Below are 57,671 nucleotides of genomic sequence, written 5' to 3' on the forward strand. Positions count from 1 at the left end.
CGACACGGTCCTTCGCGCCGATGCCTATGCGCTTTGGTTCCGCTGGTTCATCCAGGGCGTCTGCAATCCGCTGCGGTACGTCGAGGACGACAGGAAAACGATCGTGGACGTCATGGCAGATGCCCTTCCGCGCGTGTCCGAACTGTACCGCGGCGAACCCGAAGGCGATCGTTTCGAATTGGCCACGGGCATCGCGAAACACGTGATGGCCGAGGTCGACCGTCGTCGAAAAATCGGAAGGATAAACGCCGCGGCGAGCGAAAAGCGCGATCTGGTCGATGCCGCGCTCGGCCAACCAAGATGCTGGGTATGCGGCTTCGAGTTCTCGAAGGCCGCTGTCGACCTCTTTCTGAGGAAGAAGACCGGGGCGAAGCTCGTTCTGCCCTCGCTCGTCGACATCTTCAGACCGCGCGGATTGATTGATCGCGATATCAAGATCGAGGTGGAACATATCGTGCCGGTGGCAAGCGGCGGAGGCGGCAAGAGCAACCTCGCTTTGTCGTGCGGCTGGTGCAACAAGAGCAAGGGAGCGCTCACCTCGCTATATGACGCGGATGCACATGCCCCCTTGGCCAGATTCAAAGTCGGCGCGACCTCCTGGCACGAACTGCCCCATCCCTTCTGGACCGTGAGACTGCTGGCGATACAGGCCCGATGCGAGTTCTCGGGTCATGGAGGTTGCACGGCGACCAGCAAGACGGACGAATTGTTCATTGCACCATCCGATCACCGAGGTTCTCCGAACCCAAGCAATCTCCACGTGTTCTGTACGAAGCACGATCCGTACGCCGCCGACAGGTTCGTCAACCGCACCGACGCCGCTCAGATCTGGAAATCTCGGAAGCGAGCGAGCTGAAACCTCGGACCGGTCTGGCCGGGGCATATCTGCCCGGCCAACGCTCTGCGATCCGCCGTTAGAAGCGTCGAGCGAATGTGCCGGAGGACTTTCCGTACACGCCTGCGGGAAAGATCTCCTTATTGACGTACGCGAGATTCGCGTCTTCATCACCGCTACTGGAAGAGGTCTGTTACGTGAAACAGAAAGCATTGGAGCCCAGCCCGCTCGCTCTATTGAACTTTCTTCGTGATCGGATGGCGATGACCGCAGTGTATCAACCTGTGATCATTCGCGAATTGCTGATCGCAGGAGGCAAAGCAACCAAGGACGAACTCGCTCGTGCGCTGATTGCTTACGACGCACAAGTTACGGATTATTACACGCGAGTTTTGATGCGGTATCCAAGGTCGGTGCTGGAAAGCCACGGTGTCATTCGGTACGACGCTTCGACACAATCCTTCGATCTTGTACATTATCCGGAGACGTCGGATGTCCGCCAACAGGCTGTTAAGATTTGCGATGAGCGCATCTCTGTCTGGCTCGAATCGAAGGCTTCCGACCGGGATAAGCCGACCGCTTCCATGCGGTATCTGGTGCTCAAGGAAGCCAACGGAAAGTGCGAGCTGTGCGGAATCTCGGCGTCAATTCGTCCGATAGACGTCGATCACATTGTTCCAAGATCACTGGCGAACAAGCAAAACAAGGTAAAACGGGGCACAGAATGGCTCCACGTCGATGACCGGCAGAACCTTCAGGCTCTTTGCTTCAGTTGCAACAGGGCGAAACGTGATGCGGACGACACAGCTTTCCGCACGGAGCAAAAGCTGGTTCGGGACCGAATTCCCGCACTTCAAAGGTCGGTCGGAAGGCGGCCCGTCGTGAGACGGCTGGACGGCTCCCGGCTTAAAGCAGCCCTCCTCGACAAGCTGGTCGAAGAACATGCCGCATTGATCGGCGCCCACAATCGACAGGCCAAGCTCGAAGCAATCGCCGACCTCATCGAAGTCGCTACCTCCATTGCCGCTCAGCTGGGCTTGAGTGAAAGCAAGCTCCTTGCCATGCGCCGCGAGAAGAACCGAACATTCGGGAGTTATTCAAAAGGCTATTATCAAGCGAAGGGATAGACACCTCATCTTCATCGCTCCAAGTCTAACATGGAGCTCAATGTCGTTGCGCTCCGACAAGTCGGTGCCCTTTCAGTCTCAATCCGCGTACGCGCAACGCATCCGCCCAACCTTGCGACATGCCGATCTTGTCGGTTTTTTCATACAGGCCCTTGGCCTCCTCGATCCGGGTAAGCCGTGCGAACTTCTCGCGCTCGGGAAAATCCGCCGCCACGAACAGCTCCTTCCGATGAAGAATCGGCAGGTTCGTCTGATATCTGTAGTCCCGATGCTTGACCCGGAAGGTCTGCAGATCGACGGAAGTTGAAGCCGCCAGCGGCGGATGAGCGTCCTCCATAAAAGTCGGGTAGCTGAGGTATGAGACCTTCGGTTCGCCGAGATGGAGCTTGACGATGTTTGCTTCTGGCACGCTCCCCAGATAGGCGCGCGCGCAGCCCTCGTATAGCCGCACCAGCGGCGCCAATCGCTCTACGGCACTGATGTGGACGTAGAGTGCCGAGGGCGTCCTTTTCCCGATTTCCGAGGTTCGCAGTGCCTTGTCCACCTGGTCGGTCCTGCCGAGAGAGTAAAGCAAGTCATCAGCCTGCGCGCACGCATTGGCGTAACCCTTAAAGAACGATCGAATATCCTCCCGCAGCGGACCGGATAGATCTTTCATCTTGGGGCGCCGCGAGAACCGCGCCAAGGCCAGGTAGATCAGGAGATCCTCGCGCCGCATAGATGCGACTAACGTCAGATGGGCGCCGTCCAGTGCCCTGACGACGACTTGCATGGCTCGCCTGAGCGTGCCGAACGCGGCCAAAATCGGAGATAAATCGGCGACTTCGCCCTCTAGCGGCAATCTCCCGTGTGCGTACATGAAGTCGGACAAGGGCCTCAGTGTCTCTTCGTGAGCCTTGAACAGCTCCGCCGTCTGATCGCTCCGAGGCGGCAGCACCCGACGCCGATATCGCGACGAAATGAATTCGGTCCGGGCCTGTTCGTCACGGAAGACGTAGAAAATGCCTGGGGCGGCTGCAACCGAAAGGACACCTAGGGTGGAATCGATCCAGGCACCGAGCTCATCCTGTTCGAAGAACTTCTGGAACGTATTGCGTATCGTCAACAATCCGTCGGAGTAATTCCGGGTGCCGCCTGCAAGTTGAGCTTCGAACGTCAAGCGCCCGCTTACGATCAGGACGCTCCCGGTTATCGCCCAAGCCCGCCGCAGCGCTTCGCAGCGCTCGATCGGATCCTCGATCACGTTGACTACGTAGCCGATGTTGACGACCGAGGATCGGCGAAACTGCCCATCCGGGCGGTGAACCGGGTCCCATCCCACCACGTCGTAACCTTGCGATTTGAGAAGCGAAAGATCACGCCCCAAACCGCATCCATAGTCGAAAAAGTCGGCGCTGGAGGTCAGTAGCCCGTCGGCGATCGCCGTCCTGACCGGACGAGAAAGATCCGGCCTCAGGATCGCAGTCTTGTAACGTGCGATGGCTTCCTGCAAGATTCCCCCTCACGAGGATTCCAAAGCCAAACTGACAAGATCGTCGATGCGACGCAGACTCCGGTTGGCGAAAAGATACGAAATTCCCCGGTGTAGATGAAGCCGGAACTGGTTCGCCAAGACGTCGGGCTCCGTCGTAAGGCCATCGCGCAGACAGCGCTCCTTCAGGAGCGCATAGTATAGATCCGCGTGACGGCCACCGAATACCCGCCAGCTCATCTCAACGTTACTGTCGGTGGGTATCTTCGAAGGCGAAGGCTTGGTCTTTTCCGCAAGCGATATGCAGAAGGCCCAGCGGCAAAGCACGTTCCAGTGCTCGATTCCGGTCACCCTCTTCAGCTTGAGAAGCTGATCCTTGGCCTGCTGCGACAGGCGGATGTGCTCGATACCCGTCATGCCGCCTCGCGTTCCTCGAAATAGCCGGGTACGATGCGGGTACCCCCGGTCGCATCGTCGTAGACCAGCTGATAAGCTCGGCCAACCGCCGGACGGATCATGCGCAGGTACGGACCAGAAATCTCCTCGTCGGTGGACAGCAGAAACACCTGATGGCTGGCCTGCGGAAAGTACCGCTCGACCAGGTGGGTACGATGATTCATGTCAAGACGACCCAAGGGCGTGTCGATCGCGGTCGGCAGCGGCCGGCCCGAGGACTTCGCCAAGCCCCACAGGACGGCGATTGCCAGCAGTTGCCGCTCGCCCGCCGACAAGCGTTCGGTGCTCACGACGTCTCCACCCTTGCCGTACAGGGTCAGTCTGTACGTTTCAGGGTCGATCGACAGCTTGGAGAAGAGGGAGGACTTCCGGAACAACTGCAAATAGCTTTCGTAGATCAGCTCCTCGATGCGGCGCAGATGACGCTCGACGACGGCCCGACGGAACGCCGGCAGGATGTTCCTCACTTTTTCCGAATGTCGCAATATGCGTTCGCGGTCCTGCCGGCCGCTTTCCACCTTGGCGTCCGACTCCAGCAGCCTCGCGAGATGCTGCTGCGTCCTTACCAGGTCGCGCCCGATCCGGTCGACGTCGTGACCGACTGAGGAATATTCCGCCTCCATCCCGGCGATTTCCTTTTTCAGAGCCTCCCGATCCCTGACGATCTCCGCGATAGTCTCCTTCGCCGGTATGCTCTGCGTTTCCTGCTCGAGGCGCGCCTCTCGGGCTCTATCGTCGGCCACCTTGGCGACGAGAGCGGTCGCGTCCTTTCTAACCGCGTCCAGACCACCGCGGATCAGAAACTGGATATCGCCCCGTGCGTCGGACCCGATATCGAGCACGGTATCCATCTTGCCGCGGCGCGCACGTTCGGTCCTGTCCTCCTCCAGGAAGTCCTTTAGGGCCTTCACCGCAGAGCCGTCCTTGCAATTGGCCTTGAGGTACTTGAGAAGGGACTCGTCGCGCTTCTTCACTATCGAGTTCAGATCGCGCGCCGTGCGGATCTCGCGCTCTTTCTCGTCGCGCTGGTTCGCGGATTGGAGGAGGTCCGCAACCATCAAGAGCGGAAGCGATCCAGCCGTCTGCTCGCGCAGAAGACCCACTCCCGCTCTGACCGCCTCCTGGGCCGTCGAAAGAGCCGCCTCGAGCGAGGCCTTCTGCTCGAACAGAGGACCGCCGATCTTACGATATCGGGCTTCGAGATCCTTGAGCGCCCGCTCCTTCCGATCGAGCTGATGGCTTCTTATCGATGCCCGCTTCTGCGTGAGAGCGGTCATTTGGGCCCGAAGCTGCTCCAACGATGATTCCGCCTTCGCTATCTCGTCGCGGAGGCTCTCGTCCTTGCTCTCGGTCTTTTTGCGTTTCTCGTAGACGGCGAGGTCCTTTTCGAGCTGATCGACCATGTCCAGGCCTAGAAGGCTCTGGATCGCCGAGCCGATGAGAGCGGATGAATTTTCGTCGGATGCGTAGCTCTCGATCTGCTCTCCATCGAACAGAAAGAGGTGCGCAATCTGGGAGGGCATGAAATCGTCGACCTGGCTCGCCCAATTGTCGGTTAGCGCAGGCTCCGAGCGACCGTTCTTGATGACTTCGAAGCGCTCCTTGCAGGTCGCACCTTGACGTTTCCAGGATCGGATCAGGAGATATTCGTCCTCCTTGCCCTCGACGGTGTGTCGAAACGCCAGTTCGACCGAGGCCTCGTCGGCCCCATCGCCTTTATGGATGCTCCGGTCCAGATAATCCGAATATCCGAGTGTGTCGCGGTTCGACAGTTTGGCGTGCGTGCCGTACATGCAGAGTTGGATCGCATCGATGAACGACGTCTTTCCTCCGCCGTTCAGCCCGCCGAGCAGGATGACGGGCTTCTGGGCAGAGGGAGGCGTGAGCTCGACCGTTTGCCGTCCAGCATAAACGCCAAAGTCGTGCAGAGTCAGACGATCGATGATCATTTCGGCATTTCCAGCGGGAGCAGCAATTCAGGCAGTTCCGGCTGCTCCGCGGAGCCGAACATTTCATCCGAAGCCCGCGATCTCGCCGTATCCAACGCATCGCGCCGACTGCGCGCGCGTTCGATGGCATCGTCCTCACTATCGTAGAAATTTCGCCGGAACGCCTGTTCGACCGCATCGAACAGACCGGCGCGTCGCAGCATGGACTTGTGGCGTTTCTCGACCGACAGGAGCTCGCGCGTGAGCTGGAAAAGGAGCTCGTCTTCGCCGCACATCTCGCGCAGGATCGTCATTTCGGACGAGCCCACGACCAAGTTGTCGTCGATGGGCCCGCCCTGATACCTTCGCCCCGTCGCCTCCTCGTAAACGGCCGGCAGGCTGTCCTCGATCTCGTGCTTGTCGATCACCCACAAACGGCGGATTTCCTGCAGTTCGCCAGACGTGATCAGTTCCAAGTCGCGCACCTCCGCGGGTCCGTTCGCGCGGATGTGTTCCTGCGCCTTGAGCACCTTGCGGAGCCAATTCTCGCGCACCTGCTGCCGGTACGGGCCCGGTATCGGCCTGTCGTGAAAAAGTTGCACCGAGCCGTTCAACCGTCGGAAATCGCGCAGAGGACGATCGCCCTCCGGCGTATCGGGGGGGTCGAGCTCGTTCCTCAGCTCGAGAAGCGGAAGCATCCATTCTTTTTCGTCGTCGTTGAGGATCATAGCTTGCATCGACTTGTCCTTCTCGACGAGCGTACAGACCCAGCAGCCGAACCGGCTGTCGCCGCAGCTGGGCGTCGTCGTATCGACGACCAGAGGACATTCGCCGTCCGCGGAAGCGCCCTGATACATCGTGAGAAGATCCTTGTTGTCGAAACCCCAAGGATTCGGCACCTGCATCAGGTAGAGCCAGACGTCGTCGTTGCTCCAGTTCTCGATCGGGCTGTAGACGAAGGAATTCGGAAGGGAGCCGTTGGGGCTGAGCTTGTCGCGCACCCGCTTCTGCTCGTATTTCTCCATGACGCGAGCCCGGACGGCGCTCTCTGCCTTGCGCGTACCGAGGACCAAAATAGCTTCGCCGTGCTTCTGCACGACCGACTCAATGAATTTGGTCGAAGGATTGATCTTTAGGCGTTCCGTACACCAGCGGAATTTCGGCCGGGGCGCCGGATAGCCACGACCAATCAGATTGACCCAAAACGTGTTCTCGGTGACCGGAGTCAGACGATGAGGGGTGAGTGGAAGTCCCGCGCGCCGCGCCTGCTCTTCCATGCGGTCGAGCGACTTCCTCACCCAAAGTGAGACGATGGGGTTCTCGACGAGGGTGTCGGTGCTGATGACATAGACCGGCTTCTGACGTCGTTCTGCCGGTATCGCGGCCAGCGCGTTCCAAACCAGCTGGAGGGTCGCCGTCGAGTCCTTCCCGCCGCTGTAGCCGACGACCCAGGGGATCTCATCCGCCAAATACAGATCGGCCAGTTCCTCCATATAGGAGGCCACCGCCTTCTTCAGTCCCTTCTCGGCGAAGGCTGAGACGGTCCTATCGCCTTTTTTGGCCATTATTTCCCCGTTTGAGAGCGTCCTCGAGCCTCGCCTCCTCGGGCGTGAGCGGCAGCTTGAGGTGCAACTTGATGGCATTGGCCGTCAGGGCGACGTTCTGCTCGTTCTTGGAGACCCGCCCCCCTATCAGCGCTCGACCTTCCCACAATCTAGCGTTTGCCCTGCGCCAGTCCATGTCCCCGATGGGCGCGAGCTTTCTTGTCCACTGCTTCGGAAACTTCCGCAAAAGACAGTTTCCGGTGCGGGCGATCGCCTGCAGCACGACCCCGTGGGAATGGATGTAATCGGTCCTAATTTCGCCCGCGGTCACCAGGCCCTTCCGCACGCGCTCCCATTCCGAGATATGGCCCGCGACCTGCTCCCAGAACTGAAGTGCCAAGGCAGCCTGCTCGGCGGAATTTTCGGATTCGGAGTCCTTCAGGAGCTCGCTCGTCGCGCGATAGATGGCGCTGAGAGTGAAAAGTCGCCGCGAGCGAGGCGAGAGAGACGTCTTCTCCAGTTCCACCACGTCCCTGAAAACCGGAGACTTGGCTATCAGCGACTTGGCCAGCTGCGCCACCTCGTCCCTTTGATCATACAGAACGCCGAGCGAGCTAGACGGCCGGATGGCATATCGGTTGAGATCGGCGAACATCTGCTGGCAGCGCTCAAGCCCCAGATCGAGGAAGAACACTACGGCAATCGTCTCATCGGCAAGTTCCGGCCGCTCTCGCAAGGCCATTTCGATGGCCGCGCGGCGGTGCTGACCGTCGTTGATGATGAAGCGGGCGGACATTGGAATACGGAGCAGTCCAATGCGGCTTGCCTCCCCTTCCTGCCCCCACTCCTCGAACCTCACCTGCGCATCCACGGACGCGGTGATCGCCGAGAACACGTAATCCTCCTCGTTCTTGACGATATATCGGGAAATCTCGGGCAACCGCGATCTATTCAATTGGCGCTGAGCGCGCAGCTCCGGGACCATTTCCTCTTCGTTGAAGAGGAACAGTCGCGGCAACAGCCGGAGAGGACACATCGACACGTAGTACTCGCGCTTCGCCTGCACGCCGCGGATCGCTGGAAACTGATACTCGAAGCCGTTACTCATTTCTCGTTGCATCGCCCTGAGGGTTGCCCCTAAAAGCTCCTAACCCCAGAATCGGACTTTTGTCAAACATGTCACGTACGTTTGTATCTAGAAACAAACAAACCGACCTTCCGGTGTACCTCGACTGCAACGCTACAGCCCCTCTGGAGCCGGCAGTGACCGACCTGCTCCGTTCGCACTTCGAGGAAGAACTCGGGAATGCCGGCAGCCGTACGCACGAGCATGGCGTCCGCGCCAAACGCTCGGTGGAAGAAGCGCGAAATCGGGTAGCCCACGTGGTCGCGGCAAAGCCCGACGAGGTCATATTCACAAGCGGCGCCACCGAGGCAAACAACATCGCCATTCTGGGTCTCGCGGCTCATGCGCGCGCGAGCGGACGCACCCACATCGTGGCGACGGCCATCGAGCACAAGGCGGTGCTCGAACCGATCGAATACCTTCAGAAGAACGGATTCGTAGTGGATCTGGTATCGCCGGGAACGAAGGGGTTTGTGTCGGCCGCCGAAATCGATGCCGCGCTCAGACCGGACACTGGCCTCGTCTCGGTGATGCACGCGAATAACGAGACCGGCATCCTGCAACCCATAGAAGCCATCGCCGAACTCCTGAACGGCCATAGCGCTCATTTCCACGTCGACGCGGCCCAGACCTACGGGAAGGATAATGTTCCTCTCCGCTCCAAAAGGATCGATTTTATCAGCGTCAGCTCCCACAAGGTCTACGGCCCTTTGGGCATCGGCGCCTTGGTCGCGCGGCGGCGGGACCACAAACGTCCGCCGCTGCAGCCTCTCCTCTTCGGAGGGGGGCAGGAACGGGGATTGAGGCCAGGAACACTACCGGTTCCGCTTATCGCTGGATTTGGCCTCGCGGCCATGATCGCAGAACGGGACTGGGCCAAGCGCCGCGCTCGTTGCCAGGAGATCCGACGCAGCGCGTTAAATGCGCTGGCCTCCCTTCCTGTCCGCTTTCACGGTGAGCAGGACAATTGCCTGCCCCACACCTTGAACTTCTCCGTCGCCGGAGTGGATTCCGAGGCCTTGATGGTGACGCTCAAGGACCTCGTATCGATCTCCAACGGGTCGGCCTGCACTTCGCATTCCTACGCTCCGAGCCACGTTCTTACCGCCATGGGTCTGAGCACGGAAGAGATCGCCGGCGCAGTCCGGGTGTCATGGTCTCACCTTACGCCCTCGGCACCCTGGGGAGAGATCGCTTCGCGAATCGCTGCCCTAATCTGACGTCCGCCTCCGCCTGGCCGCTCGGCACGATCGGAGCGCCACCATGGCAGAACATCCGTCCCTTTCGCCGCGAAGCGGAAGAACGGCCGTCCCGCAATCGAGGCTATTGCGACCCTCGAACCATTCACGTCCGCCGCATACCCCGAGCCCGTCAACCTCCGTTTCGTGAGGCCTGCGATGGCATGGGGGCGGGCATTCGAGATGGCCTGGCAGTGGGCAATTTCGATGTACTCATGTTAAGGATTAAAGCCGATGCGCTGGCGGCTCGATTCTGCGGGCGAGGCTTAACCATCGCGGCGAATGGAACGTGAAAAAACCTAGCGCTTCAGACAGGCCCGAGATCGTCCTTGGAGCGCTCGATGGACTGCAGAGTTTCTCGTTTCGCGGGCACTACCGATCCGGAGCGGACCTGCTGGCGCGGGACCTGCTAATGCCGGCTTTGGAACGTAGCCACCGTTACTGGCGAGCCGCAGGGTTCTTTTCCAGTTCGGTCTTCCGTTCGGCCGCTCCGGCTTTTTCCGGATTCTTCGGTCGGGGCGGCACGATGCGTTTAGTGACCGGTCCGCTTTTCGAACCCGGCGACATAGAGGGCCTTCGACGATACTACATTGGGCGCGAAGCTGCCGGGGGCTCCGTCGAGGAAGCGTTTCGGCGCCTGAGCGACCGCAATGAGACCACAGGGGGCATATTCGGTCGTCTGCTCCAGATGGGGTCCCTCCAGGTATTCGTAGCCCGGCCGGTCGACCCGACCGGCAATGCGATATATCATGAGAAGTTCGCTGTTTTTCTCGACGTCAACGCTTCCTTGGTCGTTGTCGGAAGCGGAAACGAATCCGCCATGGGGTGGGAGAAAAGCTTCGAGCGTTTCGAAGTCTCCCGATCGTGGTCCGGCGGTCTCGAAAGAATTGCCACGCACAGGATTTTGGCCCAATTCGAGGCTTTGACGAACAATGAGACCAGCGGATTGGAAGTCGTGCCGCTGCTCCAAGCGTATCGGAAAGGGTGGCTCGAGCAAAGAATGACCGACTCTTCGGACGAGAAAGGGGCCAATCCGATGGTGGTCCGAACGACCCAGCCGGAGGTGCTCGTGCAGGCTCCGTTCGAACTCTTCGAGCACCAAAAGTCCGCCATGAAACGCTGGGCCGCGGCGGGCGGAAAGGGCCTGCTTGAGATGGCGACCGGTTCGGGAAAGACCGTCACGGCGTTGGCGATCGCGTCCAGACTTCACGACGCGCTCAAGTCCCCTCTGACCATAATCATCATCGCTCCCTTCATCCATCTGGTCGACCAATGGATGGAGGTAGCCGCGTCCTTTGGGCTCTCTCCGATCCGCTGCGCCGAGGGGAGGATGATTTGGCAGGACGAGCTGTCCACCGCGATCTACGCGGTGAACAACGGGAGACGTCATGTCCTTAGCGTCGCCGTGACTGCGGCGACGCTGCAATCGCAAGGATTTCGGGACATGATCGCTCGATTGCGCAGTCCCATCCTAGTCATAGGCGACGAGGTGCACAATTACGGCGCCAGCAAGGTCGCCGCCGCGTTGCCGTCCAACGCCGCCTATCGGCTGGGATTGTCGGCGACCCCAGAGAAGTGGATGGACCCCGAAGGCACCGCGCGAATCTACGGTTATTTCGGAAAAACTGTGCATACCTATTCGATGGCGGATGCCCTTCGCGATAAGGTCCTCGTCCCCTACCGCTACCATCCGCTTCTCGTCCCACTCGACAACGACGAGGCTGAAAAATACGAGGAAATCAGTGCGAAGCTCGCCAAGTTCGGAATTCAGGAGGGTTCCGCCGATCTCTCGGAGGGAGCGAAGGCGTTGCTGATGAGACGCGCCCGCATTCTCGCCAGCGCCCGAAGTAAAATCCCTGTCCTGGCAGGACTCCTTCAGAAACGCGTCGAAGACACGCACATGCTCATCTACTGCGGAGACGGACGGCCGGAATCCGACGGGGACGAGATGCCCGCGCGGCAGATCGACGAGGTTTTGGGTCTACTCGATGGCCTTGGTATCGTTGCGGCATCCTATACGGCCGCTACCCCGCCGGAGTCCCGACGCCGGATATTGCGCGATTTCGACGACGGTCGCATTCAGGCCCTCGTGGCAATACGCTGCCTCGACGAGGGCGTCGACGTACCCTCCACTCGGACTGCCTTCATCCTTTCCAGTAGCACCAATCCGAGGCAGTTCATCCAGAGGAGAGGCCGCGTGCTGCGCCGGTCGGCCCGGACGGGAAAGCGCCAAGCCGCGATCTACGACTTTTTTGTAGTTCCGGTCGCCGATACGGGCCAAGGCAGGGCCATTTCCAAGCTCATGCAAGGAGTGGTAAGAAGACAACTAGACCGGGTACTCGAGTTCTCCTCGCTCGCCTTAAATGGACCCGAAGCGCGGAGCGACTTGCTCGCCTGGACGAAGAGGCACGGCTTGGTGGGGCTTTGGGGAACATGACGAGCGTCAAGGACAAGGTTCAAATCCTGTTGAATCGGCTTTCGTCCGAAGAGCGGCAACTGCTCGGCCGCGTTCTGAAGATCGAGAAGGAGAACCTTTATCAGCAGAAGCCGCGGGGGTTGAAGGACGACCTCATGCGCGCCGTGAGGGAGATCATCAAGTGATCCTCCAACGGCTGCAGGTGGAGAATTTCCGCCAGTTTCACGGAAAGCAGACGATCGAGTTCGCAACGAACAAGACGCGAAACGTGACCTTGATCCATGGGTTCAACGGCGCGGGCAAGACGGCTCTGTTGAATGCCTTCATATGGTGCCTGTACGGCGAGACCACGGAAGACTTCGAGGCGTCCGATCTTCTCGCGAGCGAAGCCGCTATCGCGAGCGTTCCGGAAGGAGGCGTCGTTCCTGTTCGCGTCCGCATGACCTTCAAGTTGAACGACGGAAGCGTCTACGTCGTCGATCGCTCCCAGGATTTCGTTCGGCGCGGCTTGGAGCCTGCTCCCCAACAAGCGCAGTTGTCGTTGTCCATCCAGCGGAGCGGATCGAGCGAGCTCGACACCGTCGACAACGCGAAGCAACAACGCATCAACACGCTGCTTGCGCAGCAGCTCTACAAGTTCTTCTTCTTCAACGGGGAGCGGATCGAGTGGTTCGCGAGCGCCGCCGCCTACGATACTGTCGAAGAAGGCGTGAAGAGCCTCCTGGACATCAAGATCTACGAGCGTTCGATCGCGCATCTTCAGGATCTGTCCAGGAACTTGGCCGGCGAACTCAAGGAGCACGGGGGAGAGGAGCTGCAAGAGGCGATCGCTGAATTAGAGCGCCTCATGGCGGCCGAGCAGGAACTGACGGAGCGGGAGAAGCAGCTTCACAACAATATCGCCTCGCTCGAAACCGAGAAGGAGACATTCGAGAGGGAGCAGGCCAGCATTCAGGCTTTGGCCGTGCTCGCCGCAGAGCGAGATGGCTACCGAAAGGAATTTGACAACTATCGCGGCCAGCTCGAAGAGCGAACGATCGAGCTGGCCAAGGCGGTATCCAGCGATGGCTACCTCGCTTTCGCCGAAATGCCGCTGAAAGCGACGTCCGCTTGCGTCGATGCCGCCCGGCAGCGGGGCGAGCTTCCTGCCAAGATAAAACCGCAGTTCGTCAATGATCTGCTCGACAGCCGGATTTGCGTCTGCGGACGACCTCTTGACGAGCATCATCACAAGGAGGTCGAGGTCCTGAAGGCCTGGCAGCGGGACATCGGACTTGCCGAGCACGAGGAGGCGGTCAGCAAGCTGAGCGCCGCCGTCGTCAATCTGCTCGGGCGCCGCGATTCCTGTTTCACGCGAATCGACGACCTTCAGGGGCGTCGATCCGAGCTCAAGGCTCAGACCCGCAGAGTCCAAGACAAACTCGCCGAGATAGAGGACAAGCTCAGCGACCCCACAGCCGGCCAGCGCGCCGCGGATCTTGCAGAGCAGATCACGAGAGTGTCGGCAGAACTCATCGATCGGAAAGCGGACCTGAAAATGGTCGGCGAAAAGATTATGGACAATCGGGCTCGGCAAGCAGAAGCCAAGGATCGCGAATCGAAGCTTCAGGCAGCGGATCAGCAAGGCGAACTTATCAAGCGCCGACGAGCCGCGGTTGAGCGCTTGATCGCTGTCCTATCCGAAATCTACGAACTGAGAAAGCAGGACGTTCGGGAAGATCTCAGCACGAGGATCAGTCGGCTCTGGAACGACGCGGCGATAAAGGATTACGAGGCTTCTTTGACCGATGACTTCCAACTCAAGTTGAACAAGCGCATAGGAGGCCACCTGCAGCCGGTCCATGGCGCCTCGACGGGGGAGAAGCAGGTGCTCGCATTGAGCTTCGTTGGCAGTCTGGTCGAAAAGGCTAGAGCCAACCTCGAAGAAAGCGATCAGAGCGAATCGGAGATCGAGCGCGGCGGGCTCTATCCTCTCGTCATGGACTCGGCATTCGGCTCTTTGGAGGACGAGTATCGGTCGAAGGTGGCTCAATGGATTCCGACACTCGCGAACCAGGTCATCCTTCTCGTCTCCAAGACCCAGTGGCGAAACGAGGTCGAGCGGGAGGTTCGGCCGCGCGTCGGCAAGGAGTACATTCTCGAGCTTCATACCACGAAGAGCGATACTAGTCGGAACATCGACATATTGGACTCAACGTATCCTTACGTCGTCGAGACTACCGATCCTTACGAGAGAACGGTCATCCGAGGGGTGGAACCATGATGGGGCGCATCGCGCCGCCCAAGGCGCTGGAGGACGATCTGGAAAGGTTCGTGATGGTCGATCCACAGGACGGGGTCGCATTATTCGAGACGAAGCAGAAGGCGCTGATGTTCGCAGCCGCGTTAGGGAAGTGGCGCGGTCAGGAACGCTCGCGTATCGAACGAAAAGGCGTTGCGATCCGTTACGATGTCTTCGAGACCCGTCTCGATGACGGTTACATCGATGCGCTCGCCGTCTCCGAGACGGGAGACCTCCGGGTGCTTTCCTCGGAGCGCGACGACGAAAGAATCGCGATATTCGAGGAGTACGCGCAGGCGGGGTTGCGGGAGATGATTGAATGTTGCTTTCATCGGCCAGGCGATCCGATGGAGGCGCTGCTCGCGCTCATCGATGAGGCGCGTGTGGCCCGCACCCGCGGCGTCGAAGGCATCGACGAGGACGCTCTTCGTCAACTCATGGGGGACTGATGGACGACGAGGTCGTGGACGAGATTCTGGGGTGTCTCGGTTTTGGGCAGGCTCTTGACCAGGCAACCAACCGCATTCCGGCCGGATCGGAGGATCAGATTCGACTCGAAACTCGGCGCATCTCGGCGGAAGCCTCGGACATCACGAGCGTATATTCGGACTTCTGGGAGGACATGTTTCTTGAGGCGGATTCCTCCGCGAGCCCGCAGCCGGAAGCATTCTTCCAACTCTATTCGCGTGTCGCGACCCTCACGGGGGAGTGCACGGATCTGACTTATTCGCCCGCGAAGAAGGAGGGACGCGGCGGCTATCAGGTGGATGGTTACGCCTTCGAAGCCGAGACAGGCGAACTTTACCTTGCGGTCTGTGATTTTAGAAACGGCTCGGAAATCGAGACGTTGAACGCCGGCCAAGTCGAGGTCCTGATCCAGCGGGTCAAATCCTTTCTTGAGCGCTGTATCATGCCGGACTTCGTTGAGAATCTGGCACAGACCAATCCCGCTTTAGAAGCCGCCTATTCCGTCCACTCCAACTACCAGACCATTCGGCGCATCCGCATCGTCATATTCTCGAATGCGCGATTGGCTACTCGACGCCCTCCCGAAGCGACGGGAGAGATCATCGATCGGCCGGCCGTGTTCAGTGTACTTGACCTCGCTAGGTACGATGGGATTAAGAAATCCAAGGGGCAGGTCGAACCGATTGAAATAGATCTTGCCGAATTGAACGGTTCGGCGCTCCCCAGTCTGAGAGCGCACTCGGGTGCCGGCGACTACTCAGCGTTCCTGGTAGCGATGCCGGGTTCTTTGCTGGCCAAAATATACAGCCTCTACGGATCGCGCCTGCTCGAACAGAACGTACGAACGTTTCTTCAGGCGAAGACGAAGGTGAATCGCGGCATCATTCAGACCATCGTCGCGAACCCGAAGAGATTTTTTGCTTACAACAACGGCATAACCGCTACGGCATCCAGCCTCGAAACGGCCAGACTGAATGACGGCTCGCTTGCGATCCGATCGATAAGGAACCTTCAGATCGTCAACGGGGGACAGACGACCGCGTCGATACTTTACGCGAAGGACCGGTCGGGCGCGGACCTCGGGGACATTTGGGTCCCGATGAAGCTTTCGGTGGTGGAGCCGGGGTATCTCGAAGAGATGGTACCGAAGATCTCCCGATATGCGAACACGCAGAACAAGATCAATGAGGCCGACTTCTTTTCGAGTCACCCCTTGCATCTCAAGCTCGAGCAGATATCCCGACGGCTTATGGCTCCGCCGAAACCCGGCTTTCTTTCAGGATCGAAGTGGTTCTATGAGCGCGCGCGCGGACAGTACAATGACTACCTCGTTTATGAAACGTCGGCCGCCCGAACCAGGTTCGAGCAGGAGTACCCCAAGGACCAGAGGATCGACAAGACCGAGCTGGGCAAGTTCGAGCTCACCTTTCTTTGCCAGCCCAATGTCGTCAGTCTGGGCGAGCAGAAATGCTTTATCGAATTCGCCGAATATGTAGGCAAGAAGTGGGAGGAGGACGAAGCATCGTTCGACGACGAGTGGTTCAAGAGGGCGGCGGCGAAAGCCCTCGTGTTTCGTTGGACCGATCGGATGGTCGCAACGTCGGACTGGTACAAGTCGGACCGAGGGTTCAAGGCGCAGATCGTCATGTATTCGATTGCGTGGCTCGTCTCCTATCTCGCGCGCATACGCAGGTCAGAGATATCGCTCGAGGTGATTTGGAACGCGCAGAGTATATCGGCCGATTTCGGGAATGGGCTGCTCGAGGTCGCCAGACAGGTGGCGAGGAAGATCAAGGAAGCGCCTCCGAGCGTGAAGAACATAGTCGAGTATTGCAAACAGGAAGCTTGCTGGAACGCCGTTTCGAAGGCGGACTTCGTCGTCCCGCAGCAGCTTGGCCCGGAAGTCAGGCGCATTTCCGGACCGTTGAGCCGGAAGACGCTTCCGACCGACGATTCGAAATCATATCGGCCTTCCACGACAATCGTCGAGCGTGACGATGCTATTTTGTATCTTCGACAGCTCGTGGACGGAGGAGCGAACGACCGCGAAGGTCTGATCGCCGGGCTGGCCAGGCTGTCGGGATTCGAGCGCGTTGGGAGCCGCGCCCGGGAGGAAATGGCCAACGTGGTGCGCACAGGCGTTCGTCGTAGGATCCTGAAGAGTAACGGTGAGCAAATCTCAGTCGGGGCACGCACCATTTCGGAGTACGATCGAGATTTCTTAAAGGATCAATTTTTGGCCTCGATGCAGGGAAGAAGCTGGACGGAAAGATCGGAAAGCATCCGCGCTTTCGCTCGATGGCTCGGCTTTCGTCGAACCGGGCCGTACATCGAAGAGGCCGCCAAATCGCTGATCAACGGATTGATCCGGGAGGGCAGGCTAGAGAGCGAAGGTTCTGAGATCAGGCGCAAAGGGTGAACCTCATTCGGCAGCCTTCGTTTTCGAAAGCATTGGATGCCGACCGAGGCTGACGCCAGCCCCCGAGCTGGGGATGTGCCCCAATCGTGCTCCAGTGGCCTTCCGCTTCCGACCTTGCTGCGATGGCGGAGTCGAAAGGCTGAATGCGATCGACGCGGCCCTTTCGACGGCAGCGGCTTCTCATATCTTACCCGTCAGACCGATCCGATAGGAGTTCGCGAACACTCCCGTGTCCTGATCGTTGCCATTCTTGTAGGTGAATCCCAACGCAATATGGCCTGCTGAATCTAGGTTGTAGGTAAGATCGGTTTGAAACCAGGAAAGATTTCGCCCGGAATAGACCTCGGTCGCCCATGCATAGGTCAATGTCGCACGGAACGGCGTTATATCCCCCGCCCCCAGCCCAGGCAGAAGCCGGAGCACGGCCTGGGTACCAACGCGAAGCGCCTCGGTCGAGTTGTTGAACGCCAGAACTTTTCCGATACCCGTGACCGAGGAATATCGCGCGAACAGCGTCGGATCGAAACGCAAGACGTAACCATGGAACGAGGGAGTGGGATAGTGGATGTAGAGCGGATCGTAGACCGGGATGTATTCCGCCGTGACGCTCGAAGCCGACGTGTTCCTAATGTGATCTTCCTGCATGCCCCCGCGCACCCGAAAGAAGCTTTTTGGCGTATGCGCGGTGTACCCGACTTGCATGTAAGCACCGTACGCGAGCTTGTCGGCGTTCGACGCTGCCTGGCTGGCGGCCGAATTGTAGGTCCGGTCCAAGGAGGCGTACGCCCCGTAGTTCGTATAGGTGGGCTGCCACCAGTAGGTCGGATCCATCAGCGAATTGTAATTGACCGCCACCGTGCCATCGATGGCCCAGATGCGGTTTCGGGCGGCCATGTCGTCCGTGTATGAAACCTGGGCGCCTGCAGCGTCCTTCGCATCCCCGGCACACCGCAGAAGATCGATGTCCTTCCAATCCTGCCGAAGCAAAAACTGCCATCCAGCACAGGGACTGTACTCGGGATTCGCCAACACAGGTTTGGCAGTCGCCGCAACGTCCGCTGCAACAGGCGGAGGCTGGATTGCCCGAGCCATCGCGGACCGCGCCCGACGCGCCGGCGCGGGCGATTTCGACAGTCGGGCCATCGCTTCGGTCTTGGCTGCCGGATCGCTCGAAATCCGGTCCAACATGGCCCTTTCTTCTGGGGTCAAGTCGGCGTGGGCGGTCGATGCCATTGCCAGCAACACGACGACCATGAACGTTCTTTTCATCTTCGTCCTCCGGGATTCACGCGGTCCATTTCGCCCCGCACGCAGCCAACCGTGGTGCAGGAGATGATCTTCGCATCGGAAACAGGAACGCCAGCCCGTTGGATGCGGTCGGCGAGTCCGGCGCGCGCGGCGCCGTCGTAGGGAGGATCCAGCTTGGTGTCGTCCGGATAGTGTCCGCCTAATATCCCATCGAGAACCCTGTCGTTCGCCCCTCGCCCGGAAGGGCGCAGAAGGTTGCGTTCCAGCAGATCGTTGAATACGGCATCCGACTGCACCGCCATGATCAGCCGACGCTCGGGCGCGGCACGTTTGGCGACCCTCGCTTTAGCTGCCCCGCCCTTCTTCGCACGCGCCTTCTTTGCAGATTTAGGCTTTTTATTTTTGGGCTGTTTTTTCAACCGCTTCTTGGTCGCCTTCTTCGGCTTGGTCTTCGATACCTTCTTCTTCGAAGCGGTCTTCTTCGATTTCGCTCGCGCCATCACGTCCCCCTTTGCCTTCCAGATTCAAAACTTCCTTCCACTAGACCTAAGCTCGCCTGCACGCAGGGCGGCTCACCTCCTTCGTTGCAGTCACCTCAGCCAGAAGGCGAGATCCCGCGCTCTCGAACCTCCATCACGCCATTCGGCCAGCGATTGAAAGAGCGTATCAGGGTCCCCGCCCTCGCTCAGAAACGCCCGCCAGGAATAGTGGTCGTAGACGCCCTGAATGTGCACAGCGTAAGCCTGCGCGAGCGCCTTGTTGCCCCGGACGATGACGAGGTTCTCGTCGTTGTTCTTGGACGCCGAAACCGAGAAGTTGTGCGACCCCGTGATCACCGCGCAATCGTCGGAGAAGGGGTCCACGACTATGACCTTGGAATGCACGATCGCGTTGAGGCCGGCCGGGAAGAACATCCGCCTGGCGAATTCCTCGCGCGCCCAGGACGGCAGATTGTCCTGCGGGATGCCGCTCGGCAGCAACGTCGAATCGCGAAACTGCTTCTCTTCGCCGCGGCGTATGACGCGGGCGCCGCTTTCGATGATCGTCCCGTTGGCCGTCTCACGCACCTCGGACACCACTCCGCGCACGTATGGCCCCTCCTCGCCCTGGCTGCGATCGAGCAGGTCGTTGAGCAACGGGGACTGCCCGGGGGTGAACATGAGGAAGAATAAGCCCTCCTTGGCCTCCTGAATTAGGGTCCTGACCGGTTCGAACTCCTGTTCGGCAGGGGTCGCGGAGAATGCGATGGATACCGGCCCGTCCGTCGTCCATTCGGCATTGTGATCGCGATCGGTCATCTCGTCGCCCGCGGCAACGAGCCGATGCCACTGATCGAGAAAGCGTTCCGCTATGACGGGCCTTTCGACCACCAATACGTTGTTCAGCTGGGTGCAGAGTCCGGTCGTCGTCCAGTTCGTGCTGCCCGTCAGCACTCTGGTCGCCACTCCCGTCCCCGGAACGCGCTCGACGACGAACTTATTGTGAACGCTCGGCGACGAACGGCCGGCCTTCGACAGATCCCGTTCGTGGACCGTGAGCTCAGCGCCGCCGAACTCGTCCACCACGCCGACCTTCGTCGAACTACCGTTGCCGACTAGAATGTTGCCGCGCTCCCCGAACGCCTTCAACGCATCGATCAGCTCCTGGTCGTTAATTTCGTACAGCGCTGCAAAGATCTCGTTGCCCCGCCGGTCGGCATCCGCGAGAAAGGAGAGCAGTTCATGGCGCGCGTCGCCGGAAAGGTACCTTCGGGCGGGAAAGCCGGGAGTACTGAGGCGGGCCTTGAACCTCTTCAAGGCGGCCACGGTGATGTCGCCGCTGATGAAACGGCTGACGATCTGCGACATGATCGTTCCGCGGTTGAAATACACGGAGAGGCCATCCCCGACCGCGGCCAACGGGGTGACCGGAGGCGTCCATGCGCTCGCCGACTCCGTCACCGCCGCGTATACGCCCGCGCTGCGCCTCATAGGTGTCACGCGGTACTGCACGCTGTTCGATTTTTCGACGGCATGGTCCGTCCAGATGCAACGGAGAAGCGGCGATCGGTCCGAAGCGATGCCGTCCGGCGGCACCACGTCCGAGCCGGCTCGCGGCGGGATGCGATTGTTGAGGATTCTGATTTCACCCGTCGTGACGTCCTTGGCTTCCAGCATGAAGCCTTCCCATTCGGCAGGCCATGGATCGGGGCGCCAGGCGATCAGAGCATCGTCCCGGTTCGCATGGACTGTTACGGTGACAGCCATCGGCTACTCTCCTCGCAGCGCTCTCGGTCTCCGGGTCGGCCTGCCTCTCGCAGCAGGGCAGCCTATGCATCAGGATGACGCTAGGCGAAATCCCGTTCCGGCGAACCGCGATCAAAAACGCCGAACGAGACCTTGAGCGGTTCGCCGGCCAGTGAAAATTCAAGGTTTCGCTGGGCGACAGGCGAATGCGCCCTCAATACGGAATCGATTATCGCGAAGTCGGTCGTGAAGCGGACCTTCTTCAGGCAGGCCGCACTATCGCGGCGGCCGTAACGAAACAGACGAATCATGAGATCGTCGATCCTCAAACCGCGCCTCGTCATGCCGCCAGCGTCGAATTCGGCGGCGTGCTGCCAGAAACCGTCGGGATCGAAGAATATCACCGGCGTGAAATCATCCGATGTCTTGGCGTAGTAGTTCTGCTCCGCGTCTTCGAACACCTCCCTCATGGTGCCGCCGCCGCCTTGGGCGTAAATGATGCCCGCGCGCGACTGCGTGATCAAAGCTTCCTCGCGGATGCTGTTCTGAAAATACTTCGCATAATGCGTCGCGAAGGGCATCGTGGGCTCCTGGCCGTACAGCCAGGTCGGTATCGCAAGGCTCGCGCCCTGCGCCGTGGGCGTGCGATCCTTGACCTCGAGCGCCGCGTTCATCCATCGACGCGCTTTGTCGAGGTCCGCCTCCCGTCCCGGCGCGATGTCTCCGGTAGCCGTCACGATGTCGTTGAGGTTGGGGAGATCGGCGACTTGAGACAATGCGGCGACGGCGGCCTTCAGTTCGTCCTCGCTTCCGTGCGCGAACAAGGCTTCGAGGTGCGCCGCCTCCATGGCTCCCGGACCGCCGCCCGTGACCACGAGGTAGCCGCCTTTGGTCAGATATTGTCCCAGTCGTGCGACGGCGGCATACGCCGGCGCCGACCTCGAGATGCCGTGACCTCCCATCACGCCGACGAGCTTCGGCTTCGGGTTCGTATCGAGAAGATTTTTCAGCGCCTCGGCGATATGGGCGTCATGGTCCGCCTGCGCCCGCCTGACGTCGAGGGACTTCGGTGTCGTCGATCCATCCGCCACGTACCCGCAGAAGGTCTGGAAGTCCCAAGAGGAGGCGAATGCCATGGGATCGTCGCGGCGGTAACCCTCGAGAAGATCGGAGCTTTCGTAGAGCTTGGTCGGTTTGCCGTACTCCATGGCCGCTCCTTTCTCCTGGCTATCTTGCGGGGCAAGCCGACGTGTCGGCGTATGCCTCGTTGAGGAAGCGCGCCAAGCGGAGCCCCGCGCGACCGATCTGTCGGTCCAGGATCGGGGTAGCCGTCTGCAAATAATCGTCCGTGAGCTTCTTGTCGGCCGGCACCGCATTCCATGCGATCCGTGCCTCCTTATGGCTCTCTTCCACCCAATCCTGCGTAGTGCCGGCATCGGCGCCGGCGGCCTCCGCCGACTTCAGCCAGCCTTCTTCAAGCCGCTCCACGTAGGATCCCCAATTCCACACGAGTTTGGTGATCAGAAACGTGTCCCACATCGCATGGAGGTTGGTGGACAGGTCGCAGTTGTTCCTGCACGTGTTGCCGTGCATGACCGACGTGACGCGAACCAGATTGCCGCCTTTCGATTCTAGGACCGTGTGAAGCGGTTGATGCACGTCACCTACGAAATGCACGGCGAACTTCAACGCTTCCGCCTTTCCTTCGTCGGTAGCTGCGCAGCGCAAGTCGTCTTTCAGGCGTGCGAGTTCGGCGATCACGCAATCGCCCTTGGTATCCTTGTCCGGGGGATTGCAGTCTCTCGCCTCGGCGTAGCGATCTTCCGCGAGCGGCAGATCGACGAAATGCCAATTGTAGGTGTGGGGACGCGCATCGCGGACGTCGTCGGCCCAGCTGCCCGTGGAGGCCAGCGAATGTCCTTTGCCCAAGAGCCGCTCGACATTGGCAAGTGCGTTAGGGTTCAGCCGCCGATGCGCAAGTTCGGCGATGGCCGAGTGGCCTTCCTGACCGAATCCGAAGCTTGCCGACGACGATAGCAGCAGCAGCGCTGCCGAAAGCGCGATCCTCATAGCATCATCCCTGCCCGATTGCAGCTTGACACGCCTGCTATTACAAGTCGAGACTGGCCGTGGCGAAATCTGGAAATGACGGACTGCGTCGAAAACGAAATCGGATTGCGTACATGCACTGAGCGAAAAGTATTTGCAGCACAACCTTATCAGTGTTAACTTGATTTTGATACCAAAATTTTCCCGGAGGTTGTCATGGCTGACGGAAAGAAATTTGCATTCCAGCTCACACAGGACCAACTCAAGGCCCTCAAGCCACTTCTCGATCAGACAGGAAAGCTGAAGATCGCCGGCGAGATCGAGGGAGACAAGCTAAACGTCTCGTTTCTCGCCTGCAACATGGCATTCATTGCCTGCAATATGGCGTTCACCGCCGCCGACGGAGCAATCAGCATCCGATCCAAGCCGTGAGAATACAGGATCGCAATCTTGACGACGTGCTTAAGCACGTCCGCGCTCGCTTCGACTCCGACCTTCCCAATTTCACCGACTGCATCGGCAAAGCCTTCGCGGGCGTCGATGTGGTCTTCTGGCGCGAGCGCTATCTGGAATTCTATTGGAAGTGCGTAACGACCGTGCCTGGCTACATCCAGCAAGTGGTCGCCGCCAACGCCGAGGCCGAGAGCGCGGGCTCCAAGGGTCTCTTCGACCTATGGACACAGTTGCAGGGCTTTGCCGAAGCGGAGGAAGGTGTCGAAAGGCACTTCCGCGACGAGTCCCGTCATGCCCGTCTTTTCGTTCGTTTGACGCAGCTGGCCTTTCCCGATTTCAAGTCGGACGCCGAACTGTTCGATTGGAAGAACGGGCCTGTTCGACGCGATGACGGCGCCGAGGGAAAAGTCGGAACAGTCCGCAAGCCTGCCTGTCATCCTCGACAATCTGGTGCAGATGAACATCGGCGAGATCCGCACGCGGGCCCACATGTTCATGATCGGGCCCGTGCTCGCCGCCTTCGCGCCGGCTGAGCACAGGGAGCAAGTCGACGGCATTCTGTCCGGGCTCGTGTTCGACGAAGTGTCCCACATCGGCTACACAGCGTACCTGATGGAAAAGTGGTGCGAGGCCGGTCACAAGCCGCTTATCGAGCAACTGTACGCGAGGCGCCTGCGGGATTTCGACAGATACACCATCGAACAGACACGCCAATCCATCGATCTCTACGGCGGCGGTGAATTCCCGGATCTGCTTGAGATCTAAACTCGAGCAGGCGTCGGCGGTCCCGGAAATGCCGGGGCACCCGGCTCAACCTTCGCCGCGCGACACGCGAGCCCCGATCGGCTACTTTTTTGTCCGTTTAGGAAGTCCTTGATCGCCTCTTCTGCCAGAATGTAAGCCGGCTTGGACGCGTCCAAAGCTGCCCTTCTTCAGGTCCAAGGTGACCATGCTACAGACGCAGCATGCTTCATGTAAGGACTCCACCTAGAATATCCCAGATCTCCAATTTCCTTAGCAGCCTCCGACTGGCTGCTGCGTGCTCAGCGATCTGAACAAGGTGTGAGGAGATAGCTGGAATCGCGGGCGCTTCAGTACAAAGCGTACCATTTGTCACGCCTTGAACGCACTCTCTGCACTTGCGCGCACATTGGTTCGTTTCGTACAAACTTTGCATGCGCACAACGAAATGCGATCCCAGATTTTATTGACTAGTGTAAATTGCAGGTCCATGCTGCGCGCAATTTCTGCGTGACACCTTTTTTGAAGTTCATTTCACAACCTGAGGGATACTGAACATGCGGTATCTTCTCCTATTTCTGTTGACGTTCACTATGCTCGGCCCGGCGGCTGCACAGGAGCCCAGCGTGCGCGTCTATCGTCTAGATGGCAGCCTTCAGTGCGAAATGGGTAAGGCCAGGACTCTTGCCGAGGATCGGCAGGTTCTTGAGCAACTCGGGGCAAAGATCATTAGCGAAGGCAAGCGCGTCGTCCCGACCAATATTATTGCCGTTTGCGGAGCCCCCACCGGTGCCGCGAATAGCTATGTCATCTTGGCGGCCGACTGGGCCAAGATACTGGGAAGTTTTGTCGGACCTGCCGGATTTGCGTTGTGGGATCCGACCGATAGCGACGCTGTCTATGTCTACAAGTATGATGGGTCCGTTCAATGCGGCGGCGGACAGCCGATCTCATTGGAAGCTATGGCAAAGGAGCTGACGGACGCAGGCATCACGATCATTTCGCAGCGCAAAGGCACTGACGGTCTGGCGCATCCGTTCGTTTGCGGCGCAACGACCGGTGCAATCAATATCTATGAAATAGATAGCGCTGATCTTCAAAAGGCGCGCGATCGTCATTTCGGCGCCCTTCAAGCAGGCGGCTCGGCGGCTCCCCCACGCGGACCGATGGCTGCTGCCATACGTATGCAAAACGCGGATGGTCTACCGTTGCCATGGCCATTTCCTTGGGCCTCGGTACCTTATCCCTGGCCCTGGCCCTGGTAGATTGAGATTTATTGGCAGCGGAGCAAGGAGCCAAACGCCAAATCGACCGTTTGTAGCGTTTATTGGTACCGACAAAATGATTGTTGGAGCACGCGCATGTGGGACGGAGTTACATACGTCGATCCAAGCCACAGTCCGATCATTTCAGAAGGCAAGAACGCGACGCGCTTGGTCGTGACGAACGCCGGGCCCTCTACGATAACGCTGCTCGGTTGGCCCGTCACCAATCCGGCCCCACAGACGACTCCCGAGATTAACGTCCGTCTTCGGCCGGGCAACACAATCAGTGTTTCAACTTGCTTGCTCCGCGCCAACCTCGGTGAAGGGCCGGCTCCCGGGCCCAATCCGTTCGCGGCACTAGCGTGGAGAGTAGTGGCATGAACGCGGGCACGGACGAAAGAGGATGGAAGCAACTCACGATCATCCATCTCAGCGATATGCATTTCGGGCAGCGCCATTTCTTCAATCCTCCGTCAGCGGGCGCGGCGAGCGAAGAGCGTACCCTTCTTTGGTCGATATCAAAGGATCTGCAATCTGGGGCGTTTGCCCTGGGTCACGAGTTCTCAGGGCCGGTGCAGTCCGAAGCCTCGGGGCCGGGCAGCGTGCCGCGCACGATCTTCGCGTTGACCGGGGACTTCAACGAGCGATGCACCCAACCCGAGTTCAAGCAATCCGAAACCTTCCTGCAAGGGCTGTACGACATCACCGTTTTTGGCCACAAGGTCGGACCTGCTGATATCTTCCTGATTCCCGGAAACCACGACCTCAAATATGCGGAGGAAACTCTCGCGGATCGTTGGGGCAAGTTCATATTGTTCTACCAGGATCACAATGACAAGAGGCTAGCTCAACATGGTAAGCCTCCATTGCCGCTCGATCCTCGCAGCCCCCTCGCACTGACAAGGATCATCGATCAATCTGACGAGGGGCTCGTCGTAGCCGAGATCAATTCTTGCGCTTACGTACAAAAAGGCACCGTCGACGAACGTCGTGGACAGCTAGAAGATAAGGCGGTGTACGAACTCGGTAAGCAGCTTGAGGCTATCGACCCAGCGAACCTTCGGAAGTCTATCCGCATCGCATTGATCCATCACCATCCCGTCGTCTTGCCCGTCCTCTACGAGGAGGACAAGGAATACGATGCGGTCCTGAATTCCGAACTTCTGTTTCGGTTGCTAAAAGAGCATGGATTCCATCTTCTTCTGCACGGACACAAGCACACGCCATTCACATACAGCTATGACGCGGTGTCGGCTTGGACTACCGATCAAGTTCAACCGATTCTCGTTGTGGCCGGAGGTTCGGCGGGTAGCACAGAGATACCGAAGGAGGACGGATCGCGAAGAACGTACAATGTCATTAGCGTCAAGTGGCATCCGGCCGCGGCGCAGGCACGTATTCTTATTGAGACGCGTGGACTCGTCACCGAGGATCGGGGAGGCCGGATGCCCGACCCAAAGTGGTACTGGAAGACGTTGCGTACTGACGACAGATTGTTGACGTCGTCCAAATGGGAGGATGCGGACGGAAAGACCGTCCGCAATTGGACCAGAAACGACGATCGATTTGAAAGAGCTCGGCTAGACGAGACGGCTCGGCTCAGACGAAACTTCCCCGCCATCGAGGTCTTGCCATCGCTCGACAAAGACCAGGCATACGAAGCGCGGGTTTGGATAGAAGGTCAAATTTCCCATCCAGACTACAAACCGCCGGAGCGAGTCGAGTGGTCTGCTAGTCGGACGTATTTTCCCAAGATTCACGTATGCGAACGCGACGCAGATCCGCAATTTAGAGCACGTTTCTCTTACTACGGTCCGACATTGATTCAAACTCGATTGTTCTGGTCCGATGGCGAGGCTCTTGCCTACATATATGCACGCTTCCCTCGCGGAATTTGACGCCGAGTCTAACCACGTTTTTCATTTGGCTTGGGATTTGACGCGAGAACCGCGCGCCTCACGCCCAGACTAGGAAAACACCAAGTCCAGGACCCTTGATCATGGCCACCAGACCGGATCCAAAAAGGCGCGGTCGCGAGATCATTTATGCGGGCGGAATCCTACCGCGCGAGCTCAATGACGAGCAGGAGCGTATCCGACTCGGACTTCCAAAGAATCCGGACAGCAAGTCATCCTATGTCGTAGAACTTAACCTACAGAACCATGGTGGGCTCGCGGAAGCCGACAACGCATTCAACGCACTTTATCGAAAAGTCGTCACAGACGATCATGCAGACGCACGGATGCCGGTCGCCGTCTCAAAAAGCTACTATAGTTGCTTCATCAGTCTGAATGAAGCCCGCAAGCTAGCGATCGAAGACGAAAAATCAGGCAGCATCAAGCAGCGCAGCATCTATCGTATCTGGCCGGATTACAAGATCCAGCCTCACGTTGATCGATCTGTCGCAACCGTCAAGGGCGACGCGGCTCTCAAATCATATAACGCGTCAGGAGACGGCGTCGTGTGGGCCGTCCTTGATTCGGGGATTCAGTTCGATCATCCCCACTTTGGGGACGCCGCAGCGGCAAAGCGAGCGATGGATGGCGAGCGATCCGACCCTGCTAAGGTGTCGGAGGAGGAGGACAAGGCCGCGCGTCTCAGTCACACGCTACTAGCTCCCGAAGTCGCAACGCTGCACCGATTCTTCGGACGCACCATCAAGAGAGTCGGCAATCTGGCTATACCCGCGCCCCTTCCGGATCCGGATGCGTCTCCGGCCATGAAACCTGAGGAACGAGCTGAGCTCATCCGTCAGCATGTCGAACTCGCGCTAACCGACGAATTTGGGCACGGCACGCATGTAGCTGGCATTCTCGCAGGCGGCATCATGAATGAAAAGGCACCAACCCTTATATTTGAGCGCAGGTTCAAGTCTGACGATCAAGGCACCAAGAGCGAGGTCGAGTTCGTAGAACGAAGGGTTCGCGACGCGCGGGCGCTGCACGGCGTTGCCCCCTTCGCAAAGTTGGTGAGTCTGCGGGTCCTTGACGACAAGGGCGAGGGTTACGCCAGCGACGTGATCCGGGCAATGGCCTATGTCCGCGAGCGGCTCAACGCCGATCCGAAGCTTCTCGTAGTGCATGGCGCAAATTTGAGCGTTGGTTATGAGTTCGCTGCCGAGTTGTTCGCCTGTGGACAGAGCCCTCTTTGTATCGAAGTCGACCGACTTGTGCAGTCGGGGGTGGTTGCCATCGCGGCAGCTGGAAACACGGGGTACGGCACGATCGCGGCGACTGCGCGAGCGGCCAAGGTCGGGCTATCCAATACCATCAACGATCCGGGCAATGCCCGCCATGCGATCACGGTGGGAGCAACGCATCGGGAGTCGCCGCATACCTATGGCGTCTCATTTTTTTCATCCAAAGGCCCCACCGGCGATGGCAGATTGAAACCCGACCTGGTTGCTCCAGGAGAACGGATTACCTCTTGCGCAGCCGGTGCAACGCTAAAGAAACTGCTCGATGGCAAGCCGGACCCAACTATTGCCTACTACGTCGACGACAGCGGGACCAGCATGGCCGCTCCGCACGTGTCCGGAGCGATCGCGGCATTTCTTTCCGTCCGCAGGGAATTCATCGGCCAGCCCCTCAAGGTTAAGGAGATTTTCCTGAACACGGCGACCACACTTGGCCGCGAACGCTATTTCGAGGGGCATGGCCTCGTGGATCTCATGCGCGCAATCCAATCAGTGTAGGCTGGCGAGGAGGCTGGTATGGCTAAAATTCCCAAGTTCGAGGTGGAATTCACGAAGGAAGGGCAGGTTTTCGATACCAAGCAAATTGACGCGGTGCTGAGTTCCTTGCCGCAGTTCAGCGATTTCATCGTATTTTCGCACGGCTGGAATAACGACAAATCCGACGCCCGTGAGCTCTCGCACAAATTTCTCGATAGGGTTCAGGACGTCGTGGACGCAGGGATTGTCCCGGGTGTGCAGGACCGGAATTTTGGAGCCATCATCGTGCTCTGGCCGAGCAAGAAATTCACCGACGAGGAGTTGATCCCCGGGGGCGGTGCAGCAACTGCACAACTGAAGGAGGATCTCGCGCCGGTCGAGCGCATCCTTGATGAATTGAAGAACGATCCGGACCGGCTAGGTGAGAAGAATGCCCCAGAGCCGCGCAATCTTCTGATAGAACAGGCAAAGGGGCTACTTCCCCTATTGAAGGCCAATGCCGACGCCCGTCTGAAGTACGTGTCACTGCTTAGGACGTTGGTCAGGCTTGACGACGCTCACGCGGACGATGGTTCGCTGGAATTTTTCACATCCGATCCGGAGCAGATCTTCAAGGACATGAGCGAAGCGGTTGCCGCTCCTCTCGGGCCGAATCCGGGCGGTAGCGCCAGTCTGACAAGCCAAGCGGGCGGGGCCGCCGGATTGAAGGACGTCGTGGATGGAGTTCTGGGAGCTGCGCGGCGCATCGCAAATTTTACAACGTACTACCAGATGAAGGCGCGTGCGGGCCTTGCCGGACGTGTTGGTCTCAATCAAGTGCTGCGCCTCCTGCGCCAGCAGCACCCAGCTATCCGTCTGCACCTCGTTGGCCACAGCTTCGGGGGCCGGCTCGTGACTGCCGCGGCGAACGCGCTCGATCCCAACACGGGGTCTGTAACGCTGACGTTGTTGCAGGCCGCGTACTCACATAATGGATTAGCGAGCGAATTTGACGGTACCAACGATGGGTTTTTCCGCAAGCTCATCTCCGAAAAGCGGGCGTCCGGGCCCATTATCATTACTTACACCAAGAACGACACTGCGGTAGGTATCGCCTATCCCCTGGCCTCGCGCTTATCGCATACGAACGCGTCTACAATCGGCGATGAGAACGATCCATATGGTGGCCTCGGCCGCAATGGCGCGCAGCACACGCCGGAGGCGAAGGGGCTAGGACAGGTACTAGCAGACCTGCCTGCCCCCTACGAATTCGTTTCCGGCAAGGTTTATAATCTCAAGGCCGATAGGTTCATTCGAGGCCATAACGACATCTGTAAGCAGGAGGTTGCATACGCGATGCTAAAGGCAGCAATGGCGGTTTGATCGCCGCAGCTGGCCAAGTCTTCTGCCAAGCCCATTAAGGAGCTTAGCAAGATCGGCAACAACCAAGTCATCGACGAGGAATGCCAGCGCTTTGGCCAAACTGTTATAGACGGTGCTAGTGCCTCACCTCATGGGCTCAGAACGTCTAAATAAATCGATCTTCCCACCGCCGTTATCCACTGTCGTCGATCGCATCCTGTCCATGGCGTTATGCGCAACGCTCGCTTCATGCTGGAAAGTTCGCATCTTGTGCGGGGCCGCCCGTATGCCGAACCTCCAGTTCGCTGCCGTCGGGTCGATCAAAGTCATCCAGGTTCGGTGCGGATTGATGCCTCATCACCGACCGCGCCGCAGCACCGAAACTATTTGCCTAGGCGCATTCGACGTGGTTGTATTGGGACCATTGGCTCGTTTTGCGCGATTGCTGGTGCTGCATTTCTGAGGTCTGGGCTTTTCTGTAGGAACCCCTGCATGGGGTGTGCTCGGCCGGGTCAAGATAATCGCCAGTGTCTCGCGTTGTTCGATCGCGGCCGTGAGATTAGCTTCAACCAACCGATCTCGCTGGATTTTTATAGGGAATAGCATGACAGCCCCTCGGGGTCTCACAGGCCGGCCGATCAACTAGGAAGCTTTCATTTCAAGATATTTGGAGGTCGATAAGCAATGACACCTCCCCCGACCCCTGCCACAACGGCAGACCCGGTTCTGAGTAAACTGCAGAGCGATGTCCAAGGCGGGCACGTCGCAATATTTTTCGGCGCGGGGCTCTCGGCTGCGTTGGCGGAGAACGGCGAGATTGACGGCTTCAACCTGGCGTCTTGGAGTGGGTTGCTCAAGCACGGCGCGAAGTGGGCTAAAGATTGGTGTGGCGAGGATAAGGATTTTGTTGAGAGCATCGAGCTAGATGTCAGGGGAAACACTAATTCGATGTTGGCAGCCGCTGAGAAGGTCTCGCAAGCCCTCAAGGATAACTATCAATATGAAAAGTGGCTGCAAGCCAGCGTAGGCAGCCTTAAGTTCTCGAGCCGGGCAACCCTCCTTGCCGAGTCACTCAAGGCATTCGCCGCCAAACACATTCCTCTCATAACAACAAACTACGACGGCTTGCTCGAAGCCGCGACAGGTCTGGAAGCCATCACCTGGCAGGACAGAACCAGGCTGTATCGTCAGTTGGACCGAAAGGCCGGCGCCCCCTCCAGAATCATTCACTTGCATGGCCAGTACGAATGGCCTGAATCGGTTGTGCTCGGCGTCCGCGACTATACGACCATCCTGGGCAACGAATTCCTAGCCGCATGGAAGACGTCGCTGGGGTTCACAAATAGCCTGCTGTTCGTCGGCTTCGGCAAGGGACTGGACGATCCACATTTCTCAAAATTCCTTCGTTTGACCCAAGAAGTCATGCGCGACGGAAACAAGGAAATTTACCGTTTGTGCCGTGCAGAAGAACGGGACGAATTAGTAAAGCAGAAACTGGGAACCCCTGTCGTCTATGGGGACGATTTTAATCAATTGCCCGATTTTCTGGGTAAGCTTTTGCAGGGCTTCGATCCGCGTCCCCCTCTCCCCCCTCCCCCTATGCCAAAATGCGTTCTGCTCGTTGGACGTTACAACGGCGCGGATCAGCAAAAGCGGGCGATCGAGGTTGTGGACAAGCATTTGAAACCGGCCTGCTTGGCGGCCAATTACTTCGTTCCTGAAATCAATGACGACGAAGACCTCTATGACGCTTCCATGTCGCACTTGCTCCATGCCCCAATGGCAATGGCCTACGTAGGAAAGAGAACTTGGCCCTCCGACATTCTTGCCAAGGTTGGATTTCGCCTGGCAACTGGGAAGCCCTTGGTGCTGGTGTTTGAACAAGGCGAGGAGTTTCGTCCGCCGCAGTTCGATTCGCTCTATAATTTGATGCTACTCCGGCGAATGCAAACAATCAGCGTAGCACCGTCGGACGCGACTGATGCGAGCTTGCGAGCAACCGTCAACGAGCAGATTACAAAGGAACTCCATGCCCAATCGACCAGCTATTTTGGAGCTCAGCCTATTCATCCGATGGCAGTCGTACGTATCGACACCAACAGGGACGAGGACGAATATATCGATGCCACCGACTCCACTTTGGGATTGCTGACGGAGGACAGGTACCTTTTGGGTCGGCGAGGCACCGACGTCGTGAAAAACCTCGAACCTCGCATCGAGCCAGAGCAATGGCCCTACTTCTCACGGGAGCAAGATAGGCTCTACAAATTGTTTCTCGAACAGCCGGGCTCGGCGGAGCTCAATTCTGTAACACCGATTGCGCGGATACCGCTGGTTTATAAACCACCGGTGAAGGGTGTGAGGAAGGCCATCTTGCCGATCGTCACCCGTCACGCGAGTAAGGGCGGCATTCACCATATGGAAGTGCTGCACTTGGACGTGAGTGCATCGATGATGCGAATGGCGGACGGACATTATGAACTGGTCTCCCCGCGCGGCGTCGATGAAGTTAGCTGCGCGGCGCTGGCGGAAGATCGCTGGTTCTATTCACCCTCCCCAAGCTTGGAAATCAGGGATGGATTGATAGTCGATACCAACCTTATTTGCCGCGTTCTATTGGATGCGACTGACGGCTCGTTGCACGGGCAACCGGTAAGGACTTTGCTTGCGAAGCTTCCTTTAGATGAGGACGATTTTGGCTTTGGCCAACCAAAATTCGATCTCGATAGCATCACGGCACGTTTCAATCCCGTGGACATTGCTTCAGCGACTTTCGGACGAATAGACGTCCGCTCTCTTACGCGGCCGATGGTCGACCTGATTAGGGGCCGCCCGATCGGCATGTCGTGGGACTGGGCCATCGAGGAGGTTGAACGTGAGGCAGAGTTCCTCAAGACCTTCCGCGAGCAACTAATATTGTCTCTGAAGTGGGACGTGTATGCCGCCAATTACGACCGCGTACTCCCGCTCTGCGAGTATTACTCAAATGCGGTAGGTAGACATGTTTCATATCTTACCCCACCTCAAGCCGAGGGCATTGTTAAGGTCTGCGACATCGGAGCCGGAACCGGAAATCTCTCACTGCAACTCCTGGAAAAGGGCTGCCACGTCACCGCGGTTGATCTATCGCGCTCGATGCTGCGTCATCTCAAGGCGAAGACTACGATTGATTACTCCTCTCGCTTGCGCATCCTGCAACAATCAGCGGAGAGGCTCCCGCAACTTGACAACAGCTCGTTCGACGCCGTGACGGTTATGATGGCTCTATATGGTATGAAGCAGCCTGAGAAGGCGCTCAACGAGTGCATTCGGATCCTAAAGGATGGCGGCAAGCTGGTAATAACCGAGCCAACTGCTCAACTCGATGTCGAAAAAATTATTAGCGGAGCTCAGACCTCCCTGAAGGAAAAGGGGCTGCTCGAAACGTTGGCGGAGCCCTGGCAGCGCGTGCAAGAGGCTGGCCGTTGGCTCCGGGAGACGATCGGCTTCCGGATCGAAGACGTTGAGGCCGTGCTGGCCAGCGAGCGGTTTAGTATACAGATAAAGCTTTCCTCGCACTTCGATCAGTGCGCAACAATCGTCGCCACTAAGTCGCGATGAGCATGTGCGGACTAGCGCGTAGCGTTCTTGGTTGCGGTGAAAAGCAGACCGCAGCCGAGCTCGGCCAGATGAAGGGTCAAATGGTCGCAATCGAACAAGCCTCGATCGCTAAGAAGTGCAATATCCAAAATTCAGAATAAGCCGCCGCCGGGAACAACCTAACGCAGTCCGTTTTTTTTCGACACCCCACGCCGAGCTCCCGCCGAGTTGAACGACGCACCATGACGATCCCGCTCCTCGCCGTCATTGCCCTATTGCTGTGTGTTGCGGGCCCGGCAGCCGCGGAATGCGGAGAACGGGGCCGCCCCGGTTATCGTGGCCCGAATGGCAAATGCGTCGGATGGGCAGAGATGGGCCGCATATGCGGCAATCCGCCCGCAACTCGATGTAGGCGAGGTGGTTGCGCCGCACGCAGCTGATGCAGCCGGCCACGGTGCGAAGATTGAAGAGCTGCGCCAGCCGCAAAAGAAGTAACGGGCTCCCGCGCCACCAAGTAACAGAAGTGCTGCCGGGGTCTGCCTGGCTTTGGACTTAGACCTGAGGATTTCGATCAGAGCCCTAATGGTCCGGGTTAGAGCCGAGCCAGTGTCCTAAGCACTTGCTCGGCTTGTCTTTTCAATGACATCTAAATTCATGCCCTCGAGAATACATGACGCAAAAATTGGGGCGCGCACGCCCGGCTATAGAGGGCGAGGCGGTTACATTGCGCATGATCCATGATGCACCACAAATCTCGCCTACCGCCGCGCGCAACCAAGCCGGCTTGCTCGGCCGCGCCGGGGCAATCCGCCAGTTGGTCATTGGCCCAGCCAGGGGCAGTGCGGCAAGGTGCGAAAGCCAAGGCGAATGCGCCAGCGATGCCGCGGAACCGGAGATGAACCCATTGAGTTGATCTGTAGCTTAGCTGAGCGAATGTGGAAAGTAATATGGCCCTGCACTTCAGCCGCGTCGACACTGACGATCTGGAGATATGGATCGCAAGAAGTGACGACTATTCATTCGTTATCAGCAACGAGAGCCGAAGCGGACCTGACTTGCGTGGAGAACCGGGCTTTGTTGCCTCATATCGCCTAGACTTTCTGAACAAGCCCGCGGCTCAGATACCCAGATCGCCGTTCGGAGCATGCGCTGAAGCCGAACCTGCCTGCAATGCGTTCCTCGGTTACCTAGTTGTTGAGGGATGACGACCCGAGGCAGGTCGAGTGCGGTCCAAAAAGGCTGCGTAATGCATGCATGCGATAAGCCTGCGATCGGGCCGCTAGAGGCGCGCCCCTCGCTCGGTGCTGCGGATATTCTTGATGTGATGAAGGGGATCAATCGGATCCGCCGGCTGTTTGAAGAGCGCCGAGCAGGAAAACGGTTCCGATAGGCCCGTGAAAGCCCAAGATTGCTGATTGAATCTGGCCCCCCTCGGCGCATAGTTACGCAATGATCGAGCAACGACCAGCTTTCATGGCTTGTAAAAACCCCGGCTCCGGCTGGAGGATCGATATTCTGTGGGCCGATGGCGAAACTGAAGTCATCAAGGGGTTTGTCACGGAGCATGACGCGACAAAGTGGATTTCTGAGCATTCGCTGACGTGCCCAGAAAACACGAGCCAACAGCGCTAGCGGTGCGGCCAATTTTCTGAGCGATCTCGCGCTGCGCGAGTTCGGCTTTGCGGATCATTTGTAGTGGGCGCTGTTCTTCCTCTTCCACCACAAGTTGGCAACGCGTTCTCCGAATTGTTTGGTTCTGGAAATGCCACGCCGCTGACGCGACGGAGCCAGGCAGAGCTGAGCGGACGGCCATCAGCGGCGGTCGCCCGATGCGGCTGCTCTTTCGCTTGGCGCAAACCTGCAGCTGTTGCAGCGGAAATGATCATGTAGCTGTGGTGCAAGAGCCACTCCAGAATCGATGGCAACCTCGGGTCGGCGAACACGGTGCATTCGGCAATTCTGCGGTTCCATGTGATCAGCATGGCGCCGGTTTCGTGGCGGCGGCCGACCAGCTGGAAGAACAGATGCGCCGCGTCGGGCTCTGGCTTCACTCAACAGCAAATTAGTGGCCTGGAGATTGGCCGACCTAATTCAGCGCGCAGCTTTGATGGCCTTCTTAAACCTATCAATAATATCGGAACGCTCCCGCTCCATCGTCACCAGGACAAGCATTTGGATGGGTCTTCCAACGACCTTCGGCGAAACGATCGAGATATCGGCCTCGGCGACGCCTTCCCGAGCGTCGCCTGTTCAACTAGCGTTGACACGCGGTTGCAGAAAGAAGCCCCGCTGTTTCGCCGGTCACCTCGGACGTCAGACAATTGTTCTTTTGCTCTGTTTCGAGGATGTGAGCGTCTAAGGTCCCTTACACGATGCCCATCGCGCATCATCACTTGAAATCGTCACGCAAGAACGAGGCCTTGAACGCAGCTTCCAGGTTATCTGCCGACAGAGGCGCAATCCATGGCAGTCGCCCCAACCACCGCACCCGTCCAATCTCGCAAATCGCTCTCACGGCGTCCGGGTTCTTTTCGCCAATCAAGGCGACTCCAAGAATGTCGATCTGGCGCCTTCGGAGCGCCTCTATGGAGAGCAATGAACAATTGATTGTGCTCGCAGTTGTACTGGTGCACAGCACTACAGGAATTCGCCACCTCTCCAAGAGGTCAATGTAAAGCGAACCACAATTCAGCGGCTCCATCAGTCCCCCGGTCCCCTCGATCACGAGCGGCTGTCCTCCGGTGTCCGGCAGATCCAGCAATTCGGGCTTAATGCGAGCCTCGTCGATTTCCGCGGAGCAGTGCGGCCAATTCGCTTGCAGTCGGTACCCCTCAGGCACAATGCGATCCGGCGGAAGACTGGCAAGCCGAGAGACGCACTCGGTGTCCGTCTCTCCTTCGAGGCCGGCCTGAATCGGCTTCCAGAACCTTGCGCCAAGGAGATTGACGAGCCCTGCGCAGAACACGGTCTTTCCGACGCCGGCGCCTGTAGCCGTGACCACGATCCGCTGCTGGCTCGCCGATCTTGATCTCTTGTCAAGCGTTGTGCCCACCTCATTCTCCATTATATGCAGCGGGCGCCGGCGCAAAGACCGCTTACTCTTCGCAAGTCGTTCACGCCGGCGCCCTCAACTTCCGGATCTACCAACAGTGCTCATCGACGCTGCTGCGTGCATCGCCTTCCCCCTCAACGCTGAACAGCAGTCCGATATACGCGAGATGCCCGTCGTGATTGGCCTCCGCCGACCCGTCTCAAAAAGCTCCGAATGTTGACTTTTACATCGAACTATAGACGGTCGGCCGGCGCGATAGTTCCCTCCTAGAGTTGCGCTTGACGCGTTGTGGCAGGTTAAGATTGTTATCGGCGCGCAAATATTGTCCGGATCGGACGGAGACATTCACGGGCCGCTGGGTGCATCCCAATAGATACAGAACGGTACGCTTCGAGCGACAGCTGTGCGATTGTGGGTGATTTTACCTGATCTGTCAGAAAATAGCCGATCGGGGCATATTAGCCATGACTCTACTCAAGGGGAATTTTGCACGTTTGACTTGAGCACGCGAGTTTATCGATGGCGGGCGGCCCGGCAGATTTCTGCGTAATCAATCACGATGATCCTGCAAATAGCACATCGACGCCTCGCTGGGTGTTGGTTGGTATACACCCAGTGTCTCTTTTCCAACGGAACGAGTTCCGACATTGTTTGATGTCGAGGTCGCGAGCAGCGCCCTTACAGGGGCTCAGAGCTCGCCACCTCGAACACCTTTATACGTAAGCTACGTTCGGACCATTTGGCACGACAATTCTCAGATCCTGCTCAAGTGCGAGCGCTGCGGCACATTCGCGGCAATATCGATGTCAAAGATGCTCCGGCTGTCAAAGTCCGTCAGCATTGCCTCAAGCTAAATCCCGAGATAAGAACGGGACCAAATTGCGGCGTCACTTTTGCGGCCACCATGATCCGTCATATCGTCTTCTTCACAACCAAGGAAAAAGCCGATCTCGACCGAATCATCGAAGGTCTATCGGTTCTCACCTCAATCACCTATGCGCGCCGGCTCGAGATTGCCCGCAACCGCAAGAGCGACCAGCTCGGCAATGATATCGATATCGTGGTGTATGGTGAATTCGACAGCGAGGCGGATCTCGCTGCGTACAAGGCGCACCATTTATATCAAGAAGCGATCCGGTGCGTACGGCCACTCCGGGAGTTGCGCTTTGCCGCTGACTATGAGTTGTCGACAGACGTGCATTTCGCTGGAACGGCAGGCTTAGGGCAGATCGCTCGGCGCAGCGGACCAGTTGGTCGTGAGTAATTGATGATCAGTCACAAGACTTTGTACATGGCGGGCACAAATAGCCCTCTTTGGGATGGAAATTGGCGCACCGACCTGACGGCCTGCCGGCCGTCGTAGCAGATAGGTTATGCACGTCTGCGAGTTGCCATGGATTGAGCCTATCAAGGCGCTGCGATGCCTTGCGCAGCGGCCGCAGCTTACCTTTCTCGATAGCGCGGCCGAGCATGAGCTGCTCGGACGTTACTCATACCTGGCTTGCGAGCCGTTCGGCACCTATTTAGTCGCCGATGGACAGGCAAGTTGGAATGGACAGGCACTTATTGGTGATCCATGGGAGGCCCTCCGCGAGCTTCTTGCCAGATACAAAGAAGCGCATCGCGCGGATCTCCCCCCATTCCAGGGCGGCGCAGCCGGCTTCCTTGCCTACGATCTGAACCGAACACTGGAGGGGCTGCCGGCACCGTCAATTCCGGGTCTCCGATTACCCCAGTCAATACTGCATTTTTACGATGTGGTGGTCAGCTTCGATCACCGCGAAGAGAAGTGTTGGATCGTCTCGACCGGCTGGCCGGAGCAGGAGCCCACTCGACGGGCCGAGCGCGCACGTCGTCGCGCCGATGAGTTTGCAGCACTGCTTGCTAGGCCAAAGTCGCCGCGGATCGTAATCCCCTGCACCGCGGGTCAATGGCATTCGAATTTTAGCCGGGAAGGGTTCAAAGCGGCCGTCCAGCGTGTCATCGATTTAATCTTGGCTGGAGATATATTCCAGGCGAATATCGCACAACGCTTCAGTGCCAAGGTCTCCCCCCTGTTCGATCCGCTTACTTTTTATTGCCAGCTCCGCTCTTTGAACCCAGCGCCGTTTGCAGCCCTCCTGCAATATGACGCGCTGACGATCGCATCGAGCTCTCCTGAGCGATTTCTGAGGCTTGAGGGCCGGCAGGTCGAAACACGGCCGATCAAGGGCACAATCGCGCGCTCCGCCGATTCTGCGGAAGATGGGTTCCGGGCGGAGCTCCTTTTGGCCTCCGAAAAGGATCGCGCCGAGAACATTATGATCGTCGACCTGCTGCGCAACGATCTCTCACGCGTTTGTACCGACAATTCGGTCGACGTTTCAGCTCTTTGCAACTTGGAATCCTATGCCTCCGTGCACCATCTTGTGTCGGTGGTCGAAGGCGCGCTTGGTGCAGACCAAGACGCCGTCAGCCTGCTTCGCGCCTGCTTTCCGGGCGGCTCCGTGACCGGAGTTCCAAAGGTGCGGGCAATGGAAGTCATTGCGGACATCGAGAAAGTGGCACGAGAGGTCTACTGCGGGGCAATCGGCTTCATCGGATTCGATGGATACATGGACACGAACATTGCGATCCGCACCATTGTGATCGACGATGACCTGGCTGTGTTTCATGCGGGCGGCGGAATAACGGCGATGTCGGATCCTGAAGCCGAATATGAAGAGACACTTGCCAAGGCAAAACGACTGTTCCAGGCCTTCGGTGTCGATCCAACCGGTGCATTTTGATTGTCATCATCGACAATTACGATTCCTTCGTATTCAACATTGCGCGCTATTTCCGCAAGCTTGGTGCACAGACGGAAGTGGTCCGAAATGATGCGATCAGCGTGGCTGATCTCGCTGGGCTCCAGCCTAGTGCAATCGTCATATCGCCCGGACCCTGCACGCCAAGGGAGGCTGGCATATCCAACGCGGTTGTCCGGGAACTCTCGGGACGCGTCCCAATCCTTGGTATCTGTCTTGGTCATCAGTGTATTGGAAGCGTTTTCGGCGGAAGGGTGGTGCGTGCACATCGTCCCGTGCACGGCCAAGCCTCGCCGATAAGCCACGATGGTCGTGGGTTGTTCAACGAACTCCCGTCGCCATTTTGTGTCGGGCGCTACCATTCTCTAGCGGTCGAACTCGATCAATCACACGCGCCGAGTCTCATGGTGACAGCCCGCTCAGATGAAGGAGAGATCATGGGCCTGTCGCATCGGCATCATCCAACCCATGGCGTGCAGTTCCATCCGGAGTCAGTCCTTACTCAACAAGGGTCCGCGCTGTTTAGGAATTTCTTGCGATTAGCCGCCAATTTTAAAGTGTGAGGGGGAGCCTCCATCGAACCGCGAGCAGGGTATTCGCGAATCGGTTTGCAGAGCCATGGGCAAGACGTAACGACACAGCGAAACACCCAATCAGTACGTTTCGTACGCAGGTTTCTCTTTTGGTACAGCCTCAATTGAATTATCTGGTGACGCATCGACCCTTCGCATGACCTCCATTGGGAGAGGCGGGTTTTCTTCTGATTCCGCGCAAACCTTTATTCGAGATCCGCCAAGGGATTGGCGGTGCCTAAGCGGTAGTATCGCTACCGCTGCCCTAGCGGGCGTTTCCTCCCTTGACTTGGCCGCCGATCCAATCGGATCGGCGGCCCTCTTCGATATCGAGTCGGCGCTCTCATGATTGAGGTATTCCTGCAACGATCTGCAGCTCGCGGGCGCTGTAGCTGCAACGTCTGTCATCGTGGTTGAATGCATTTATGGAACATAGAGGTGTCCAATTCAGCATTCGGGAAGTTCACCCCGGCGAGTGGCGCTACAGTTTCGAGGTCGATAGCAAGAGGATCAGTGGCAAGACCCGAACGAGGCTGCAACTTCTTGCAGTCCGACGGGTTAAAGATCGCATTAATCGTGAACTTAATCGCAGCACGGAACATGGAAGTTGACCGGTTTCCCGTGGGTTCGAATCCCACCCCTTCCGCCAGCGACCATTCCCAGCACCTCCCAATCCATCCAAAATCCCTTGTAAAACAGGCGCTTCCGAGTAGATTGCTTTCCCAATCGATCCCGTCTTTTTCCGCTGGTACCCGGCTTTTGTCGGGTGAAATCCCGGGTATCGAATAAGGAAAAACCGGGTGTGCTGACTGACCTCCAATGCCGCAAGGCTAAAGCGACGGATTCGCCGATCAAGCTTTCGGACGGCGGTGGCTTGCATCTCTACGTCACACCCGCTGGCGGAAAGTCTTGGCGGTACAGCAAGACGCTTGTATCTCAACAGTCGATCGACAACGCGATTGATCTGCAGAATCGGTATGACGCGGCGGTGTCGATCCTGGAGACGCGTTGGCATCCGATTCAAGACATTCTTACCAACCTCGGTATGAAGCTGCGCGGGATTTGGGTTGACATTGTCTCGGAGATTGCGAAGGCCGTAGACTACGTCATCGCGCTAGCCCTCAAAATCTACGACGTACTGTCTCCGATCCTCAACGTTGTAGCTGCGATCGATAAGCTTGCGCTCAAGGCGGCGGTCGTCGGCTCCGGTACGGAAGCGGCGTATCGAAGGCGAACAGCGCTGGCGAATCGGCGTAAGCTGATGGACGAATGGACGACTTACTGCGTGTCTGAGCGGCGTTAGGCCGTCGATCTCGGCCCTATTGAACCGTTTGCCCTGTCGTCCCATTTACTTTTATTGCACGTCACGCGGCATGGGAGACCGAAGTTGAAGGGTCGTGTGCAGATAAACGGTAGGACGGCGGACGTCGAGACAGACACAGAATCCGCGAAACGACTGGTCGCGTTTGTTCTCGCCGCAAAGCGGCTGAATGCCTGCTCTTTCGCACAAGGGATCGACCGCATCCGTTTTGCCATCAACACGACCTACAGTGTTGAGGGCAGCCAGATCATCGCCAAAACGTGGTTTACGCACCCTGTCGTGAACGAAGAGGCGTTCGAATCGTTTGCGCTACGACTACGTCCGATCATCTACAATCGCGATGTGTGCCACTTCGAGAAAGTGATCGAGATTTCCAGGTCGATGCTCGCCAACTCGCCGGAAGCGCTCGTCGAATTGGCGTATATCGAAGCCATTTACCGCTCAGAAAAGCTTTCCAATCAGCTTGCCCGGATGGAGACGGTGGCGCAAGCGGCAACCGTTTCAAAGTGGCCCATCATCAATCTCTGGAACGTCGTGTTTGGCGGGAACCTGTGGATGCGCAGGAAGTATCACGACGAGCTTTTTCGCTACGGCTTCCTGTATCACTGGAATGCCCAGAACGATAAGTGGATGGTTTACCGCGAGATCGAGAAGGCGGCAGGAGGACGGGAGAACGTTCTCCGCTGTATGATTCCCTTTTTCCAATGCCAGCATCTTGCGATCGCCCGGCTTCAACGGATTTTAACCCCTGCTCTCCAAGCCGTGGGACTGAGTGCCGAGATCGAGGAGGCAGCCGTCGGGGAAGAGCCGGTCCCCGATACAATGGAATCCACCTCCACTCCGTCCGTTCGCGCCATTTCCAAGGATGCTGGGGAGACGCGGATTGAAGCGTCAGGGCCGTCTGAGCTTCACGTGAGCGAGATCATTAAGTCCCTTTTGCCGGGCCAGCATCTGACTGAACAGCATTCTTGGATGTTCAAAGGTGGCGAGATGAAGCGAACGATGTCGCTGGGTGGCACGGTTCGGCCGCCACCGATCAGAACCGACGCCCCGATGAAGGTTGTTCCGGCAGGGATAATGGTCGACTACACTCCACCTGGGGCGGCTTCGACCGATTTCGAAGCGACGCCGTACAGATTTGTCGATCCGCGTGACTTCCTCCGTTAACGAAAGCCCTTCGCTGCGATCGCTGCGAAGAAGAGTTTAGGCCGGAGGAACTGACCATTCTTGCGCCACCGGCCGGTGACGGCGAGTTGATTTGCGCTCGGTGCATCGAGATCAAGCTGCGTCGGGCCATTGAGAAACTACCGCGCTACAATTGACCCCTCACCTCGGAAAAGGCGACTGCAATCCCCTCGCCGGTATGCCTGCGCGCTCGTAAGCTTTTCGGCCCGCGTCCAATATCTCTCGTTCTTTCGGGGCAGCACTATCAAACCAGTGTCCGGGAGCGTAGCTCGCGATGCGCTTCGCAAAGAACGATTGCGGCTCCCAATCTTGCCCTTCGCGCTTCTCGAATATGATGATTCCGTCATGGGTGAAGTATCGAGGCGCTGGAATGTCGCAGTTCACGGATAGCTGAACGCGCCAAAAGTCGCCCTTAGAGCCTTTCACATTTTGACGGAAGCATAACCTGCATTGGCGAAGTAGTTGGCGCACTCGCGAGGCTGGATGTCCTGGATGAGGTGACCGATGTGGCGCCAAGTGTCCTCGATGGTGCGCTTCTGAGCTTGCCGCATCCAGTGTTTGATCTTGGAGAATGCCTGTTCGATCGGGTTGAGGTCGGGCGAGTATGGCGGCAGGTACCAGAGCCTGGCGCCAGCAGCCTGGATCATTTGCCTGACAGCTTTCGACTTGTGGCTTCCGAGATTGTCGAGAATGACGATGTCGCCTTCGCGCAGGGTTGGTAGGAGAAGGTGCTTCACATAAGCGCAGAAGCATTCGCCGTTGATCGGACCATCGAAGACGCAGGGTGCAGTGAGTTGGTCATGGCGGAGCGCGCCGAGGAATGTGAGGGTGCGCCAGTGACCGTGTGGGGCGAAGCCGCGCAGGCGTGCGCTTTTGGGGCCCCAGCCCCGCAAAGGGGCCATGTTGGTCTTGATCCAAGTCTCATCGATGAAGACGAGCCGGTTCGGATCAAGTCCAGCTTGCCAGGATTGCCAACGCTGTCGCCTACGAGAGACGTCGGCGCGCGCTTGTTCGAGGGCGAACAGTGTTTTTTTTGAACCGCAGCCCTTCCCGGCGCAGGAACAGCCAGATCGTGTTGTGCGAGACCTTGACCCCGCGGGCTGCCAGTTCCGCCTTCAGACCATGCAGCGTCAGGTGCGGCATCTGAGTGATCCGCTCGACAATGAAGGCGCGGTGCGGATCAAGCACGGGCTTACGGTGACCGCCCATCTTGCCAGGCGCAGCCGAGCCGGTCGCCCGCTGCCGCTGTGACCACTTCACCACTGACGAGACCGCAACACCAAACCGCTCCGCCACAGATCGGCAGCTCTCGCCCGCCAAAACCGACGCCACCACACGCTCGCGAAGATCCAGGGAAAGAGGTCGGGTCATGCGATGCTGGCCTCCAATCCAGTCAGCATCTTGAATCACAATCCGCCAAAAACCGGAATCCCTCCGATTCAATTAAGCAAGGAAATGCTCTAGCTGTCTGCTTCTCATCCACCTTCGGCAAGTAGTCCACCCCTACCGGATCGACGATGGCACAACGGCCGTGTTTGAGAAGGTCACCTAGCTTGCCTTGCGCGGTCGTGACGAAATTGAAATTCGCGGGGTCGTGCAGAAAGCGAAGGTTCACGCCCTTTTCGTCGTTTGATACTTCGTCCGCGATCAGCGAGAGGGCGAAGGCCTGCCAGCCCAATTCCATCGGCTTTGCATACGGCGGCCCCATAGTGATCGCACCGCTCGGGGCCAGCTCCCAGTAGAACGAATATTCATCGCCCGATTTATCGGCGCGATGCTTCGCCCAAGAGAAGATTGCCGAATTGCCAGCGTCTGTCTTCTGTCCGGCTTCCCAACCTCTCGGAACGAAGTGCGCCACTTTCGAGACCTTGGCGATGATTTGCTCGGCTGTCTCGCCGTTCTGCGCTCGCCAAGTCGACTTGACCTTCTCGATTACAGCTTGGTCGTCAGCACGAACGCCCAGGCTCGACAGTACAAGAACGATGCCAGTCAAGATCAATTTGCGCAATGATGCCCCTCTCACTATATCGTTCGCCTGCCATCACGCGGGGTCGACCACATCCCAAATAGTCCCGAATCCGAAGCCGATAACAAGACCTATGGGGTAGAACCAAACCCCTTGCGGGTCAGTCGCGCCGTAGCGCAAGAGTGCGACCACACCCGCCCCCGTTAGCACCGCAACCGAAGCTGTCATTGCTGATCGCGTCCACTCATCTGCTTCCTGAACAAAGAACCCGACCAGCATCCCGATCATAAAGCCGAGCAGCGTACCGCCAACAGCCGGGCCAATACCCTTATCAAAGAACGCGAGGCTAGCGCCACCCAGGCCGATCAATAAGAGAGCGAACCCGAACCAGAGCGGTCGCCTTCCCATTTTCTTCTTCACCATCAACGCCCCCACATTGCGAACTAACCGGCATCCGTCCTAAAGCGGAGAACCGCTTCGAGTTTGCTTTTCGCTGCGGCCCGATCCCTGCCGTATTGGTGCAGCGTGTTTGATACTGCGAGAATTGCGGTGCTTGCTGCCATTGGATCAAACGCCCAAAGGCTGACAAGCTGAACTGCGAAGGGCTCATTCAGCGCAAAGGCCCGCATCCTTGCTGCGAGATCGCGGAACGTGTCTTGGGCTTCCCGCAGTCTCGTTATCTCATCCTTATTCAAACTGACATGCTCAATTTTATCGTCAGTTCCCGTCTTTTGTGCTGCTCTGACGTTGTCGTAAAGCACGCTCTTGTGGATCACTTCATTCCGCAGGTCAAAGAAGTGTCTGAACGGCTGACCGACAAACGACGTTACGACCCAACCGACGCCCCCTAGCGCAAAGACACCAACGGCACCCCAAACTTCAGCCATCCATAAATCCCTCTTGCATCGCCCGAACAGCCAACATCTTAAAGCCAAGGCCGCCGCTGGCGCATTGCGACATACGGCTCAATGAGCGGATCAAACGTTTTGTAAAACGCTTGTATTTGGTCGAAGTATTTTCGCCGCCTCTGGATCGCCTCCGCACGGGCTTGCCCTTGCGACACGGCAAGTTCCTCGTCTGCCTCATGGAAGTAGGCCAGCGATGTGTTCAATTCGCTCAGATAGTCATTCACCTTGCGACCAAAGAGAAATTTCGCGCCGTCCATGGCCCGCATGAACTCGAAGTGCTTTTCGTTTGGAAGTTTGCCGCTACTCACTGTTGACGCGATCACCGCTCGAATTTCCGAGTAGACATGCATGCGCCGCTCAAACAGATCTAATACAGCCTTTTGATGAGCTGTACGCCACTGCAAGAGCGCGACGACAATCGCGAGCAAGGCAATCGCCGGGGTCGCAAGGGCCTGCGAATACTGAACCCACATCGGCATTTGCAATCCTGGCTCTTTAGACATCGGCGGCGACCCTATTGCCGCGCATCCCCAGGTTGATATTCTACCGACCTAAAGGGCTGAGGGTCGTACAATGCGAATGGTTTCCACAGTATTTGCTTTGCTTGCAGCAAATTTGGTCTTCGTCGCCGCAAATGCTCAGGCCGAAGACAGGCCCCCTAGCCGACTAGACAGCATCGCGAAATCTGCCCGGGAAATGATGCCTTCGATACCATCGGTCTCGTTGCCGTCAATGCCGGACCTATCGCTTCCCGACCTATCCGATCCAAGCGGCAAGCTAATGAGCGAGTTCAATTCGTTTACCCAACAGGTTGGCGACGCATTGCCGCTCCTAGAACAGATGGGCTTTGAGGTCACCACATTCAAAGTCACGTGGGGCCTCCCGCCAAAGGCACGGTTACGGCTCAAGTCCAACGGCAATACTGACCCGCAGAAGGTAAGCGCTATAGCGGCAAAGGCCCCAACCAGCGGTGTGTTGGTATCGGCTCTGATAAGCAGCGCGGTGACGACTAAGCGCATTCAGAGCAGCATGCGATTAGGGACGGCCTTGCTTGATGTAGAGTTTGCGGTGCCACCGCGCGTGAACATGAAATTCGTAAACTCGAAAGACAATATCAAAGACGATCTTCGCGAGTTGGATGACTTAGAGCTTGTCTGCAAGAACTGAGAGGGAGCCCGGTCACTGCATCCGCGCGTCGCGCGGGCTAAGGAAGCAACCTCATGACAATGATCTTTGGATTCACCCGAGAGAACGTAGCTGTTCTATGCGGAGATGCATTACTTACACATTTTGCGGAGCAGTCATCGACGTCGAGACTTCCAGCGCCGGGACCGTTGAACGCGAGCCTTCTCGGCATGTACGGCGTTTCCGTAGTCGGACTACGGCAGAAGGTAAACATTATTGGTGATACAGTAGCGTTAGCCTGGTCAGGCTCTTACGTAGAGGCCCACGGCTTAGCAAGGGAAATCAAGTCATACCTAGATCGACATGGCCCAGCCGTTAACGAAGTATACCGGATCATTCTTGCGAACGCAGATCAGAATCTCAGTTGCATAGCGATGGTAGCGGAGGGACCGCAGACCAGCTACATTTGGCATGGTGCTGAGACCGCCAATCTAAGACGGTTCCATAACGTACACTTCGCCGGAAGCGGCTCGGACTATTTTAAGAGAACGATTGAACGGCTCGATAGCGTCGACGCCGTTGCGGACGCATCGATCAACACTATCTCCACTGTACTCGGGGATGCCCTCGCCGTCGCATCGCAGTCGTTAGGCCGCGAGCTATACACGCAACAAACTCTCCTCGAACGATGGGGAGGAACCATCGAAGTCTGCTATCAGGACGCGAGCGCCTTCGTGAAGCTTGACAAGGTTGCCTTTGTTCATTTCAGGTTCGATGAGGCAACTCCCGAAGCCGGATTGACCTGGGTACCGAGGCTGCTGTTAAACCGCTACAACGGTTCCGACTTGGAGTGCATCGCTCTCGATTGCGAGCAGACTAGCGATAAACGAATATTTTCCGTTGTGCAGGATGACACCGTTATCGTCCGTCCTCTTATGTCAGACGGAGTGATCCGCGAGCCCTTCCTTGGCTATTTTGAGTATGATCGTCTGTGTACCCACTTTTCTTACTGCCGCGCAGGCGAATCGCTGTGGAGCATGACGAGCGTCCACTTTTGTTCAAACGGTTCCCACCCATTTCACGTAGCGATGAAGGGGTCCCGAGTGGACATAGCTTTTAGAAAAACGCTCGGCGACTGGATGCGTGAACAGATTCGATCCTATCAGCAAGGTGAGATCAAACCACAGGTTGGCCCCGAGACTTAGCATCGCAGCCAACTGTTAGCCCCTCCGCCTGGAATGGTCGTTGCGCAATTCGAACGCGCGCGTACTGCTTCTGGAAGTCTTCATCGCCAGGCAGCAGCACCGTGAAGAAATAGGTCATGCTGCACATGCCGGGCTCGTTCAGGATGCGGCGCACGGTCCATCCCTGAGGCAGAAGCTCCAGCATCCGTTCTTTGATTGTCGCGATTTGGGTGGGGGTAAACGAAGGGCGCCCTGTGGGCTTTGTATCTTCGGAGGCGGCCTTCTTGCCCCTCTCAACCTGGAGTATAATCTAGCTTTCCAAGTTGAGAATCGGCGGTTGTTTTATGATTATTCCCATCACTGCGTCGATAATCGGCCACCCATGGGATTTGTGGGGCCTGTCCTTACTATTCGACGGCTCCGATCCTTCCAAAACGAAGGTCGTTGTGACCAAGCCCGAGGGACGGCCGACCTTCGACCCCAACAGTGAGGCCGAGCGCAACCGGTTTCGCGCCAACGGCTACGACATTATGACGAGCCTGACCTCGGACGAGCTGGTTTGGGATGACGCCAAGGGCCGCGTGGACCTTCGAGACCTGAGGCCTATCGCTGACGACATCCTGTTGCGGGTGAACGGGCTGGCGCGAACGTTCGACCCGACCTCTACGCCGGTCCGGCTGATACACCTGACCTTCCCGAATGGCGCGATGGCCACGGGTGATTGGACGCCAAACCGGGACAGCACCTATCTTGGCGCAGCAGGCCAGCACGAGATTGCCAACCGGGCGCTTCCCCTCACCAACCCTGAGGTCAAATTCGTCCTTGAGGCCATGGTTCTCCCGGCGACCTGGGCGTCCCTGTATCTGGTCATCGACGCCATCAAGACGAACGTCGGCGGCCGGCGTGAACTGGACAAGATGGGATGGCTTTCCAAGCCCGACCTTAGCGACCTGACCTATTCCGCCAATAACAGCCGAAACATCAGCGAGGGTGCCAGGCACAGGACGAAGCCGAATGTTGGCGGCAACCTCATCCCGCTGGATATCGCCCACATCAAAACGTGCATGCTCGTCGCCCACTGGCTAGGCTCCCTCGCACCCCCGAAATCACCGTAGGCAGAGGCCAGGTTTCTGATGCCCTTTTTCTCCGACAACGGCCAGCCGAGCGAGACGCTGTTTAGCGATCGCTCTTTATCCACTCTCATCGAAATGCAGAACGGCCGGGCCGAGAATATCGTCGCCGAGCCCAGCAGCGATGTCCTTCTGGCTACACCGACCGAGGATATCGTTGAGCAGGCCTATGAAGTCTGCCACCTCGAAGTGCCTGTCCTACTGGAGGATAAAGCATACCAAGCCGACCCGCGCGAGATTATCCGTGAAGTGCAGGATTACGGCCGGACAGTCCAGGTAGCGGGCTTCGAATATCGGCTTACTATCCCCTTTGAAGGGCATTTGGGGCTGTTTAGGCATTCGTCGCCCATCAGCATTGGTGATGCACCGTGGGCCAAGGCAAACGAGGATGGCATCACCATCACCCTATCTGGATACAATCTCACCGCAGAGGATCTGAAGGCCCAAATCCAGAAGATGCTCAATCCGATTAAGCTTAGGCTGAGCGGCCAGAACAATATCGTCAAACCGTTCAACGAAGCGCTTAAGCCGCTCATCCGCAAGCTGGTTGAGGAGCGCAAGCAGAGCATTTTGAATGCTCGCAACATCGCCTCGTCTCTGGGCTACCCGATGGTCCGCGCCGGTTATGTGCCGGTGATGCATGTCCCCGTCAGGCGAATAATTCGCCCACAGTTACCCCCAACCACGAAATTCGAGCCCGAGCCCGCTATCGCCGAAGCCGAGTACCAGCACATCCTCAAAATCATGGACGACATGTCCGTGATGATGGAGCACAGCCCAACGGCCTTTGAGCGGCTGGAGGAGGAACATCTCAGGGATTTCTACCTCGTCGTTTTGAATGGCCACTATGAAGGACGGGCAACGGGCGAAACCTTCAATGCGAACGGAAAGACCGACATCCTCATTCGGGAAAACAACCGGAACGTCTTCATCGCCGAATGCAAATACTGGCACGGTCCTCAGACGTTAACCGACGCCCTGGACCAACTTCTCGGCTACCTGACTTGGCGCGACACCAAGGCTGCGCTGGTCATGTTCGATCGCAACAAGAGCTTCACGGCCATGGTCAAGAAGATGGTGGAGACGGCAACCGAGCACCCCAATTGCAAGCGTGGCCCGACGCAGGAGACCGAGACCAGATTCCGCTACGTCTTTGCCAGCAAGGATGACTCGGCACGAGAGATAATTCTCAATGTGATGGCCGTAAATGTGCCCAACCCGAACGCCCCATGACCGAGGAATGGCCGAGCTACCACAAGGGTCGACGGGACCACATCCACGCCCTGGGCGTGATTGCGCTGGCTTACAGTGCATTCGAGCGCGGTCTCGTCACGATTTATGCCCACCATTGCGCCCAACAGCACATGCCGTACGAGCTCGTGCACCTCTACTACTCATCGCTGAATGAGAAATCCCAGCTCAAGGCCATCAGGACGATATTCGACACCTACGAAAAAGAGCCTGCCGCTCTTGCGTTCGTGTCGTCGCTTATCGACTATTTTAACTGGTGTTCGGACGCCCGAAACACCCTACTCCACTCCGAGCTTTACCCCACGTTGTTCGGAGGAGATGCCGATAAGCTGTACTTGACCAAGCCTGTCTCCAAGCGGGAGCCCAATTCGACGTACATGTGGCTCACGTTGGAGGAATTGCGCGACATCGCCGACAAAATTGAGCACGGTAAGCGGGAATCCGCAGGGTTCCTGATTTACCTCCGATGCCGCGACATCCCACCTGACCAATTGCCTGGGGGCTATCGGGCTATGTTGCAGAACCCTATTCCTCCCCCGCTTACGATCCCATCAGAACTGAAGTTATCTCCGCATCCCGAACACGGCGCCATGCCCGATCACCTCAAGAACCGAAAACGCTAATCATGGGCACCTACCTTCTCACCGGAGCAGGCTTCAGCAGGAATTGGGGCGGCTGGTTGGCCGACGAAGCCTTCGAGTATTTGCTGGGATGCTCCGAACTTCTCCCGCACCATCGAAATCTGCTCTGGAAGCATCGTGGTAAAGGTGGATTCGAAGCCGTCCTTCAAGAGCTGCGAGACGAATACATCAAAAGCCCCGGGCACCACGCAGCCAAACCGTTGCAAGAGTTTGATAAGCTCGTCATGGGCATGTTCTATTCGATGAACAATGCCTTCGGAGACTTTGAGCCGGTCAAGAACCTTGGAATTGGTCCTCAGCCCACGTTTATGCGGGATCTCCTCGCCCGCTTCGATGCCATCTTTACCCTCAACCAAGACACCCTCTTGGAGCAGAAGTACATCAACTCCGGTCTCCTCGACGGGTCTCAGGGGAAGTATTTCGCCTGTGCATCGCCGGGACTGCTTGAGGAAAATGTTGCCGGGACGCCCTATGCCCACCCAGGCATCTTTCGGCCGGCCGACCCTCCATACACAATCCAAGACCGCGTTCAACCCTACTTCAAGCTCCATGGGTCCAGCCATTGGCGCGCGCTCAATGGACTGACGCTACTCATCATGGCCGAGAACAAGGGCTCGCAAATTGACGGGGTGGCACTGCTAGATTGGTACCGCAGCGAATTCAAGAAACGGCTCTCACAGCCCGATGCCAAGCTGATGATTGTGGGCTACAGCTTTCGCGACCCGCACATCAACGAAATTCTTGCAGCTTGCGCGAAGACCGGTCTCAAGCTGTTCATTATTGACACGGCCGGTCTTGGTGTCCTCGATCACGCACCACCCCTCTCAGGTGTGCCGTTGCTCGACGAATTGCGGGACGCCATCGAAGGCGGCTCCAGACGACCATTTCCATCCAGTGTCTCAACCGACGAAATCGAACGCCGGAAGATCCAGCGATTCTTTCCGCTGTTTCCCTAAATAACTCCCAGCACCCAGGCGCCCATCGGCACCACAAAAGAAGCGACCATAATGCCGATACCTCAGTCATTGAAGGAACTTTAGTCAAAGAAGACCGTGCCACTCACTCTTGGGCGAGCGCGTGGTGAATTCAGTTTGTGAGGCGCGAAAGTGCCAGTTCGATCATCGAGTCGTCGAAAAGTCTCAGCTTGCGCTCGGACGCGTCGCCGCCTCCAAGCCATTTCGCGAGCCCCTTTTTCACCCCATCCAATGTCGGCTCGACCTTGTCGTGATCAAGTAGCCAATCGACAGTCGCCAGCAGCTCCATTCCAAGCGGATACTCAAAGCCGTCGATTAAGTCCGTTGTCTCGTCAAGCGCGCTAGAAAACTCTTTCGCTTCTGTCGCCTTCAAATATGTAACAACCACGTCCTTCTTTGAGTTCTCGAACCAGATCGAGTCTAGAATGCTCGCGTCGGCAACCCGTTTCTCGCAATGAAGGTAGCTTCCATCCAGGTTATTGAGCAGATGGCCTAAGTTGGGCGCGTACGGGCCGAACTTGTCTGCTTGAAATGCGAGCCTCAGTGGGCTCGCTTTGCCATCGCCCACAATTCGCCTTTGAAGCAAATAGGCGAGTTTCTGAATTTCCAGCAGGGTGCATTCGAATCCGAGAACCGAATATCTTCGGACTAACTCCGCAACTAGAGCTCGCGCGGCCGTCAATTTCTCGACGCCTGAGGGCTTAGCAACGTTTTGATACCGACCAGTTGGTTGGTACACAATGACCTGCACATCCTGAAGATCCCCCAGGGCCGCCACGATCAGCGGACGAACATCATTCCAGTCCAGTCCCCCGTTGCCGCTCCCGAGCGGAGGTAGAGCAATCGATTTGACTTTATGTTCGCGAATGAAGCGGACCAAATCTTGAAGGCCGTCCTTTATCCATTCGATTTTTGAGGGATACCGCCAATGCTGCTTGGTCGGGAAATTGATGATCCACTTAGGACCCCCAACTAAATCCTTCCGCTCAGTTGCGAATATGTGACCAACCTTGACCTCTTGCTTCTTGCAGGCAGCTGCGTAGGCGCGAAAATTCTCAGGGAACGCTTCCTTGAACATCAAGGCGATCCCCTTTCCCATCACACCAACTGTATTGACCGTGTTGACCAAGGCTTCGGTTTCGGCCTTGAGCAGGTTACCCTCTTCGAAGGCGATCATTAGAAATACCATCCTCGCTTAGTGTGGACTTGAAGCTCAAGCTTTCGCTTCTTGATCAAGTCAGTCGCCCACGCATTTTGCTTTTCATCACAACACGCCACGCAGTGGAGAGCATTAATTGGCATGTGCTTGTGCACCAGTGCTTCTGCCATATACCGATTCGACTTATCGGGATCGTCGTTGTCTCGGCTGAAGTCGCTATTCCGAAGTATCTTCCAGTCGATCTTCTTGAGATGATCAAGGCTGTTGGAATACTTTGTCAGCGTAGCGCACGCATGCCTGTCGGTGATAACGAAAGGCACACCATTCTCTTCAAGCGTGTTGAGAGACGACACGAGAATGACCAACTGGTCATTGTCTCTCTGATTGACGCTCCGGCCCGTATGGATGTTGTAGGCCATCATGGATCGAGGCGTGAAGTAGAACGGAACGTAGTCGCTCAGGGTTCCCCTCGGCCCGACTGGAACCGGCCACTTCTTTCTCTTGTCGATCAGCTCGACCAGTCCGATGTTCACAAATTGCGGGTCTTGCGTGTTGGAATTCCGGCAGTGAAGACCGTTGTCTAGTATCCACGGCAAGTTGTTCTTGTGCGTGATTCGGAAGATTAGCGCATTTTCCGCTGTAAGCTCCGGCAGCGCCAAAACTTCCTCCCCCAGGGAAGCAAACAATCACATCGCCGCACAAGCGCAGGAGCGGACTTGCCGGTCAAGAACACTCGCCTAAAACTCACAAACTTTATGAGAACATAATGTGAACAAGCACTATTGTCAACATGAAGTTGACTCCCGGCGCGCCACATGCGCGTTCAGCTGGGCCGCCTTTATGTCGCGCTTTCCGCCCCTCAACCTGCAAACGCAAGGCAGTCTGCAAGGCGTGAAGGCGAGCGGTCTCAGCTTGGTCAATTGTCGAGTTAAGACGGCCCCCGCTTTGGCCGGGAGGTGAGACACTTCTCCATTATCGCCGCAAGGTTTCGGCGCGTCGTGAAGCACTGCCTGCCGATCTTGAACAGATCGAGATTGCCTCTCGCGTGCTCCGCTTTGAGCGTCGCCACCGAAATCGTGTTGCAAAAGATCAGCTCGCAAACTTGCTCCGTGGGTATAGCCGTTGGATTAGGCGCACACCTCGATGGGAACCCTCACCGTAAAACAGGTTGAGCATGCCGGGCCAGGCGATCGGTTGGGCGATGGTGACGGGCTCTGGCTCTTCGTCGCTGCGGGTGGAACAAAAGACCAAATCGTGGATGTTCGGTTCACTTCGCCCGTCACCCGCAAGCCTCGTGAGATAGGCCTTGGTCCAGTAAGTGCCGTCGTCAAGAGGCGCGTGGACTTTGACCTTTAGAGCACGGCAATCCGAGTAATATTGTCGAGCAAGACATTTCGCTCGGATCGCGCTCGGCCGGAATCTTGAAAAAGACGCGGGACCGAAGCCCTGCGCCTCTCGCCGGCATTGGACTATTAGCTGCCGCGCCTCCACTACCCGCCTAGTGGAAAAAGCCGTGCTCTCGAACGATCGGTAATAGCTCGTGGTAGTTGTGGATGATGTGGTCCGGATTCGCAGCCCTTAAGCGTGCCTCAGAAACAAATCCGCCGGCAATGGCTACGCTGATCAGTCCAAGACTTCGAGCAATATCGGTTTCTACTGGCATATCCCCGATAATGAAAGTCGACTCGGGCTTTAGATCGTTTTGCTCCATATATCGCCGGAGACGCTCCCCTTTACTCATCGTCTTATACTGCGTGGCGCGGCTTTCAAAGGCCAGGACGTCGTTGAAGCAGCGATCGATGCCGAGCCTTTGTAATTGAGCAACAAGAGGTGCGACTATATGGTTGCTCACGATGATGGACGAAGCCGCTTCCTGGCGAGCCCATTCCAGCATTGCGCGCGCTCCCACGCGCAGATCTGCTTTGTCGGCCAGCGGCTCGTAAGTGTCATGGAAGATTGCACTCCCATCGCGATCTACGGCCGCGATTTCCGATTCTGACATCCCGATGTTTCGGAAAGAGAATGGACAGTGGGACATCGCAATGATCCCGAAAGGTGTCTAAATCGATCGCCGGGCGACCGAAGCGTTCCAGGATGGCATTCGTCGTTTGGAGGAGTGCGCTGGCATCGTCAAGCAACGTGCCATTCCAATCAAAAACAAGAACCGGCCTCATGATATTCAGCCCTCAGGCAGCGCTCTGGTAGTCAGCGACAAGGTTATGCAGATCTCTGTTTGCGCGGCTTTGACCTGCAGGAGTTGGCATTTCGAATGTGAAGGGTGATAAATCTACTCCCTCGCTCCCCCGCGGCAGCAACGAGGACAATCGGGAGAAGGGCAAGTAAGTCACAGTTGCCGCGTTGATCGCGGCGGCGATTCTGCTTTCAACCGATTGGAGAACACGCGGCTCGATGTCTTTGAACAGCAGGCTTTGCTTCTGCTGTTGGGCGGGCAGCCGTTTCCATGCCTGCCAAAAGGCCAGTTCATCGATGGCCTCAATATCCACGCCGTAGTAATTCGGAGCCACGATAGGTGGCGAGCCGATTGCCCAATGGACAGCTTTGACGCCCGCAGCAAGGAGCATATTCGTTATGGTCCGGCTGGTATCGCCACGAATGAGGGCTTCATCGGCAATGAGTATTGTGCGTCTACCAACGTCAGTCGAAGCCAGCCGATACTTGCACGCGATACGATGCTTGCGCTCGCTGGTTGGGCCGATGAGAGTTCGCTCAGAGAACTGCGTCTCGATGACTTCCCGTCGTTCGACGTTAACGCCGCGTGCTACCAGAGATGAAAATAACCCGTCAGCGTAGGGCCCTCCGGTATGAGGCATGGACGAGACGATGATGGGATCTGGATCCTGCTCAGCGCAGATCCGTTGGGCAATAAGATCACCTAGCGACAAGCCGATATTGTAACGAGTTTCGCGATGAGATTGGCCCTCGATAGACGTATCCGGGTTTCCGAGGTAGAGGGTCTCATAAACGCATAGCTTGGCGGTTTCTTGAGAAACACTGACGCGATGATCGAGGCAATGCCCCCGTTTGCCATCCACATATTTGATGTAGCCCGGCAGGATTTGATCTGACTCGCCTCGAAGCCCGGCAAAGGCGCAATTTTCCGAGGCAAAGAGCAAGAATCCATCGTTCGTCTGCATGAACTCCAACGGACGCAGACCATATCTATTGCGAAACGCAACTAGATTTCCCTCTGGGTCCAGCAAGAGCGCACTGATAGCTCCATCAATGCGCTCATCGATTTCACGGAAAACGTTCTCATACTTGACCGGCACGCCTTGCCGCCAATAATCTCTCTCACAAATTTTCTCAATCAGCTTGAGCAACAGCTCGGCGTCCGTCCGACCAACCCGGGTGTGACCTTGGGCAATCAGTTCTGCCCTGACCTCATGGCCATTTGCCAACGCTCCGTCTACCGACATCGTCAGTTGACGGGATGAGGCCGTACGCTTGGGATGCCTGCAAGCTCGGCCGCTGATAAGGGCGATCGCAACGTGCGGACTGACCTCCAGATCTTGCCTATTCTTGCGAATGGGAGACAGTTCGTATGATGGCTGAGACACGCTTCCATCTCGAATGCCTTTGTTGTGCGTGAAGGCGGTGACGGCGACTTCTGCTTGTCCACGAAGTGCGAGCTTTGGAAGCATGTGCTGGAGCCGATCATAAACCGTCTGATGGGAACTACTCCAAGGCAATAGAAAAGCGGCAGCGATACCTGACATGCTCCACCGATCCGAGAAAACAGATCCTGCCCCTAAGCAAGCTTCGTACCAGCGCTTAGCAATTCACTCGGACCGTCAAACCCGCTGGGGTAAAGATTCACGCTCTCTATGGCCAGATACTTGAGCCGGTGGTTTCGCGACAATCTGTCTGAAGCGCGCCAAACCTTGTGTGAAAAATGGCAAGCTCAAGCGTGCTATCATTCGTGTCGCCGCGCGCGACGATGCGCGACTTGCCATCGCAGTGGTCAATACACGCGGTGTCGACGGCAGTGCGGTGCGTCCGGTATTTCCTGCTCACCTCAAGGACGAGCGCGCGGTAAACTTTTGCTCCAAGTGGGGCAGCGCTCCGGATCCAAGCGCTCAGAACTTTCTGACAGACGTCTCCCAAACCAACGCGGACACCTCCCTGCTCGATCGCGTCGCCATCGTCGCCCTTGCACGCGCCGGCGATGCGCTTTCGACGCGTCATGATTCCGGCGAAAGCGCCGAGGATGCGGTGTAAGGCTACGACATAAAGCTCGGACACGTTGAAGACGCGCTGCAGACGATCGGCATGCAGTGTGTCGATGTCTTTGCCTACGATGCCTCGGCTGATGATCCTGACGATCTCAACGGCTTCATTCTGCGCTTCAGATCGGTTCGCCAAGCGAGGTCCGACGCCGCTCGCGCGACGATTGTGGCGGTCGAGCAGATGTTGGCAAACCGAGCGCAGGCACAGGCGATTGCGGTCATGGCAGGCCGTCGGCGGTAATTGCAGCGCTTTGCCGATCGCCATCAGACACTTCGAGAGGCGAGAA

At 57.6% G+C, this 57,671-nt stretch carries 51 protein-coding genes and 1 pseudogene (2 of these 52 cut by a window edge); 28 read left to right on the top strand and 24 right to left on the bottom strand.

The window, feature by feature from the left end:
- A protein-coding gene (locus ACVMB0_RS00445) for an HNH endonuclease (protein WP_461344898.1) crosses the window boundary here: on the top strand, positions 1-856 show its 3' portion. It extends 122 nt beyond the left edge of the window; the window shows 856 of its 978 coding nt (coding positions 123-978); the start codon falls outside the window, past its left edge; its stop codon occupies positions 854-856.
- Positions 857-1,032: 176 nt separating this feature from the next.
- On the top strand, positions 1,033-1,962 hold the full coding sequence (locus ACVMB0_RS00450) for a hypothetical protein (protein ID WP_461344899.1): 930 nt from the start codon (positions 1,033-1,035) through the stop codon (positions 1,960-1,962).
- 37 nt (positions 1,963-1,999) lie between these two features.
- Here ACVMB0_RS00450 and ACVMB0_RS00455 read toward each other — a convergent pair whose 3' ends face one another.
- The 5 genes from ACVMB0_RS00455 to dndB are packed head-to-tail and all read right to left on the bottom strand — an operon-like array spanning position 2,000 to position 8,469.
- Positions 2,000-3,454, bottom strand: a complete 1,455-nt coding sequence (locus ACVMB0_RS00455) for a DNA phosphorothioation-associated putative methyltransferase (RefSeq protein ID WP_461344900.1) — start codon at positions 3,452-3,454, stop codon at positions 2,000-2,002.
- Between the two features lie 9 nt (positions 3,455-3,463).
- Positions 3,464-3,850, bottom strand: coding sequence for a DNA sulfur modification protein DndE (gene dndE, locus ACVMB0_RS00460; protein WP_461344901.1), 387 nt, complete (start codon positions 3,848-3,850; stop codon positions 3,464-3,466).
- Positions 3,847-5,838: a DNA sulfur modification protein DndD gene (gene dndD / locus ACVMB0_RS00465; protein ID WP_461344902.1), complete on the bottom strand. Its 1,992-nt coding sequence runs from the start codon at positions 5,836-5,838 to the stop codon at positions 3,847-3,849. The genes dndE and dndD overlap by 4 nt, the downstream gene beginning before the upstream one ends.
- Positions 5,835-7,382: a DNA phosphorothioation system sulfurtransferase DndC gene (dndC, locus tag ACVMB0_RS00470; protein ID WP_461344903.1), complete on the bottom strand. Its 1,548-nt coding sequence runs from the start codon at positions 7,380-7,382 to the stop codon at positions 5,835-5,837. Before dndC ends, dndD begins: the two co-directional genes overlap by 4 nt.
- A complete protein-coding gene (dndB, locus tag ACVMB0_RS00475) occupies positions 7,363-8,469 on the bottom strand; it encodes a DNA sulfur modification protein DndB (protein ID WP_461344904.1) in 1,107 nt (368 codons plus the stop codon). Before dndB ends, dndC begins: the two co-directional genes overlap by 20 nt.
- Before the next feature lie 68 nt (positions 8,470-8,537).
- On the opposite strand from dndB, the gene dndA reads away from it, so the two are divergent.
- From dndA to ACVMB0_RS00505, 6 genes are all read left to right on the top strand, one after another.
- Positions 8,538-9,707: a cysteine desulfurase DndA gene (gene dndA / locus ACVMB0_RS00480; RefSeq protein WP_461344905.1), complete on the top strand. Its 1,170-nt coding sequence runs from the start codon at positions 8,538-8,540 to the stop codon at positions 9,705-9,707.
- Positions 9,708-10,014: 307 nt separating this feature from the next.
- Positions 10,015-12,162, top strand: coding sequence for a DEAD/DEAH box helicase family protein (locus ACVMB0_RS00485; RefSeq protein ID WP_461344906.1), 2,148 nt, complete (start codon positions 10,015-10,017; stop codon positions 12,160-12,162).
- On the top strand, positions 12,159-12,326 hold the full coding sequence (locus tag ACVMB0_RS00490; RefSeq protein WP_461344907.1) for a hypothetical protein: 168 nt from the start codon (positions 12,159-12,161) through the stop codon (positions 12,324-12,326). Before ACVMB0_RS00485 ends, ACVMB0_RS00490 begins: the two co-directional genes overlap by 4 nt.
- On the top strand, positions 12,323-14,404 hold the full coding sequence (locus tag ACVMB0_RS00495) for an AAA family ATPase (protein ID WP_461344908.1): 2,082 nt from the start codon (positions 12,323-12,325) through the stop codon (positions 14,402-14,404). The genes ACVMB0_RS00490 and ACVMB0_RS00495 overlap by 4 nt, the downstream gene beginning before the upstream one ends.
- Complete coding sequence (locus ACVMB0_RS00500) at positions 14,401-14,871, top strand: DNA phosphorothioation-associated protein 4 (protein ID WP_461344909.1); 471 nt, start codon at positions 14,401-14,403, stop codon at positions 14,869-14,871. Before ACVMB0_RS00495 ends, ACVMB0_RS00500 begins: the two co-directional genes overlap by 4 nt.
- Complete coding sequence (locus tag ACVMB0_RS00505; RefSeq protein ID WP_461344910.1) at positions 14,871-17,309, top strand: AIPR family protein; 2,439 nt, start codon at positions 14,871-14,873, stop codon at positions 17,307-17,309. Before ACVMB0_RS00500 ends, ACVMB0_RS00505 begins: the two co-directional genes overlap by 1 nt.
- A gap of 180 nt (positions 17,310-17,489) precedes the next feature.
- Here ACVMB0_RS00505 and ACVMB0_RS00510 read toward each other — a convergent pair whose 3' ends face one another.
- The 5 genes from ACVMB0_RS00510 to ACVMB0_RS00530 form a co-directional block, all read right to left on the bottom strand.
- Positions 17,490-18,578: a hypothetical protein gene (locus ACVMB0_RS00510; RefSeq protein WP_461344911.1), complete on the bottom strand. Its 1,089-nt coding sequence runs from the start codon at positions 18,576-18,578 to the stop codon at positions 17,490-17,492.
- Positions 18,575-19,057: a hypothetical protein gene (locus ACVMB0_RS00515; RefSeq protein ID WP_461344912.1), complete on the bottom strand. Its 483-nt coding sequence runs from the start codon at positions 19,055-19,057 to the stop codon at positions 18,575-18,577. The genes ACVMB0_RS00510 and ACVMB0_RS00515 overlap by 4 nt, the downstream gene beginning before the upstream one ends.
- 90 nt (positions 19,058-19,147) lie before the next feature.
- Positions 19,148-20,803 carry a phospholipase D-like domain-containing protein gene (locus tag ACVMB0_RS00520; protein WP_461344913.1) on the bottom strand — a complete coding sequence of 552 codons (1,656 nt, stop codon included), beginning with the start codon at positions 20,801-20,803 and terminating at the stop codon, positions 19,148-19,150.
- 80 nt (positions 20,804-20,883) lie between these two features.
- Positions 20,884-21,990 carry an LOG family protein gene (locus ACVMB0_RS00525; protein ID WP_461344914.1) on the bottom strand — a complete coding sequence of 369 codons (1,107 nt, stop codon included), beginning with the start codon at positions 21,988-21,990 and terminating at the stop codon, positions 20,884-20,886.
- Between the two features lie 19 nt (positions 21,991-22,009).
- A complete protein-coding gene (locus tag ACVMB0_RS00530; RefSeq protein ID WP_461344915.1) occupies positions 22,010-22,852 on the bottom strand; it encodes a S1/P1 nuclease in 843 nt (280 codons plus the stop codon).
- 195 nt (positions 22,853-23,047) lie between these two features.
- Here ACVMB0_RS00530 and ACVMB0_RS00535 point away from each other — a divergent pair, with 195 nt between their 5' ends.
- From ACVMB0_RS00535 to ACVMB0_RS00570, 8 genes are all read left to right on the top strand, one after another.
- Positions 23,048-23,263 (top strand): hypothetical protein, encoded by a 216-nt coding sequence (locus ACVMB0_RS00535; RefSeq protein WP_461344916.1) that lies wholly within the window; start codon positions 23,048-23,050, stop codon positions 23,261-23,263.
- Positions 23,260-23,817: a hypothetical protein gene (locus ACVMB0_RS00540; protein WP_461344917.1), complete on the top strand. Its 558-nt coding sequence runs from the start codon at positions 23,260-23,262 to the stop codon at positions 23,815-23,817. Before ACVMB0_RS00535 ends, ACVMB0_RS00540 begins: the two co-directional genes overlap by 4 nt.
- Complete coding sequence (locus ACVMB0_RS00545) at positions 23,792-24,049, top strand: hypothetical protein (protein WP_461344918.1); 258 nt, start codon at positions 23,792-23,794, stop codon at positions 24,047-24,049. The genes ACVMB0_RS00540 and ACVMB0_RS00545 overlap by 26 nt, the downstream gene beginning before the upstream one ends.
- A 533-nt stretch (positions 24,050-24,582) precedes the next feature.
- Positions 24,583-25,290: a hypothetical protein gene (locus ACVMB0_RS00550; protein WP_461344919.1), complete on the top strand. Its 708-nt coding sequence runs from the start codon at positions 24,583-24,585 to the stop codon at positions 25,288-25,290.
- A gap of 377 nt (positions 25,291-25,667) precedes the next feature.
- Entirely contained in the window at positions 25,668-27,188 is a 1,521-nt protein-coding gene (locus tag ACVMB0_RS00555; protein WP_461344920.1) for a metallophosphoesterase, read from the top strand.
- Positions 27,189-27,289: 101 nt separating this feature from the next.
- Positions 27,290-28,984 carry a S8 family peptidase gene (locus ACVMB0_RS00560; protein WP_461344921.1) on the top strand — a complete coding sequence of 565 codons (1,695 nt, stop codon included), beginning with the start codon at positions 27,290-27,292 and terminating at the stop codon, positions 28,982-28,984.
- 18 nt (positions 28,985-29,002) lie between these two features.
- Entirely contained in the window at positions 29,003-30,325 is a 1,323-nt protein-coding gene (locus tag ACVMB0_RS00565; protein WP_461344922.1) for a hypothetical protein, read from the top strand.
- Positions 30,326-30,988: 663 nt separating this feature from the next.
- Positions 30,989-33,904, top strand: coding sequence for a methyltransferase domain-containing protein (locus tag ACVMB0_RS00570; RefSeq protein ID WP_461344923.1), 2,916 nt, complete (start codon positions 30,989-30,991; stop codon positions 33,902-33,904).
- A 1,607-nt stretch (positions 33,905-35,511) separates the two neighbouring features.
- Here ACVMB0_RS00570 and ACVMB0_RS00575 read toward each other — a convergent pair.
- From ACVMB0_RS00575 to ACVMB0_RS00585, 3 genes and pseudogenes are all read right to left on the bottom strand, one after another.
- Positions 35,512-35,865, bottom strand: coding sequence for a hypothetical protein (locus tag ACVMB0_RS00575; RefSeq protein ID WP_461349565.1), 354 nt, complete (start codon positions 35,863-35,865; stop codon positions 35,512-35,514).
- 115 nt (positions 35,866-35,980) lie between these two features.
- Positions 35,981-36,230 (bottom strand): annotated as a pseudogene (locus tag ACVMB0_RS00580) (ArsR family transcriptional regulator); the annotation flags it as partial.
- Positions 36,231-36,272: 42 nt separating this feature from the next.
- On the bottom strand, positions 36,273-36,935 hold the full coding sequence (locus ACVMB0_RS00585) for a dethiobiotin synthase (RefSeq protein WP_461344924.1): 663 nt from the start codon (positions 36,933-36,935) through the stop codon (positions 36,273-36,275).
- A 769-nt stretch (positions 36,936-37,704) separates the two neighbouring features.
- Between ACVMB0_RS00585 and ACVMB0_RS00590 the strand changes: the two genes are divergently transcribed.
- The 5 genes from ACVMB0_RS00590 (at position 37,705) to ACVMB0_RS00610 (ending at position 42,781) form a co-directional block, all read left to right on the top strand.
- Positions 37,705-38,199: a Dabb family protein gene (locus tag ACVMB0_RS00590; RefSeq protein ID WP_461344925.1), complete on the top strand. Its 495-nt coding sequence runs from the start codon at positions 37,705-37,707 to the stop codon at positions 38,197-38,199.
- A 109-nt stretch (positions 38,200-38,308) separates the two neighbouring features.
- Positions 38,309-39,703, top strand: a complete 1,395-nt coding sequence (gene pabB / locus ACVMB0_RS00595) for an aminodeoxychorismate synthase component I (RefSeq protein WP_461344926.1) — start codon at positions 38,309-38,311, stop codon at positions 39,701-39,703.
- Complete coding sequence (locus ACVMB0_RS00600; protein WP_461344927.1) at positions 39,700-40,284, top strand: anthranilate synthase component II; 585 nt, start codon at positions 39,700-39,702, stop codon at positions 40,282-40,284. Before pabB ends, ACVMB0_RS00600 begins: the two co-directional genes overlap by 4 nt.
- A gap of 811 nt (positions 40,285-41,095) precedes the next feature.
- Complete coding sequence (locus ACVMB0_RS00605) at positions 41,096-41,596, top strand: Arm DNA-binding domain-containing protein (protein WP_461344928.1); 501 nt, start codon at positions 41,096-41,098, stop codon at positions 41,594-41,596.
- 84 nt (positions 41,597-41,680) lie between these two features.
- A complete protein-coding gene (locus ACVMB0_RS00610) occupies positions 41,681-42,781 on the top strand; it encodes a hypothetical protein (protein ID WP_461344929.1) in 1,101 nt (366 codons plus the stop codon).
- Positions 42,782-43,221: 440 nt separating this feature from the next.
- Here ACVMB0_RS00610 and ACVMB0_RS00615 read toward each other — a convergent pair.
- The 5 genes from ACVMB0_RS00615 to ACVMB0_RS00635 all read right to left on the bottom strand — a co-directional run bounded on the left by ACVMB0_RS00615 (position 43,222) and on the right by ACVMB0_RS00635 (position 46,152).
- Positions 43,222-44,170 (bottom strand): IS630 family transposase gene (locus ACVMB0_RS00615; protein WP_461344930.1). Its coding sequence is split into 2 segments (ribosomal slippage): positions 43,222-43,833 and positions 43,835-44,170, totalling 948 coding nucleotides; the frame shifts between segments, so codons are not numbered across the junction.
- Between the two features lie 22 nt (positions 44,171-44,192).
- Positions 44,193-44,807: a hypothetical protein gene (locus ACVMB0_RS00620; protein WP_461344931.1), complete on the bottom strand. Its 615-nt coding sequence runs from the start codon at positions 44,805-44,807 to the stop codon at positions 44,193-44,195.
- A 33-nt stretch (positions 44,808-44,840) separates the two neighbouring features.
- Positions 44,841-45,188 (bottom strand): hypothetical protein, encoded by a 348-nt coding sequence (locus tag ACVMB0_RS00625; RefSeq protein WP_461344932.1) that lies wholly within the window; start codon positions 45,186-45,188, stop codon positions 44,841-44,843.
- A 20-nt stretch (positions 45,189-45,208) separates the two neighbouring features.
- The gene (locus ACVMB0_RS00630) at positions 45,209-45,652 is read right to left on the bottom strand and encodes a hypothetical protein (protein ID WP_461344933.1); all 444 of its coding nucleotides are present in this window, start codon (positions 45,650-45,652) and stop codon (positions 45,209-45,211) included.
- Positions 45,653-45,690: 38 nt separating this feature from the next.
- The gene (locus ACVMB0_RS00635; RefSeq protein WP_461344934.1) at positions 45,691-46,152 is read right to left on the bottom strand and encodes a hypothetical protein; all 462 of its coding nucleotides are present in this window, start codon (positions 46,150-46,152) and stop codon (positions 45,691-45,693) included.
- Positions 46,153-46,246: 94 nt separating this feature from the next.
- Here ACVMB0_RS00635 and ACVMB0_RS00640 point away from each other — a divergent pair, with 94 nt between their 5' ends.
- Entirely contained in the window at positions 46,247-46,840 is a 594-nt protein-coding gene (locus tag ACVMB0_RS00640) for a hypothetical protein (RefSeq protein ID WP_461344935.1), read from the top strand.
- A 53-nt stretch (positions 46,841-46,893) separates the two neighbouring features.
- Positions 46,894-48,003: a hypothetical protein gene (locus tag ACVMB0_RS00645; RefSeq protein WP_461344936.1), complete on the top strand. Its 1,110-nt coding sequence runs from the start codon at positions 46,894-46,896 to the stop codon at positions 48,001-48,003.
- On the opposite strand, the gene ACVMB0_RS00650 is transcribed toward ACVMB0_RS00645, so the two are convergent.
- Positions 47,975-48,187, bottom strand: coding sequence for a hypothetical protein (locus tag ACVMB0_RS00650; RefSeq protein ID WP_461344937.1), 213 nt, complete (start codon positions 48,185-48,187; stop codon positions 47,975-47,977). The two genes, ACVMB0_RS00645 and ACVMB0_RS00650, sit on opposite strands and share 29 nt — an antisense overlap.
- Positions 48,188-48,326: 139 nt before the next feature.
- On the opposite strand from ACVMB0_RS00650, the gene ACVMB0_RS00655 reads away from it, so the two are divergent.
- Genes ACVMB0_RS00655 through ACVMB0_RS00670 form a run of 4 tightly spaced genes read left to right on the top strand, consistent with a single transcriptional unit; the run spans position 48,327 to position 51,960 of the window.
- Entirely contained in the window at positions 48,327-49,097 is a 771-nt protein-coding gene (locus tag ACVMB0_RS00655; RefSeq protein WP_461344938.1) for a hypothetical protein, read from the top strand.
- Positions 49,098-49,115: 18 nt separating this feature from the next.
- The gene (locus ACVMB0_RS00660; protein ID WP_461344939.1) at positions 49,116-50,345 is read left to right on the top strand and encodes a globin family protein; all 1,230 of its coding nucleotides are present in this window, start codon (positions 49,116-49,118) and stop codon (positions 50,343-50,345) included.
- The gene (locus tag ACVMB0_RS00665) at positions 50,342-50,986 is read left to right on the top strand and encodes a hypothetical protein (protein WP_461344940.1); all 645 of its coding nucleotides are present in this window, start codon (positions 50,342-50,344) and stop codon (positions 50,984-50,986) included. The genes ACVMB0_RS00660 and ACVMB0_RS00665 overlap by 4 nt, the downstream gene beginning before the upstream one ends.
- 2 nt (positions 50,987-50,988) lie before the next feature.
- Positions 50,989-51,960 (top strand): SIR2 family protein, encoded by a 972-nt coding sequence (locus ACVMB0_RS00670; RefSeq protein ID WP_461344941.1) that lies wholly within the window; start codon positions 50,989-50,991, stop codon positions 51,958-51,960.
- Positions 51,961-52,090: 130 nt separating this feature from the next.
- Here ACVMB0_RS00670 and darG read toward each other — a convergent pair whose 3' ends face one another.
- The 5 genes from darG to ACVMB0_RS00695 all read right to left on the bottom strand — a co-directional run bounded on the left by darG (position 52,091) and on the right by ACVMB0_RS00695 (position 57,649).
- A complete protein-coding gene (gene darG / locus ACVMB0_RS00675) occupies positions 52,091-53,155 on the bottom strand; it encodes a type II toxin-antitoxin system antitoxin DNA ADP-ribosyl glycohydrolase DarG (protein ID WP_461344942.1) in 1,065 nt (354 codons plus the stop codon).
- Positions 53,155-53,823 carry a type II toxin-antitoxin system toxin DNA ADP-ribosyl transferase DarT gene (gene darT, locus ACVMB0_RS00680; protein WP_461344943.1) on the bottom strand — a complete coding sequence of 223 codons (669 nt, stop codon included), beginning with the start codon at positions 53,821-53,823 and terminating at the stop codon, positions 53,155-53,157. The genes darG and darT overlap by 1 nt, the downstream gene beginning before the upstream one ends.
- Positions 53,824-54,635: 812 nt before the next feature.
- The gene (locus tag ACVMB0_RS00685; protein ID WP_461344944.1) at positions 54,636-55,139 is read right to left on the bottom strand and encodes an HAD family hydrolase; all 504 of its coding nucleotides are present in this window, start codon (positions 55,137-55,139) and stop codon (positions 54,636-54,638) included.
- A 184-nt stretch (positions 55,140-55,323) separates the two neighbouring features.
- Complete coding sequence (locus tag ACVMB0_RS00690; RefSeq protein ID WP_461344945.1) at positions 55,324-56,874, bottom strand: amidophosphoribosyltransferase; 1,551 nt, start codon at positions 56,872-56,874, stop codon at positions 55,324-55,326.
- A gap of 106 nt (positions 56,875-56,980) precedes the next feature.
- Entirely contained in the window at positions 56,981-57,649 is a 669-nt protein-coding gene (locus ACVMB0_RS00695) for a hypothetical protein (protein WP_461344946.1), read from the bottom strand.
- Here ACVMB0_RS00695 and ACVMB0_RS00700 point away from each other — a divergent pair.
- A protein-coding gene (locus ACVMB0_RS00700) for a hypothetical protein (protein ID WP_461344947.1) crosses the window boundary here: on the top strand, positions 57,626-57,671 show its 5' end (the start). It continues 368 nt past the right edge of the window; the window shows 46 of its 414 coding nt (coding positions 1-46); it begins with the start codon at positions 57,626-57,628; its stop codon lies off the right edge, out of view. The two genes, ACVMB0_RS00695 and ACVMB0_RS00700, sit on opposite strands and share 24 nt — an antisense overlap.

Source organism: Bradyrhizobium sp. USDA 4451, from assembly GCF_054822585.1.

Coding starts and splice junctions, on each gene's coding strand:
- ACVMB0_RS00685 (WP_461344944.1), bottom strand. CDS start 55,139: ATGTCAGAATCGGAAATCGCGGCCGTAGATCGCGATGGGAGTGCAATC.
- ACVMB0_RS00525 (WP_461344914.1), bottom strand. CDS start 21,990: ATGGAGTACGGCAAACCGACCAAGCTCTACGAAAGCTCCGATCTTCTC.
- ACVMB0_RS00645 (WP_461344936.1), top strand. CDS start 46,894: ATGACAATGATCTTTGGATTCACCCGAGAGAACGTAGCTGTTCTATGC.
- ACVMB0_RS00535 (WP_461344916.1), top strand. CDS start 23,048: ATGGCTGACGGAAAGAAATTTGCATTCCAGCTCACACAGGACCAACTC.
- ACVMB0_RS00565 (WP_461344922.1), top strand. CDS start 29,003: ATGGCTAAAATTCCCAAGTTCGAGGTGGAATTCACGAAGGAAGGGCAG.
- ACVMB0_RS00490 (WP_461344907.1), top strand. CDS start 12,159: ATGACGAGCGTCAAGGACAAGGTTCAAATCCTGTTGAATCGGCTTTCG.
- ACVMB0_RS00560 (WP_461344921.1), top strand. CDS start 27,290: ATGGCCACCAGACCGGATCCAAAAAGGCGCGGTCGCGAGATCATTTAT.
- dndC (WP_461344903.1), bottom strand. CDS start 7,382: ATGGCCAAAAAAGGCGATAGGACCGTCTCAGCCTTCGCCGAGAAGGGA.
- ACVMB0_RS00650 (WP_461344937.1), bottom strand. CDS start 48,187: ATGCTGGAGCTTCTGCCTCAGGGATGGACCGTGCGCCGCATCCTGAAC.
- dndA (WP_461344905.1), top strand. CDS start 8,538: ATGTCACGTACGTTTGTATCTAGAAACAAACAAACCGACCTTCCGGTG.
- ACVMB0_RS00655 (WP_461344938.1), top strand. CDS start 48,327: ATGATTATTCCCATCACTGCGTCGATAATCGGCCACCCATGGGATTTG.
- ACVMB0_RS00695 (WP_461344946.1), bottom strand. CDS start 57,649: ATGGCGATCGGCAAAGCGCTGCAATTACCGCCGACGGCCTGCCATGAC.
- dndB (WP_461344904.1), bottom strand. CDS start 8,469: ATGAGTAACGGCTTCGAGTATCAGTTTCCAGCGATCCGCGGCGTGCAG.
- ACVMB0_RS00570 (WP_461344923.1), top strand. CDS start 30,989: ATGACACCTCCCCCGACCCCTGCCACAACGGCAGACCCGGTTCTGAGT.
- dndD (WP_461344902.1), bottom strand. CDS start 5,838: ATGATCATCGATCGTCTGACTCTGCACGACTTTGGCGTTTATGCTGGA.
- ACVMB0_RS00665 (WP_461344940.1), top strand. CDS start 50,342: ATGACCGAGGAATGGCCGAGCTACCACAAGGGTCGACGGGACCACATC.
- ACVMB0_RS00510 (WP_461344911.1), bottom strand. CDS start 18,578: ATGAAAAGAACGTTCATGGTCGTCGTGTTGCTGGCAATGGCATCGACC.
- ACVMB0_RS00670 (WP_461344941.1), top strand. CDS start 50,989: ATGGGCACCTACCTTCTCACCGGAGCAGGCTTCAGCAGGAATTGGGGC.
- ACVMB0_RS00575 (WP_461349565.1), bottom strand. CDS start 35,865: ATGCTGATCACATGGAACCGCAGAATTGCCGAATGCACCGTGTTCGCC.
- pabB (WP_461344926.1), top strand. CDS start 38,309: ATGCACGTCTGCGAGTTGCCATGGATTGAGCCTATCAAGGCGCTGCGA.
- ACVMB0_RS00640 (WP_461344935.1), top strand. CDS start 46,247: ATGCGAATGGTTTCCACAGTATTTGCTTTGCTTGCAGCAAATTTGGTC.
- dndE (WP_461344901.1), bottom strand. CDS start 3,850: ATGACGGGTATCGAGCACATCCGCCTGTCGCAGCAGGCCAAGGATCAG.
- ACVMB0_RS00635 (WP_461344934.1), bottom strand. CDS start 46,152: ATGCCGATGTGGGTTCAGTATTCGCAGGCCCTTGCGACCCCGGCGATT.
- ACVMB0_RS00660 (WP_461344939.1), top strand. CDS start 49,116: ATGCCCTTTTTCTCCGACAACGGCCAGCCGAGCGAGACGCTGTTTAGC.
- ACVMB0_RS00630 (WP_461344933.1), bottom strand. CDS start 45,652: ATGGCTGAAGTTTGGGGTGCCGTTGGTGTCTTTGCGCTAGGGGGCGTC.
- ACVMB0_RS00555 (WP_461344920.1), top strand. CDS start 25,668: ATGAACGCGGGCACGGACGAAAGAGGATGGAAGCAACTCACGATCATC.
- ACVMB0_RS00500 (WP_461344909.1), top strand. CDS start 14,401: ATGATGGGGCGCATCGCGCCGCCCAAGGCGCTGGAGGACGATCTGGAA.
- ACVMB0_RS00550 (WP_461344919.1), top strand. CDS start 24,583: ATGCGGTATCTTCTCCTATTTCTGTTGACGTTCACTATGCTCGGCCCG.
- ACVMB0_RS00625 (WP_461344932.1), bottom strand. CDS start 45,188: ATGGTGAAGAAGAAAATGGGAAGGCGACCGCTCTGGTTCGGGTTCGCT.
- ACVMB0_RS00515 (WP_461344912.1), bottom strand. CDS start 19,057: ATGGCGCGAGCGAAATCGAAGAAGACCGCTTCGAAGAAGAAGGTATCG.
- ACVMB0_RS00530 (WP_461344915.1), bottom strand. CDS start 22,852: ATGAGGATCGCGCTTTCGGCAGCGCTGCTGCTGCTATCGTCGTCGGCA.
- ACVMB0_RS00520 (WP_461344913.1), bottom strand. CDS start 20,803: ATGGCTGTCACCGTAACAGTCCATGCGAACCGGGACGATGCTCTGATC.
- ACVMB0_RS00690 (WP_461344945.1), bottom strand. CDS start 56,874: ATGTCAGGTATCGCTGCCGCTTTTCTATTGCCTTGGAGTAGTTCCCAT.
- ACVMB0_RS00505 (WP_461344910.1), top strand. CDS start 14,871: ATGGACGACGAGGTCGTGGACGAGATTCTGGGGTGTCTCGGTTTTGGG.
- darG (WP_461344942.1), bottom strand. CDS start 53,155: ATGATCGCCTTCGAAGAGGGTAACCTGCTCAAGGCCGAAACCGAAGCC.